The sequence below is a fragment of the Streptomyces sp. NPDC090025 genome, assembly GCF_044748125.1.
GTDB lineage: Bacteria > Actinomycetota > Actinomycetes > Streptomycetales > Streptomycetaceae > Streptomyces.
Genome location: NZ_JBIVFL010000010.1, coordinates 168,249 through 224,971 on the forward strand (window position 1 = coordinate 168,249; position 56,723 = coordinate 224,971).

The 56,723-nt window shown below is 72.9% G+C and carries 52 protein-coding genes and 2 pseudogenes (2 of these 54 cut by a window edge); 28 read left to right on the forward strand and 26 right to left on the reverse strand.

What is annotated here, in order from left to right; all coding sequences use genetic code 11:
• The 3 genes from ACIPXM_RS23010 to ACIPXM_RS23020 form a co-directional block, all read left to right on the forward strand.
• Positions 1-1,429: the 3' portion of a hypothetical protein gene (locus ACIPXM_RS23010; RefSeq protein WP_401658243.1), read on the forward strand. Its footprint begins 485 nt before the window's first position; 1,429 of the gene's 1,914 nt are visible here — the last part of the coding sequence; the start codon falls outside the window, past its left edge; it ends in the stop codon at positions 1,427-1,429.
• A 101-nt stretch (positions 1,430-1,530) separates the two neighbouring features.
• Entirely contained in the window at positions 1,531-2,550 is a 1,020-nt protein-coding gene (locus tag ACIPXM_RS23015; RefSeq protein ID WP_401658245.1) for a YdcF family protein, read from the forward strand.
• Positions 2,551-2,658: 108 nt separating this feature from the next.
• Positions 2,659-2,940, forward strand: coding sequence for a hypothetical protein (locus ACIPXM_RS23020; RefSeq protein ID WP_401658247.1), 282 nt, complete (start codon positions 2,659-2,661; stop codon positions 2,938-2,940).
• Between the two features lie 23 nt (positions 2,941-2,963).
• Here the strand turns inward: ACIPXM_RS23020 and ACIPXM_RS23025 are convergent, their stop codons facing one another.
• The 5 genes from ACIPXM_RS23025 to ACIPXM_RS23045 form a co-directional block, all read right to left on the reverse strand.
• Positions 2,964-4,157, reverse strand: coding sequence for a serine/threonine-protein kinase (locus tag ACIPXM_RS23025; RefSeq protein ID WP_401658249.1), 1,194 nt, complete (start codon positions 4,155-4,157; stop codon positions 2,964-2,966).
• A 117-nt stretch (positions 4,158-4,274) separates the two neighbouring features.
• On the reverse strand, positions 4,275-4,661 hold the full coding sequence (locus ACIPXM_RS23030; protein ID WP_401658251.1) for a hypothetical protein: 387 nt from the start codon (positions 4,659-4,661) through the stop codon (positions 4,275-4,277).
• A gap of 83 nt (positions 4,662-4,744) precedes the next feature.
• Complete coding sequence (locus tag ACIPXM_RS23035; protein WP_401658253.1) at positions 4,745-5,233, reverse strand: hypothetical protein; 489 nt, start codon at positions 5,231-5,233, stop codon at positions 4,745-4,747.
• Positions 5,234-5,240: 7 nt separating this feature from the next.
• Positions 5,241-5,537 (reverse strand): hypothetical protein, encoded by a 297-nt coding sequence (locus tag ACIPXM_RS23040; RefSeq protein WP_401658255.1) that lies wholly within the window; start codon positions 5,535-5,537, stop codon positions 5,241-5,243.
• Between the two features lie 188 nt (positions 5,538-5,725).
• Positions 5,726-6,445 (reverse strand): helix-turn-helix domain-containing protein, encoded by a 720-nt coding sequence (locus ACIPXM_RS23045; protein WP_401658257.1) that lies wholly within the window; start codon positions 6,443-6,445, stop codon positions 5,726-5,728.
• An 18-nt stretch (positions 6,446-6,463) separates the two neighbouring features.
• Here ACIPXM_RS23045 and ACIPXM_RS23050 point away from each other — a divergent pair, with 18 nt between their 5' ends.
• From ACIPXM_RS23050 to ACIPXM_RS23130, 17 genes and pseudogenes are all read left to right on the forward strand, one after another.
• On the forward strand, positions 6,464-6,709 hold the full coding sequence (locus ACIPXM_RS23050; RefSeq protein WP_401658259.1) for a hypothetical protein: 246 nt from the start codon (positions 6,464-6,466) through the stop codon (positions 6,707-6,709).
• A gap of 215 nt (positions 6,710-6,924) precedes the next feature.
• On the forward strand, positions 6,925-7,392 hold the full coding sequence (locus tag ACIPXM_RS23055) for a hypothetical protein (protein WP_401658261.1): 468 nt from the start codon (positions 6,925-6,927) through the stop codon (positions 7,390-7,392).
• Positions 7,393-7,524: 132 nt separating this feature from the next.
• Positions 7,525-7,731, forward strand: a complete 207-nt coding sequence (locus tag ACIPXM_RS23060) for a hypothetical protein (protein WP_401658263.1) — start codon at positions 7,525-7,527, stop codon at positions 7,729-7,731.
• A 31-nt stretch (positions 7,732-7,762) separates the two neighbouring features.
• A complete protein-coding gene (locus ACIPXM_RS23065) occupies positions 7,763-8,284 on the forward strand; it encodes a helix-turn-helix domain-containing protein (protein WP_401658265.1) in 522 nt (173 codons plus the stop codon).
• A gap of 104 nt (positions 8,285-8,388) precedes the next feature.
• Positions 8,389-8,835, forward strand: a pseudogene (locus ACIPXM_RS23070) (cobalamin B12-binding domain-containing protein); the annotation flags it as partial.
• Between the two features lie 152 nt (positions 8,836-8,987).
• Positions 8,988-10,319 (forward strand): methylaspartate mutase, encoded by a 1,332-nt coding sequence (locus ACIPXM_RS23075; RefSeq protein ID WP_401658267.1) that lies wholly within the window; start codon positions 8,988-8,990, stop codon positions 10,317-10,319.
• A gap of 125 nt (positions 10,320-10,444) precedes the next feature.
• Entirely contained in the window at positions 10,445-11,467 is a 1,023-nt protein-coding gene (locus ACIPXM_RS23080; RefSeq protein WP_401658269.1) for an asparagine synthetase A, read from the forward strand.
• Complete coding sequence (locus ACIPXM_RS23085; protein ID WP_401658271.1) at positions 11,464-13,026, forward strand: glutamate synthase-related protein; 1,563 nt, start codon at positions 11,464-11,466, stop codon at positions 13,024-13,026. Before ACIPXM_RS23080 ends, ACIPXM_RS23085 begins: the two co-directional genes overlap by 4 nt.
• Complete coding sequence (locus tag ACIPXM_RS23090) at positions 13,019-14,293, forward strand: MFS transporter (RefSeq protein WP_401658273.1); 1,275 nt, start codon at positions 13,019-13,021, stop codon at positions 14,291-14,293. Before ACIPXM_RS23085 ends, ACIPXM_RS23090 begins: the two co-directional genes overlap by 8 nt.
• Complete coding sequence (locus ACIPXM_RS23095) at positions 14,286-15,740, forward strand: amidase family protein (RefSeq protein ID WP_401658275.1); 1,455 nt, start codon at positions 14,286-14,288, stop codon at positions 15,738-15,740. The genes ACIPXM_RS23090 and ACIPXM_RS23095 overlap by 8 nt, the downstream gene beginning before the upstream one ends.
• A gap of 55 nt (positions 15,741-15,795) precedes the next feature.
• Positions 15,796-16,002: an MbtH family protein gene (locus ACIPXM_RS23100; RefSeq protein WP_401658277.1), complete on the forward strand. Its 207-nt coding sequence runs from the start codon at positions 15,796-15,798 to the stop codon at positions 16,000-16,002.
• Positions 16,003-16,042: 40 nt separating this feature from the next.
• Positions 16,043-22,573, forward strand: a complete 6,531-nt coding sequence (locus ACIPXM_RS23105) for an amino acid adenylation domain-containing protein (RefSeq protein WP_401658279.1) — start codon at positions 16,043-16,045, stop codon at positions 22,571-22,573.
• Positions 22,570-26,580, forward strand: a complete 4,011-nt coding sequence (locus tag ACIPXM_RS23110) for an amino acid adenylation domain-containing protein (RefSeq protein WP_401658281.1) — start codon at positions 22,570-22,572, stop codon at positions 26,578-26,580. Before ACIPXM_RS23105 ends, ACIPXM_RS23110 begins: the two co-directional genes overlap by 4 nt.
• Positions 26,581-26,614: 34 nt before the next feature.
• Positions 26,615-27,010 carry a nuclear transport factor 2 family protein gene (locus ACIPXM_RS23115; RefSeq protein ID WP_401658283.1) on the forward strand — a complete coding sequence of 132 codons (396 nt, stop codon included), beginning with the start codon at positions 26,615-26,617 and terminating at the stop codon, positions 27,008-27,010.
• Positions 27,011-27,058: 48 nt separating this feature from the next.
• Positions 27,059-28,147: a branched-chain amino acid aminotransferase gene (locus ACIPXM_RS23120; RefSeq protein WP_401658285.1), complete on the forward strand. Its 1,089-nt coding sequence runs from the start codon at positions 27,059-27,061 to the stop codon at positions 28,145-28,147.
• Positions 28,148-28,235: 88 nt separating this feature from the next.
• Positions 28,236-29,264 carry an aldo/keto reductase gene (locus ACIPXM_RS23125; protein ID WP_401658287.1) on the forward strand — a complete coding sequence of 343 codons (1,029 nt, stop codon included), beginning with the start codon at positions 28,236-28,238 and terminating at the stop codon, positions 29,262-29,264.
• The gene (locus ACIPXM_RS23130; protein WP_401658289.1) at positions 29,261-29,905 is read left to right on the forward strand and encodes a hypothetical protein; all 645 of its coding nucleotides are present in this window, start codon (positions 29,261-29,263) and stop codon (positions 29,903-29,905) included. Before ACIPXM_RS23125 ends, ACIPXM_RS23130 begins: the two co-directional genes overlap by 4 nt.
• A 374-nt stretch (positions 29,906-30,279) precedes the next feature.
• Here ACIPXM_RS23130 and ACIPXM_RS23135 read toward each other — a convergent pair whose 3' ends face one another.
• Positions 30,280-30,873, reverse strand: a complete 594-nt coding sequence (locus ACIPXM_RS23135; protein WP_401658291.1) for a metal-dependent phosphohydrolase — start codon at positions 30,871-30,873, stop codon at positions 30,280-30,282.
• On the reverse strand, positions 30,870-31,907 hold the full coding sequence (locus ACIPXM_RS23140) for a GlxA family transcriptional regulator (RefSeq protein WP_401658293.1): 1,038 nt from the start codon (positions 31,905-31,907) through the stop codon (positions 30,870-30,872). Before ACIPXM_RS23140 ends, ACIPXM_RS23135 begins: the two co-directional genes overlap by 4 nt.
• Positions 31,908-32,167: 260 nt before the next feature.
• On the opposite strand from ACIPXM_RS23140, the gene ACIPXM_RS23145 reads away from it, so the two are divergent.
• The 3 genes from ACIPXM_RS23145 (at position 32,168) to ACIPXM_RS23155 (ending at position 34,703) form a co-directional block, all read left to right on the forward strand.
• Entirely contained in the window at positions 32,168-33,562 is a 1,395-nt protein-coding gene (locus ACIPXM_RS23145) for a DUF1254 domain-containing protein (protein WP_401658295.1), read from the forward strand.
• 140 nt (positions 33,563-33,702) lie between these two features.
• Complete coding sequence (locus tag ACIPXM_RS23150; protein WP_401658297.1) at positions 33,703-34,236, forward strand: hypothetical protein; 534 nt, start codon at positions 33,703-33,705, stop codon at positions 34,234-34,236.
• On the forward strand, positions 34,233-34,703 hold the full coding sequence (locus ACIPXM_RS23155) for a GNAT family N-acetyltransferase (protein ID WP_401658299.1): 471 nt from the start codon (positions 34,233-34,235) through the stop codon (positions 34,701-34,703). Before ACIPXM_RS23150 ends, ACIPXM_RS23155 begins: the two co-directional genes overlap by 4 nt.
• 39 nt (positions 34,704-34,742) lie before the next feature.
• On the opposite strand, the gene ACIPXM_RS23160 is transcribed toward ACIPXM_RS23155, so the two are convergent.
• Entirely contained in the window at positions 34,743-36,104 is a 1,362-nt protein-coding gene (locus tag ACIPXM_RS23160; protein WP_401658301.1) for a DUF1254 domain-containing protein, read from the reverse strand.
• Positions 36,105-36,325: 221 nt separating this feature from the next.
• Here ACIPXM_RS23160 and ACIPXM_RS23165 point away from each other — a divergent pair, with 221 nt between their 5' ends.
• Together ACIPXM_RS23165 and ACIPXM_RS23170 are read left to right on the forward strand one after the other, a co-directional pair.
• The gene (locus ACIPXM_RS23165) at positions 36,326-37,003 is read left to right on the forward strand and encodes a GAP family protein (protein WP_401658303.1); all 678 of its coding nucleotides are present in this window, start codon (positions 36,326-36,328) and stop codon (positions 37,001-37,003) included.
• Entirely contained in the window at positions 37,000-38,742 is a 1,743-nt protein-coding gene (locus tag ACIPXM_RS23170; protein ID WP_401658305.1) for a SulP family inorganic anion transporter, read from the forward strand. The genes ACIPXM_RS23165 and ACIPXM_RS23170 overlap by 4 nt, the downstream gene beginning before the upstream one ends.
• A gap of 59 nt (positions 38,743-38,801) precedes the next feature.
• Here the strand turns inward: ACIPXM_RS23170 and ACIPXM_RS23175 are convergent.
• The 4 genes and pseudogenes from ACIPXM_RS23175 to ACIPXM_RS23190 all read right to left on the reverse strand — a co-directional run bounded on the left by ACIPXM_RS23175 (position 38,802) and on the right by ACIPXM_RS23190 (position 41,258).
• Positions 38,802-39,940 (reverse strand): annotated as a pseudogene (locus ACIPXM_RS23175) (PP2C family protein-serine/threonine phosphatase).
• A gap of 125 nt (positions 39,941-40,065) precedes the next feature.
• A complete protein-coding gene (locus ACIPXM_RS23180) occupies positions 40,066-40,332 on the reverse strand; it encodes a hypothetical protein (protein ID WP_401658307.1) in 267 nt (88 codons plus the stop codon).
• A gap of 121 nt (positions 40,333-40,453) precedes the next feature.
• A complete protein-coding gene (locus tag ACIPXM_RS23185) occupies positions 40,454-40,663 on the reverse strand; it encodes a hypothetical protein (protein ID WP_401658309.1) in 210 nt (69 codons plus the stop codon).
• A gap of 4 nt (positions 40,664-40,667) precedes the next feature.
• Positions 40,668-41,258, reverse strand: a complete 591-nt coding sequence (locus ACIPXM_RS23190; RefSeq protein ID WP_401658311.1) for a DUF5994 family protein — start codon at positions 41,256-41,258, stop codon at positions 40,668-40,670.
• A gap of 803 nt (positions 41,259-42,061) precedes the next feature.
• Here ACIPXM_RS23190 and ACIPXM_RS23195 point away from each other — a divergent pair.
• Positions 42,062-42,250 carry a peroxidase family protein gene (locus tag ACIPXM_RS23195; RefSeq protein ID WP_401658313.1) on the forward strand — a complete coding sequence of 63 codons (189 nt, stop codon included), beginning with the start codon at positions 42,062-42,064 and terminating at the stop codon, positions 42,248-42,250.
• A gap of 153 nt (positions 42,251-42,403) precedes the next feature.
• Here ACIPXM_RS23195 and ACIPXM_RS23200 read toward each other — a convergent pair whose 3' ends face one another.
• The 14 genes from ACIPXM_RS23200 to ACIPXM_RS23265 all read right to left on the reverse strand — a co-directional run bounded on the left by ACIPXM_RS23200 (position 42,404) and on the right by ACIPXM_RS23265 (position 55,781).
• Positions 42,404-43,447, reverse strand: coding sequence for a serine hydrolase domain-containing protein (locus tag ACIPXM_RS23200; protein ID WP_401658315.1), 1,044 nt, complete (start codon positions 43,445-43,447; stop codon positions 42,404-42,406).
• Positions 43,448-43,526: 79 nt separating this feature from the next.
• Positions 43,527-44,636 (reverse strand): glycosyltransferase family 4 protein, encoded by a 1,110-nt coding sequence (locus tag ACIPXM_RS23205; protein ID WP_356931623.1) that lies wholly within the window; start codon positions 44,634-44,636, stop codon positions 43,527-43,529.
• Entirely contained in the window at positions 44,633-45,169 is a 537-nt protein-coding gene (locus ACIPXM_RS23210; protein ID WP_356931622.1) for a dCTP deaminase domain-containing protein, read from the reverse strand. Before ACIPXM_RS23210 ends, ACIPXM_RS23205 begins: the two co-directional genes overlap by 4 nt.
• Positions 45,166-45,705, reverse strand: coding sequence for a dCTP deaminase (gene dcd / locus ACIPXM_RS23215; protein WP_401658318.1), 540 nt, complete (start codon positions 45,703-45,705; stop codon positions 45,166-45,168). Before dcd ends, ACIPXM_RS23210 begins: the two co-directional genes overlap by 4 nt.
• On the reverse strand, positions 45,702-46,928 hold the full coding sequence (locus ACIPXM_RS23220; RefSeq protein ID WP_401658320.1) for a metallophosphoesterase: 1,227 nt from the start codon (positions 46,926-46,928) through the stop codon (positions 45,702-45,704). Before ACIPXM_RS23220 ends, dcd begins: the two co-directional genes overlap by 4 nt.
• Positions 46,925-48,241: a UDP-N-acetylglucosamine 1-carboxyvinyltransferase gene (locus tag ACIPXM_RS23225; RefSeq protein WP_401658322.1), complete on the reverse strand. Its 1,317-nt coding sequence runs from the start codon at positions 48,239-48,241 to the stop codon at positions 46,925-46,927. The genes ACIPXM_RS23220 and ACIPXM_RS23225 overlap by 4 nt, the downstream gene beginning before the upstream one ends.
• Before the next feature lie 33 nt (positions 48,242-48,274).
• Positions 48,275-48,439: a hypothetical protein gene (locus tag ACIPXM_RS23230; RefSeq protein WP_401658324.1), complete on the reverse strand. Its 165-nt coding sequence runs from the start codon at positions 48,437-48,439 to the stop codon at positions 48,275-48,277.
• A gap of 44 nt (positions 48,440-48,483) precedes the next feature.
• A complete protein-coding gene (locus ACIPXM_RS23235; protein WP_401658326.1) occupies positions 48,484-48,930 on the reverse strand; it encodes a hypothetical protein in 447 nt (148 codons plus the stop codon).
• Between the two features lie 55 nt (positions 48,931-48,985).
• Positions 48,986-50,215 carry a helix-turn-helix domain-containing protein gene (locus ACIPXM_RS23240; RefSeq protein WP_401658328.1) on the reverse strand — a complete coding sequence of 410 codons (1,230 nt, stop codon included), beginning with the start codon at positions 50,213-50,215 and terminating at the stop codon, positions 48,986-48,988.
• A 218-nt stretch (positions 50,216-50,433) separates the two neighbouring features.
• Positions 50,434-51,150, reverse strand: a complete 717-nt coding sequence (locus ACIPXM_RS23245; protein WP_401658330.1) for a plasmid replication/partition related protein — start codon at positions 51,148-51,150, stop codon at positions 50,434-50,436.
• Positions 51,151-51,215: 65 nt separating this feature from the next.
• A complete protein-coding gene (locus ACIPXM_RS23250) occupies positions 51,216-52,865 on the reverse strand; it encodes a relaxase/mobilization nuclease domain-containing protein (RefSeq protein WP_401658332.1) in 1,650 nt (549 codons plus the stop codon).
• Positions 52,866-53,312, reverse strand: coding sequence for a plasmid mobilization relaxosome protein MobC (mobC, locus tag ACIPXM_RS23255; protein ID WP_401658334.1), 447 nt, complete (start codon positions 53,310-53,312; stop codon positions 52,866-52,868). It lies immediately after the preceding gene.
• A gap of 267 nt (positions 53,313-53,579) precedes the next feature.
• Complete coding sequence (locus ACIPXM_RS23260; RefSeq protein WP_401658336.1) at positions 53,580-54,398, reverse strand: DUF2637 domain-containing protein; 819 nt, start codon at positions 54,396-54,398, stop codon at positions 53,580-53,582.
• A 192-nt stretch (positions 54,399-54,590) separates the two neighbouring features.
• Positions 54,591-55,781 (reverse strand): DUF3631 domain-containing protein, encoded by a 1,191-nt coding sequence (locus ACIPXM_RS23265; RefSeq protein ID WP_401658511.1) that lies wholly within the window; start codon positions 55,779-55,781, stop codon positions 54,591-54,593.
• A gap of 290 nt (positions 55,782-56,071) precedes the next feature.
• On the opposite strand from ACIPXM_RS23265, the gene ACIPXM_RS23270 reads away from it, so the two are divergent.
• Together ACIPXM_RS23270 and ACIPXM_RS23275 are read left to right on the forward strand one after the other, a co-directional pair.
• Complete coding sequence (locus ACIPXM_RS23270; RefSeq protein ID WP_356931611.1) at positions 56,072-56,566, forward strand: helix-turn-helix transcriptional regulator; 495 nt, start codon at positions 56,072-56,074, stop codon at positions 56,564-56,566.
• Between the two features lie 130 nt (positions 56,567-56,696).
• Positions 56,697-56,723, forward strand: the start of a protein-coding gene (locus tag ACIPXM_RS23275; RefSeq protein WP_356931610.1) for a helix-turn-helix domain-containing protein. It continues 345 nt past the right edge of the window; only the first 27 of its 372 coding nucleotides appear in the window; the start codon lies at positions 56,697-56,699; its stop codon lies beyond the right edge, outside the window.

Genomic DNA, 56,723 nt, shown 5'->3' on the forward strand with positions numbered 1-56,723 from the left:
GCTGCCCGTGGGCGCCGGAAGCGCCGACAACCCCGCCACGGACGAGCCCGCCACGGACGCCCCCGTCACGGACGCCCCCGTCGCCGACGAGCACGCCATGGACGAGCCGTCCGCGCTCCAGCTCTGCGCCGCCGAGCGCGGCTACACCCAGTGCGACCCGCACGAACAGCTCCTCTGGGAGCGGCTCTCCGTCTTCGAGGGCTCCTTCGGGCGGGAGGCCGTGCAGGAGGTCTGCGCCTCCGGGACGCTGCCGCACGCCGTCGTGCTCGACGTCCTCGACCGGCTCGCCGCGCTCGCGCTGCTGCCGGTCGACGACGGGGAGCCGGGCGAGGCCCGGTACTGGATGCCGCCGCCGATGCGGGTCGTCGGGGCCCGCAGGCTCAGCGAGCGCGGGGACCGGTGGGCCGTGGTGCTGCACCACCGCCGCTGGTACGTGAAGATCGCCCGGCGGGCCGCCGACCGCTGGCACGACGGACGCCAGCTCGACGCCCGTGATCTCGCGCTGCGCGAACTGCCCGACCTGGCCGTCGCCATGGACCCCACCACCGCGCCCCTCTCGCCGACGGCGGAGGCCGACTCGGCGGTCGACATCGCCGTCTCGCTCTGGTTCCTGTGGGTGGCCTGCGGCCGGGTCACCGAGGGCCGCGCCCGGCTCCGGCACGCCCTCGCGCTGCTCCCGGGCCCCGCCCCGGCCCGCGCGCTCTGGCTCGCCGCCTACCTGGAGCTGGAGGCCGGCCGCCCCGAGGACGCCGACCCGCTGCTCGTCCAGGCGTGGGCGGCGGCCGTACGGGACGGGGACGACCGGTGTCTGGCCATGCTGGCGCACCTGCGCGGCGCCACCGCGCTCTACCAGGGGCGGGCGAAGGCGGCGGCGGACGAGTTCCGGGACGCCATCGACGTGCTCGGCGAGTACCCGGAGCTTGGCCCGACCCGCCGGCTGTGCTGGACCGCGCTCGCCCTCGCGCTGCTGCGCTCCGACCCGGACGCCGCCCAGGAGGCCCTGGACCGGGCCGCCGACGCGCACACCTGGGCGGGCCGGGACCTCTGGGCGGACGCGTGGGCGGACTACGCCCGCGCCGAACTCCTCCACTGGGACGGCGAGGCGACCCGCGCCGCCGACCTGGCCGCCCGCGCGCTCCGCGGCCATCTGCGGCTCGGCACGGTCACCGGCGCGGCCTGCGCCGCCGAACTCCTCGCCCAGATGCGGATCCTGCGCGGCCGCCCGACCACCGCGGCCCATCTCCTCGGCGCGGTCGACCTGTTGCGCTCCGCCGCCTTCGACGACGGCTACCGCCCGGCCGACTTCACCACCCCGTCCCGGTCCCGCAGCGAGTCCGCGCTGCGCGGCTCGCTCTCGGACGGCGAGCTCCGCCGGGCCTTCGAGGAGGGCGCGCGGATCGGCCTGCACGCGCTGGTCGCCGAGCCTTGAGCGGGCGAACCCGATCCGATGAACCCCCTGACGGAGGACTTCCGGATGACGGAGGACTTCCGGCCGGTCCTGATTTCGGCGGCGGTGTCTACGATGTCGGCATGATCGCCTTCGTCGTCGTGGCCGCCGTCTTCGCCCTGCTGTTTCTGGCCGGTGTGCTGCGCGACCGGCGCCGGTTCAGCAACGCCGTGTATCTGGGCCTCGCCGTCAGCTTCCTCGGGCTCGGCCTGCTCGCCGGGATCGACGAGGCCCCGCACGGCGTCGGCGAGACGGTGATGATCGTCGCGGTCCTGGTGCTGTCGCTGGGGCCGGTGGCGCTCGCCGTGCTGCTCTGCGCCAACGGCGTCAAGATGGTCCGCAAGGAGGGCCGCAGCCCGGCCAACCTGCTGTCGCTGCTCGCCGGACTCGGCATCTTCGGCGTCATGATCCTGACCGTGGCCGTGTTCGCGACCCGCTCCCCGCGGCTCGGCGTCGTCGTCGGCACGCTGCTCATGATCCTCGGCTATGTGTCCTTCCTCTTCCTCTGCTTCGTGGGATACGCGTTCCTGTACGGCCGGATGCGCATCCGCCGGGACGCCGACTATGTGGTGGTGCTCGGCTCCGGACTGATCGGCGGCCGCCGGGTGCCGCCGCTGCTCGCCAGCCGCCTGGAGCGGGGCCGCGAGGTGTACGACAAGCTCGCCGAGCGCCGCGAGGTGGACCGCGTCCCGGTCCTGATCACCTCCGGCGGCCAGGGCCCGGACGAGGAGCTGCCGGAGTCCCACGCGATGGCGGACTACCTGGTGGAGCGCGGTTTCCCGGCGGACCGCGTCCAGCGCGAGGACCGCTCACGCACCACCGAGGAGAACATGCTGTTCAGCAAGGCCCTGATGGAGGCGGAGCGGCCGGGCGCGGAGTGCGTGATCGTCACCAACAACTTCCACGCCTTCCGGGCCGCCCTGATGGCGCGCAAGGCGGGCGTGAAGGGGCAGGTGGTGGGCTCGCCGACCGCCGCGTACTTCTGGCCGAGCGCGACCATCCGCGAGTTCGCCGCGGTGTTCCTGGAGTACAAGGCGGTCAACCTGGGCATCTGCGCCGGTCTGACCGTGCTGGGCGCGCTGGCCCTCGCCTTCGCGGCCTGACCGGCCCCCAGGGGGGAGGGGCGGGCTGCGGATGCCCGGTTCCCGGGCTCCGTCCTACGCTGGAGGGGACGCCCCCGGCCGGGCGGAGCGACGCGCGGAGGCGACGTCATGAGAGCACGGCACCACTTCCACATCGACTACCGCGGTCACTCGGTCAGTGCCACCGTCCAGACCGGCCACCGTCCGGTGGTCGAGATCCTGGTGGACGGCAAGGAGACGGGGCACGCTACCAGCCGGGACAACCAGCCCGTCTCGGTCCACGTCGAGTTGCCCACGGACCCGCCCACTCCGGTCACCGTCAGGGCCACCCCGGGTCCCGGCATGCCCCGCTGTCTGCTGCTCGGCCCGGAGGAACCGGAGGGGCACGTGATGGCCCCGAGAGTGTTCTGAGCCCCGCCTCCGCGCCCCGCGGCTCAGCTGAGCCAGGCCATCCCGATCAGCAGGAAGACGACGAAGGCGACCGCGCCCGCGACGGCGGCGGTACGGCGGGGTCTGCGCCGGGAGATCGCGGCCAGCGGGTTCTCCGCCTGCTGCGGGGCCCGGCGCGAGCGCGGCACGGCCGACGGCACGGACGGCGGTGCCGGTACGCCCAGGGACCCGGTCCCGGTGCCGGTGCCGGGTCTCGCGGTGTGCCCGGCGGTGTGCCCGGTGGTGGGCGGGCCCGCCGGTGCGGGGGCGGTCACCGTGCCCGTACGACCGTGCCGGGCCGCCGCGCGACCACCGCCGTGGCCGGGGCCGTGTCCGGGGGAGTGCTGCGGGGGCGGCGGTACGGCCTGCGGCGGCAGCGGGAGCGGCTGGTCGCGCCAGCCGCCCGAGGTGAACCAGTCCGCGATGGCCTGCGCGGCGGGGCGCTGCTCCGGCTGCTTGGCGAGCAGCGTCAGCAGGTACGCCTCGAAGGCGGCCGGCATCGGCACGCCCTGCTGCCGGGGCGGCACCGGCGGGGTGTCGATGTGCTGGTAGAGCAGCCCGGTCGCGGTGTCCGCGCGGAACGGCGGCTGCCCGGTGAGCAGTTGGTACAGCACACAGCCGAGCGAGTACACGTCGGACGCGGGCGACGCGGGCTGCCCGAGGGCCCGTTCGGGCGCCAGGTACAGGCCGGTGCCGACGATCTGGCCGGTGGTGGTGAGCCCGGCCGAGGGGTCGTCGACGAAGCGCGCGATGCCGAAGTCGGCCAGTTTCACCGTGCCGTCGGCGTCCATCAGCAGGTTCCCCGGCTTGATGTCCCGGTGCACCACGCCCTGCCGGTGCGCCGCCGCGAGCCCGGCCGCCGCGTGCGCGGCGACCGTCGCGACCTGCTCGGCGCCGAGCCGGACCGGCCGCTCCCGGTCACCGGCCAGGCTGTCCCCGGACACCAGCTCCATGACCAGGAACAGCTTCCCGTCCCAGGTGCCGAAGTCGAACACCCCGACCACGTGCGGATGGCTGAGCCGGGCCGCGGTCTGCGCCTCCATCCGGAACCGTTCGGCGGCCGACGGATCGTGCTCGTGACCCAGCATCAGCTTCACGGCCACATCGCGCCCGAGCACCTCGTCGGTCGCCCGCCACACCTCGCCCATGCCGCCCCGCCCGACACACGCCTGGAGCCGATATCGGTCCGCGACCAGCACTGAGAACCCACCCTTCCATCTGGACGCCTCATCGTAGAGCGGTTGTTCGAGGCGTCTCGCCGCCGGTGGGGGTTCCCGGCCCGCCGGGCTCGCCCGGGCCTCCCGGCCGTCCCGGCGTCAGCCGGTGCGCACGGTCGCCATCCGGACGAGCAGATGGCCCAGGCTGCTGCCGTGCGGGCCGAACTCGTGCCCGTACCGGCGGATGACCCGGTTCTCGTGGGCGAGGCCGACCGCCGGTCGGCCGCCCGTCCGCCCGAGCTCGCGCAGCGCGGCCGAGAGGGCGGTGCGGCGGCGGACCAGGGCGACGATCTGCGCGTCGACCGAGTCCAGCGAGTCGGCGAGCAGTTCCTCGGTGCCGGGCACTCCCGGGCGGCCGACGTGCCCGGGGCGACCGGGCCGGCCGAGGTGGTCGGCGCGTCCGGCGTGGGCGACACCGCGGGTGCCGGGGGCGTACGCACCGGCGACGCCGTTCTCGGCGATCATCGTGTCGAGCAGGGGGACCATGCGACGTACTCCTTCCTTCTGCTGGTTGCTGGTGCTGTTTTACGGCTGCCTTCTGGGGCCGCCGTTCCGTGGCCGGTCGGCGGTCAGCGGTCGGCGGCGATCCACTCCGCCAGCTGTTCCCTGGTGGTGGCCGGATCGGCGACCACCGCGCCCAGGGCGTCGTCCGCCAGGGTCGTGGTCGAGACGGCGGGGCAGCGGCGGCAGGCGTCGACGCCGGACTGGTGCCACCACTTGCACTCGGCGCGCAGATGGCAGCGCGGCACCGGCGCGGTGTCCGCCGCGGCGGCCGGAAGCGCCGCCATCCGGTCGATCAGGCCGCACCGGGTGCCGACCCGGTTGCCGCACTCGCTCACGCAGTGCGAGGCGAACCGCAGCACCCGGGTGGCCGGGACGCCCTCCGGGATCAGCGGAAGGACCTGGGCCGCCGGGGTCGGTTCGGCGAGGTAGGCGACCCGGCCGTCGGCGCCGCCGCGCACCCCGAGCACGACCGATTCCGGCCGGTCGGGGGCCCCGCTGGGGCACCAGTGCACCGGCGCGGGGCCGTCCGCGCTCCGTACGGGATCCAGCTCCACGGCGGGGTCAGCAGGCCCGGGCGTCGGCCACGCCGGACGGGGTGGAGGACGTCGCGGTCTTCCCGGCCGGGGCCGACGGGGCGGAGATGAAGCCCACCGTGTTGCCGTCGTCGAGCCGGTCGGTCGTCCCGGCCTCGCGGGCGATGGCCGCGGCGAGGCTGTCGGAGAACTGCGCGGGGGAGCTGATCCGGGTCTCGGCGGTGCGCTCGGCGGGCGCGGCGGACGCGGACCCGGCCGCGGCCCCGAGCAGACCGGTGGCGAGGGCGGCGGCAGCGGCGGCGGAGCGCAGCGTGGACTTCTTCATGATGTCGAACCTCCGTGAGAATGCGGCGAGTTGGACAGTTCATTCGGTCGTGCCGGTACGGCTCCGGGCCACGTTAGACGTACGGGGCGGGCGCGACCGGCAGATCCGGCGGCATCCCGGCGGCACCGGACGGCGGTTTTCCGCCGTTCCTGGCTCCCGCTCCCGGAGCGCACGGGGGCGTGCGGCGCTCAGCAGAGGTCGCCGGACAGCCAGCCCTGCGCCACCGCCCGGCAGCCCGCCTGGAAGCGGCTGCGCGCGCCGAGGAGTTCCATCAGGTCGGCGGCGATCCGGCGGGCCGTACGGGGCGAGACGCCGAGCCGCTTGGCCACGGCCTCGTCGGTGAGCCCCTGCCCGAGCAGCAGAAGTGCCGCGCGTTCCTGGGAGTTGAGGCCGTCCGCGTCCCGCTCGCGGGAGGGCGTGCCGAGCGGTGTGGCGCGCATCCAGATGGTGTCGAAGAGCGCGCACAGCGCGGTGAGGGTGCCGGTTCCGGTCAGCACCAGGGCGCCGGCGGAGGAGTTCTCGTCGTCCACCGGGACGATCGCGATCCGGCGGTCCATGATCGTCAGCCGGACCGGCAGGGAGGGCGCGGTGCGCACCTCGCCACCGCGCTCCGTCAGCCATTTCGCGTACGTGACGGTCGCCGGGCTGTTGCGGACGCTGTCCAGGTAGAGGGTCCGCATCCGGACACCCCGGTCGAGCAGCGCGTCGTCCTGCGGCCGGGCCGCCCGCATGCTCGCCTCGCTCTGCGCGCCGCCGGGGGCGAGCGCCAGCACCTCGTCGCGGACGTCGCGGACCAGGAGCCGGATGCGGTCCCTTATCTCGTCGATGCCGTCGAGGCGTTCGATGCCGTCGATGTTCTGGTGCGCGCGGGCCGTGGTGAAATCGGCGGCCAATTGCGCGGCGGCCAAACGGATTTGTTCGGTCCGGTGCTGTTCGGCCGCGACGCGTTCTTCCTGGCGGGCCATGAGGGCCTGAATGGCCATCTCCGGATTCACCGCGCGGAACGCCTGGGGAGTGTCGAAAGGAGCCCGCACCAGGGCCAGTTCGCTGAGTTTGTCAAGAGCCGCGCGCAGCTCCTGGCCGGTCAGATTCAGCGTGGCCGTCAGGTCGAGGAGATCGGCTTGTGGATGAGCCAGAATCGCCCGGTAGACCCGTGTGCAGGTTTCGTCTAACCCCAGGACATGCAACAAGAGGTTCCCCGGTCGTGTCGGTCGAACCGTCGCTGGCAGGTGGCGGCGGGAGGTGTGGTGGGTGCGACGCGTGGTCAGCGCGGCGCGGGTGCGCGGTGAGCGGTGTGCCAGGGTGTGCCGGAGCAAGGCGGTACGTGGTGAAGCGTTTCTGCGCTGTGCGGGCGCCTCAGAGGAGGATCGCCGAAACCCCCGTACCGGTGCAACTGATCGAACCGGGCGACGGCATGGCATATTCCGGCCATCGCCTCAATGGTCCTGGTTTGCCGCTTGCTGCCGGAAGCGGCGCCGCCGACGCTCGACGGATGATTCTCGTCCACGTTCGTATTCGGTCGGCCGAGCCTCTTCCCGAAAGCAACGAGCTCATCGGAATTCTGGGCGCCCATGTGACACCGGGAGAACGTGTGGATCACTTCAGCGTCCACCCGGAAGGGCCCCGGTCCCTCACCGTCGGCTGCTTCGTCGTCGCCGGTCTTCTCCTGGTCGCGGAAAACGTGGCACTCGCCGTTCTCCAGCGCGCGCTGCGGGCGGAGCCGGCCCTCCGGGGCGCCACGATCACCAGTTGTTCCGGCGCGCTGGTCGCCGCGTACTTCGAACGGCTCCGCGATTCCGCAGGTCGCGGTGGACGGTCTATGCGGTTGCCGGATCAGGACATCGCGGATTGCTGACAGCGCGGCGGGCGGCGGGCCAAGCTCAAGCCATCGACAGGACGCCGGGCCGGAGACGGGCCGGAGCGGTCGAAGAACCGCCCAAGCACTGTCGAAGACCTCCACCGCCCCGCATCGAAGGAGAACTCTGTCGTGTCCAGAAACCGTGTGTTCTTCGCCAAGCTCGCCGCCGCCGTCGCGCTCGTCGCCCTCCCCGCCCTCGGCGGCGCCGCCCTCGTCACCTCCGGTACGGCGGACGCCGCGCCGGTCACCGTCGCCGACACCGTCGCCGTCCCGGCCACCACCGCGCCCGCCCCGACGCCCACCCCCACCGGCAAGGACACCACCGGCTGGGACTAGTCCCCGCCGCCTCGGGTCCACCCCGACGACGATGAGCACACCCCCGGCCGCGCATCCGGTCACCGGTGAAGTCCCGGACCCTGCCCCGGCCACCGCCCCGGACCCCGCCCCGGCCACCGACCAGGCGAGTGCGCCGCCCGGCCCCTTCGCCCGGCTCCTGCGGACCTTCCGGTCCAGCGCGGGCCTCACCCAACAGCAGCTCGCCGACTTCGCCACCCTCAGCGTCCGCGCCATCCGCGACCTGGAGCACGGGCGGGCGGAGCGCCCCCGCCGCGACACCGTACGGCTGCTCGCCCGGGCGCTGCGGCTCGACCCGGCGCGTACCGCCGAGTTCGAACAGGCCGCGCGGGGCGGACCCGCCGTTCCGAGGCACCACGGCCCCTCGCACGACCCCTCGCACGGCTACGAGTACAGCACCGTCCTGCTCGACGCGCTCGCGTCCGACGCCCGCGACGGCGAGTGGTCCCGCGCCCTCAACGACATGGCGGGCCAGGCATGGCGCCTGGTCTCGGTGGACCGTGGCGTGGCCTTCCTGGAGCGCCGGCTCGGCTGAACCGCGCCGCCCGAAGTCCCGTACCCACGCCGGTACCCGTACCCACGCCGGTACCCGCACCCGCACCCGCAACTCCCCGCACTCTTCCTTCACGAAGGTTGGCTATGCAGCTCTCAACGCCGCCGGGGGACGTGCCCGACAGACCTGCTCTGCACGTCGTGGTCACCAGTGTCGCGTCCGACTCCCACACCTGGAACCTCATCTATCTCCAGCTCCTCATCGAGGAGTTGGGCCACCGCGTGACCAACCTCGGCGGCTGTGTGCCGGACGAGCTGATGGTCGACGAGTGCCGCAGGCTCGCCCCCGACCTCGTCGTCGTGAGCAGCGTCAACGGCCACGGCCACCACGACGGCATGCGGGTCATCGGCGAGCTCAGGGCGTGCCCGGAGCTCCGGGAGACCCCGATCGTCATCGGCGGCAAGCTCGGCATCACCGGCGGCGGCGACAGCGGCCCGCTGGAGGAGCTGCGCGCGGCCGGGTTCGACGCGGTCTTCGAGGACGGCTCCGGCATCGCCCAGTTCCAGGGCTTCGTCCGGGCGCTCCCGGCGGCCCCGCCGGGCATCGAGGCGGAGGTGGCCTTGACGGCCGGGTCGACGGTGACGGCGGTGACGTCCGTGACGTCCGTGACGGGGTCGGTGACGTCCGCGACGGGGTCGGACCCCGACACGGCCACCGGCACCGCCACCGGGACGGCGGCCCGCGCATGACCGGCGGATTCGGCTCCTTCGTACGGGCGGCCCACGCCGCCGGTGACCTCGTCGTCCAGCCCCGGATGGGCATGAGCGACCCGGTCGAGATGCGCCGCGGCCTGCTCGCCACCAAGCGCGCGGACGCCACCACGGTCGGCACCATCACCCTCGACAGCTACACCCGGGTCGGCGACATCGAGGCCGCCCGCCGGGCCCTCGCCCGCGGCGGCGCCCTCAACGGCTACCCCATCGTCAACCACGGCAGCCGGCTCACCCGGCGCATCCTCGACGGGGTCGCGGACCCCGGCTTCCCGGTCCAGGTCCGGCACGGCTCCGCCCAGCCCGAGGCCATCTTCGAGGCCCTGGTGGCGTCCGGGCTCACCGCCACCGAGGGCGGCCCCGTCTCGTACTGCCTGCCCTACAGCCGCGCCCCGCTCACCCGGTCCGTGGCCAGCTGGTCGCGCTGCTGCGAGATCTTCGCGCAGCTCCGCGACCAGGGGCAGGAGCCGCACCTGGAGACCTTCGGCGGCTGCATGATGGGCCAGCTCTGCCCGCCCGGGCTGCTTGTGGCGCTGAGCGTGCTCGAAGCGGTGTTCTTCCGCGAGCACGGACTGCGCAGCATCTCGCTCAGCTACGCGCAGCAGACCAGCACCGAGCAGGACGAGGAGGCGCTGCACGCCCTCGCCCGGCTGGCCGGGGAACTGCTGCCGGACGTCGACTGGCACATCGTGCTCTACGCGTACATGGGTGTGTATCCGCGGACGGAGGACGGCGCGCTGCTGCTGCTCGAACGCGCCGCCCGGCTCGCGGCCCGGGCGGGCGCCGCCCGCATCATCGTCAAGACGGCGGCGGAGGCGCACCGCATCCCGACCGTCGAGGAGAACGTCACCGCGCTCGAACTCGCCTCGGCGGCCGCCGCCGACGAGCGGAGCCGTATCGCCGCCCGCGCGCCCCGGACCCCCGTGCCCGCCGCGTCCGCCGACACCGGGGTCTACGCGGAGGCGTCGCTCCTGGTCCGCACGGTGCTCGACCTGGCGCCCGACGTGGGCCGCGCCCTGGTCCGTGCCTTCGGGCAGGGCCTGATCGACGTGCCCTTCTGTCTGCACCCGGACAACCACGGGCAGTCCAGGGCCCGGGTGGACGGCGACGGGCGGCTGCGCTGGACCGAGATCGGCGCGATGCCGATCGGCGGCGTCGCCGAGATCACCCCGGGCGACCGGCTGACCTCGGACGGACTGCTCAGCGCGCTCTCGCACGTCCAGCGCGGCTTCGACGAGCTCGCCCTGCGGTCGGCCGCCGGACCGCGCGGCGCCCTGCCCGGCCGCAGGCCCGTACTCCTCCCCTAGTCGAGCCCCTGGCCGAGCCCCACAGCTTTCGCTTCCTCTCGCCTCCTCTCGCTTCCTTCCTCTCCTTTCTCTCCTTTCTCTCTTCCTGACCGACCGCCCGCACACGACCGACAGGACGCGTCACCATGACCCTCACCTCACCCGAGAAGACGACCACCGAGGCCGCCGCCCCGCTGCCGCCCGCCGACCCCCGGGAACACCTCACCTCGCCGGTGACCCGGGCCGCGCTGCGGGTGCAGCAGCAGCTGCTCGCCGGGGCGCGCGAATACCTCACCGGTGAAGGCTTCGCGGAGATGATGCCGCCGATCATCGGGCCGGTGACCGACCCCGGCATCCGTGGCTCCAAGCAGGTCGACCTGGACTTCTACGGCCACAAGTACAAGCTGATGACCAGCGCGATCCTTTACAAGCAGGCGTCGCTGCTCGCCTTCGACAAGATCTTCTGCATCGCGCCCAACGTGCGGATGGAGCCGCTGGAGACCGCCAACACCAGCCGGCACCTCGCCGAGTTCCACCAGATCGACGTCGAGATGGCCGGGGCGTCCCGGGACCAGATCACCGGGGTCGTCGAGGCGCTCGTCCGGCACTCCGTCGGCCGTGCGATCGCCGAACTCCCGGCGGAGTTCGAGCTGTTGGGCCGTGACACCAGCGTCTTCCAGAAGCTGCTCACCGAGGCGTTCGGCCGCCGCACCCACGCCGACGCGGTCGCCGAGCTGCGGTCCGGCGGGCACCCGCAGAGCGCCGACGCCGAGATCGACTGGCAGGGCGAGGTCATCGTCTCCGAGAACGCCGACCGCCCCTTCTTCCTCACCGACTACCCCAAGGGCTCGCGCGGCTTCTACGACCGCGAGAGCGCCGAACAGCCCGGTGTGCTGCGGAACTTCGACCTGATCGCGCCCGAGGGCTACGGCGAGCTGTGCAGCGGCAGCGAGCGCGAGTTCGACTACGGCCGGATCGTCACCCGGATGCGGGAGACCGGCGAGAACCCGGCCAAGTACGGCTGGTACCTGAAGATGGTCCGCGAGGGCATCCCCGGCTCCGCCGGTTTCGGCATCGGCGTCGAGCGGTTCACCCGCTACGTCACCGGCCTCGACGCCGCCTGGCAGGCCAACGCCTTCCCGAAGCTCCCGGGCCGGGTGTCGCCGTGAACGGAGCCCACGCGTCCGACGCGGCGGACAGACCCGCGTTCCGCACCCCCGGCCTCCCCGACGAGGCGATACGCGAGCGGGCCCGCCTCGGGACCGCCGCCGCCTTCCCCGACGTCACCGACTACGGCACCACCGCCTTCGGACAGGACCCCGGCCTCGGGACCGAGGTCCCGACCGACCCGATCGACGCGCTGCGCGTCACACCGCCCGTCTTCATGCCGCTGCGCCTGGAGAAGCTGATCGACCTGGCCCGCGAGCCGCTGCACTCGGACGTCGAACTCGCCACCGTCATCGGCGGGTTCGCCTCGCCGCTGCCCCTCTACCTGTCCGCCTTCGGCTCCACCAAGGCGGCCGGCACCGACCACGTCCTCGCCCTCAGCCGCCAGGCCGGACGGCTCGGCATCCCCATGGTCGTCGGCGAGAACATCATGCCGATCGCGGGGTACGGCCGTTCCGGCACCGCGGCCGACCCCGGTGCGCCGGGCCCCGACGGTACGGGTGACCCCGACCGTACGGGCGGCTCCGGCGAGCGGAGCGGGCGCACCGTCCTCGACCGGATCCGCGCCTACACGGCCGAACTCCCCGACGGGCTCGGCGGGCTCGTCGTCCAGCAGAGCACCGAGGACGCCGACGCCGAGGTGTGGAACCTGGTCTACAGCGACCCGGGCGCCCAGCCGCTGCTCGACAGCGGACGGCTCGCCTTCGAGCTGAAGACCGGACAGGGCGCCAAGCCGGGCCTCGGCGGTCTCACCGTCCTCGGCGCGGCCGAGGCCCGCCGGGTGGACGAGCAGTACGCCTTCGAGCCGGTCTACGGCGCCGACGCCGACCGGGTGCTGCGGTGCAGCAGCCCGGGCACCTTCACCGAGGAGATCCTGCGCCAGCAGATCCACCTCATGCGGAACAACTACCCGCGGGCCAGGGTCTGGGTGAAGCTCCACCCGGGCCGCGACATCGGCCACGCCGCCGCCGTCGCCTGGGCGGCCGGCGCCGACGCGGTCACCGTCGACGGCGCCGAGGGCGGCTCGGGCTGGGCCCCGCGCGCCTTCCTCGCCCAGGTGGGGCTGCCGCTCGGCGAGTGCCTGGCCCGGATCCGCGAGCGCACGGCCACGGACGCGGGCCTGCGCGCGGTCCTCACCGGGACGGCGGCCGGAACCGGGATCGGACTCGGCGGCGGATCCGGTACGGGCATGAGCCCGGGCACCGGCACCGGCCTGAGCACCGGCAGCGGCCTCGGCACCAGCCTCGGCCCCGACGCCCCCGCCCCCATCCCCTCCCTCCTCGCCTCCGGCCGGATCTGGGAGGGCGGCCGGGCCGTCAAGTGCCTGGCGCTCGGCGCGACCGCCGTCGGCCTCGGCCGGGGCGCGCTCGTCGCCGTCGACGAGGACCCGGAGCACGGACTCGTCCGGCTCGCCGAGTGCCTGGCCCTGGAACTGCGGCTGCTGATCAGCGCCGTCGGCAAGTACACCCCGAGGGCCCTGGGCCCCGAGGACCTGTGGGCGCCGCGGCCCCTCGTACCGGCGAACCTCGCGGCGGCACAGGAGGCGGTCGTCCATGAGTGACACCGACACGGGCGTGGAGACCGCCCCCGCACCCGAGGGCGGGCCGAAAGGCGCCGCCCGCCGGGGCCCCGGGCACTACCTGGGGCTCAACTACCTCACCTTCACCGGGGCGATGGGCCTCTCCGCGCTCGGCGACGCCGCCTGGTACGTGGCCCTCACCTGGACCCTGTCCCGCGAGGTCAGCGCCGCCGCGGCGGGCTCCCTCCTCGCCCTGTCCGCGCTGCCCCGGCTGATCGCGCTGCTCGGCGGCGGCGTGCTCGCCGACCGCACCGGGCCGCGCCGCATGATGGTCCTCGCCGACCTGGCCCGCTGCGCGGTGATGGTGGGCGCCGCCGGAATGCTGCTGCTCACCCGGCCCTCCGTGACGCTGCTCTTCGTCACCGCCGCACTCGTCGCCCTGATCAGCGCCTTCTTCATCCCCGCCTCCGGAGCCATCAAGCCGCTGCTCCTCGACGAAGCCCATCTGCTGCGCGGCAACGCCCTGTTCGTGCTCGGGCTGCGCGGCGGCCAGGCCGCCGGCGGACCCATCGGCGCCGCCATGATCAGCCTCGGCGGACTGCCGCTGATCGCCCTCACCAACGCCCTCGGATACGCGGCCTCCGCCTTCGCCAGCGCCAAGGTGAAACTCGTCCACGAAGTGCCGCCGCCACCCGAGCGCAAGCCGTTCCTGCGCGAACTCACCTTCGGCATCCGCTACTTGCGCGGCCAGCGGCACCTCTCCCTGATCCTCGTCGTGATCGCCCTCAACGAACTCAGCTGCGCCCCGCCGGTCAACCTCGGGCTCGTCCTGCTGTCCGACCGGACCGGGGCGGGCGCGGCCGGAGCCGGGTACCTGCTCACCGCGTACACCGTCGGCGCCGTCGCCAGCTCCTTCGTGACCATGCTGCTGCCGAAGGCGAAGCGGGTCGGCATCGCGCTGATCGTCGAGACCGCCCTCGCCGCCGTCTGCCTGGCCGCGCTCGGCGACGTCACCGCGCTCCCCGCGGGCCTCGTCCTCTACCTGCTCCTCGGCCTGGTCACCGGGCTCTCGGGCGTCATCCTCGTCTCCCTGACGCAGCAGTGGACCGGGGCGGAGGTGCGCGGCCGGGTGATGGCCGTGCTGTCCCTGGTCATCTTCGGCGCCGCCCCGCTCGCCAACGCCGCCTACGGCGTGGCGCTCGACTGGCTCGGCTTCGCCCCCACCCTGCGCGTCTTCGCCGCCCTGTGTCTCGCGGCCACGGCGATCGTCGCGCTCACTCCCACCCTGAGGAGCGCCCGCCTTGGCTGAACACGTCCGCGGCGAGTCACGCGTCAACGGATTCCCCGCCCTCACCGACCTCCACGAGCGGCTGCGCGACGGCTCGCTCACCAGCACCGCCCTCACCCGGCTCTGCCTGGACCGGATCGCCGCCGCCAACCCCGTGCTCAACGCGGTGCTCGCGATCGACGCCACCGCGCTCGACCAGGCGGCCGCCGCCGACGCCCGGTACGCCGCCGGGACCCCGTACGGGCCGCTCGACGGCATCCCGGTCCTGGTCAAGGACAGCATCGACACCGCGGGCTTCGCCAGCACGGCCGGCTCCCGGCTGCTCGCCGGGTCCCCGCCGCGCAGCGACGCCGCCGTCGTCGGACGGCTGCGCCGGGCCGGGGCGGTGGTGCTCGGCAAGACCAACCTCACCGAGTGGTCCAGCTTCCGCACCACCCAGGGCTGCGAGGGCTGGTCGGCGGTCGGCGGCCAGACCGTCAACCCGTACTCCGCGCAGCGCACCGCGTCCGGTTCGTCGTCCGGCTCCGCGGTGGCCGTCGCCACCGGCATGGCGCCGCTCGCGCTCGGCGCCGAGACCGACGGTTCGATCGTCAGCCCGGCCGGGCTCTGCGGGGTCGTCGGCCTCAAGCCGACGCCCGGGACGCTGCCGCTGGCGGGCGTCGTGCCGGTCTCCGACACCGAGGACTCGGTCGGCGTGTTCGCCGGGCGGGTCACCGACGCGGCCCTCGCCCTCGCGGTCCTGACCGGCCCGGACACGGTCGAGAGCGGCTCGGCGCCCCGCGCGCTCGAACTGCCGGTGCCGCTCGGCGGCCTCGGCCGCCGGATCGGACTGTGGCGGGTGCCCCGGATGCCCGCCCAGGTGACGGCCGTCCTCGACACCACCGCCGCGGGTCTGCGGGCCGCCGGATTCACCGTCGTCGACGTCGAGCTGACCGTCGAGCGGGACATCCTGATCGACGGACTGCGCGCCATGTACGCCGAGTTCACCCCCAGCCTGGAGCGTTACCTGGCCGGCCGGGACGGCGTGCCGCGCACCCTCGCCGAGATCGTCGAGGCCAACCGGGCCGACCCGGTCGAGCTGTCGCTGTTCGGCCAGGACCTGTTCGAGACCGTCCTCGGCCTCGGCGACCCCGACCGGGCCAAGGCGGTCGCCGACCGGGCCCGCGCGGTCGAACGCGCGGTGGCGCTGCTCGACGGCACGCTGCGCCGGTACGGGGTCGAGGCCCTGGTCGCACCCACCAACGAGCCCGCCTGGCTGGTCGACCACCAGCTCGGCGACCCGTACTCGCCGGGCAGCTCCACCCTCCCGGCGCTCGCCCGCCGCCCCAACGTCACCGTGCCCGCCGCCCAGAGCGGACTGCCCATCGGCATCTCGCTGTTCGGCCCGTCCGACGAGGGCGCGCTGCTCCAGCTCGCCCTGGAGGCCGAGCGCTCGCTGGCCCGCCAGCCGCACGCCCTCCTCGTCTGACCCGGCACGCCCGCCCCCGTCCCGAGAGAACACCCACCCCTCCCAGGAGTCCGCCATGAGCAACCCCTTCGACCGCGACGACATCGACTTCCTCGTCCTCGTCAACGACGAGAACCAGCACTCCCTGTGGCCCGCCCGCGCCGACGTCCCGGCGGGCTGGCGCACCGTGCACGGCCCCGCCGACCGGGCCGCCTGCCTCACGTACATCGAGAGCAACTGGACCGACATCCGGCCCCAGAGCTCGCTGACCGGCGCGGCCTGACCACCGCCACCCTCCCGAGGAAAGACCGATGGGAAGACCGATGACTCCGCTTTCCTACGCACAGGCACGGCTGTGGTTCCTCCAGCAGGTCGAGGGCCCCGGCCCCACCTACAACGTCCCCCTGACGGTCCGGCTGCGCGGCGCCCTCGACACCCGGGCGCTGCGGGCGGCGGTCCATGACGTCGTGACCCGGCACGAGGTGCTGCGCACGGTCTTCCCCGAGGCCGACGGCGAGCCCCGGCAGCGGACCCTGGACGCCGCCGAGACCAACGTGCCCTGGACCGTCACCGCCGTCACCGAGGACACGCTGACCGACGCCGTGCACCGGGCCGCCGCCGACGGCTTCGAGCTGGCCACCGAACTGCCGCTGCGCGTCCACCTGTTCCGGATCGACGCCGAGGACCACCTGCTCCTGGTCGTGATGCACCACATCGCCACCGACGGCTGGTCGCTGCGCCCGCTGCTCCGTGACGTCGCCGCCGCCTACGAGGCCCGGCTCGACGGCCGGGCGCCGATCTGGGAGCCGCTGCCCGTGCAGTACTCCGACTACACGCTCTGGCAGGAGGACCTGCTGGGCGCCGCCGACGACCCCGACTCGATGGTGCGGCGCCAGCTCGACCACTGGCGGGACGCGCTGGCCGGGCTGCCGGACGAGCTGCCCCTGCCGTACGACCGGAACCGGCCCGCGGTCGCCTCGTACCGGGGCGGTGTGGTGCGCGCCGGGCTCGACGCCGGGCTGCACCGGCGGATCGTCGCCTTCGGCCGGGAGAACCAGGCCACCGTGTTCATGGTGGTGCAGGCGGCCCTGGCCGGGCTGCTCGCCCGGCTCGGCGCGGGCACCGACGTGCCGCTCGGCACCCCGGTCGCGGGCCGCTCCGACGAGGCCCTGGACGACCTGGTCGGCTTCTTCGTGAACACCCTGGTGCTGCGCGCCGACCTGTCCGGCGACCCGAGCTTCCGCGAGCTGCTCGCCCGGGTGCGGTCGACGGACCTGGAGGCGTACGCCCACGCGGACCTGCCGTTCGAGCGCCTGGTGGAGGAGCTGAACCCGCCGCGCTCGCTGGCCCGGCACCCGCTGTTCCAGGTCATGCTGCTGCTCCAGAGCCATGAGCAGCCGGCCCTGCAACTCCCGGGCCTGACCGCGCACACCGAGGTCGTCGAGCTGGACGTGGCGAAGTTCGACCTGACGGTGGAGCTCGCCGAGACCTTCGCCGAGACGTTCGCCGAGGGCGGGGGAGCCGCGGGTGCCGGTGGGGAGGACCCGGCGGGCATCACCGTCCTCCTGAAGTACGCCACCGACCTCTTCGACCGGGACACGGTCGAGCGCCTCGGCGAGCGCCTGGTCCGGGTCCTCGGCCAGGCCCTCGCGGAGCCGGACCTGCCGGTCGCCCGCTGGGACGTGCTCTCGGCGGCGGAGCGGCGGGCGGTCCTCGGCACCTGGTCGGGCGCGGCCCCGGAGCGGCCCCAGGGCCCGGAGCAGGCGGCCTCAGCGGCCCCGGCCCCGGAACCGGCCGCCGCGCCCGCCGACCCGGAGCTCCGCGAGCCCGCCCCCGCCACCGTCCATGAGGTCTTCGCCCGCCGCGCCGCCGCCACCCCCGACGCGCTCGCCCTCGTCTCGGGCGACGAGCGCGTCCCGTACGGCGAACTCGACGCCCGTGCCAACCGCTTCGCCCGGCATCTCACCGCCGCCGGAGTGGCGCGCGGCGATGTCGTCGGCGTCCGGCTGCCGCGCTCGGCCGAGCTGGTCGTGGCCGTGCTCGGGGTGCTGAAGGCGGGCGGCACGTACACGATGCTCGACCCGGAGTTCCCGGTGGAGCGGATCGCGGCCGTGCTCGGCCAGACCGGCGCCCGGCTCGTCGTCACCGACAGCACGCTGGCCGGCCGGCTCCCCGCCGCCTTCACCGAGCTGGTCACCGACCGGGACGCGGCGACGGTCGCCGCCCTGGACGGCGGTCCGCTCCCGCCGGTCGCGGGTCCGTCCGACGGCGCCTGCGTGATGTTCACGTCCGGCTCCACCGGCACCCCGAAGGGCGTCGTCTCGCCGCACCGCGCGGTCGTCGGCACCCTCACCGGACAGGAGTACGTCGACTTCGGCGCCGACCAGGTGTGGCTCCAGTGCGCCCCGGTGTCCTGGGACGCGTTCGCGCTCGAACTGTTCGGGGCGCTGCTCTCCGGTGCCACCTGCGTCCTCCAGCCCGGCCAGCGGCCCGAACCGGCCGTCATCGCCCGCCTGGTGGCCGAGCACGCCGTCACCACCCTCCATGTGTCGGCGAGTCTGCTGAACTTCCTGCTCGACGAGTACCCGGCCGTCTTCGCCGGGCTCCGGCAGGTGATGACCGGCGGCGAGGCGGCCTCGGTGCCCCATGTGGCCAGGCTGGTACGGGAGTTCCCCGGGGTCCGGCTCGTGAACGGCTACTCGCCCGCCGAGTCCATGATCTTCACGGTCGCCCACCACGTCACCGGGGCGGACACGGAGGCCGCCCCGACCGCCTCGGCCGCCCCGACCGCCTCGGCCGCCCCGACCGCCTCGGCCGTCTCGATCCCGGTCGGCCGCGCCCTCTCCGGCAAGCGGCTCTACGTCCTGGACGACGAGCTCGGCCCGGTCGCCCCCGGCGTCATCGGCGAGCTGTACATGGGCGGGATCGGCCTCGCCCACGGCTATGCCGCCCAACCGGGCCTGACCGCAGGGCGGTTCGTGGCCTGTCCGTTCGGGCCGCCCGGCGAGCGGATGTACCGGACCGGCGACCTGGTGCGCTGGCGCGCCGACGGCGTCCTCGAATTCCACGGCCGGGCCGACGACCAGGTGAAGATCCGGGGCTTCCGGGTCGAACCCGGCGAGATCCAGAGCGTCCTCGCCGGCCATCCCGAGGTCGGCAGGGCCGCCGTGGTCGTCCGCGAGGACACCCCCGGCGACAAGCGGCTCGTCGGCTACGTCGTGCCCGCCGACCCGGCGCACGCCCCCGACCCGGCCGCCCTGCGCGCCCATGTGGCCGACCGGCTCCCCGACTACATGGTCCCGGCCGCCCACGTCGTGCTCGACGCCCTGCCCCTCACCCCCACCGGCAAGCTCGACCGGCGGGCCCTGCCCGCCCCCGCGTACGCCTCACGGGAGGGCGGCCGGGCCCCGCGCGACGAGCGCGAGGAAACGCTGTGCGCGCTGTTCGCCGAGATCCTCGGCCACGACCGCGTGACGATCGACGACGACTTCTTCGACCTCGGCGGCCACTCGCTCCTCGCCGCCAAGCTCATCACCCGCCTCCGCTCCGCCCTCGGCGTCGAACTCGCCGTGGTGGACCTGTTCGAGGCACCCACGGTTTCCGAATTCGCGGCGCGCACCATCGACGCCCGCCGAGCGCGAAAGGGTTCCAGCGTCATGGACCGTCCCGAGGACATTCCCCTCTCCTACGCCCAGCGCAGACTGTGGTTCCTCAACAAGATGGAGGGACCCAACTCGACCTACAACGTCGCCTTCGCCATCCGGCTGCGCGGCAAGCTGGACGTCGAGGCCCTGCGCACCTCGATCTTCGACGTGGTGGCCCGGCACGAGGCGCTGCGCACCGTGTTCGTCGAGCTGGAGGGCGAACCGCACCAGCGGGTCATGCCCACGGCCGACGCGCGGGTCAGCGTCGAGGTCACCCAGGTCGAGGCCGACGGACTCGTCGTCGCCCTCGACACCGCCTCCCGCTACACCTTCGACCTCGGCACCACCCTCCCGGTGCGCGCCGACATCTTCGTGGTCAGCCCGACCGAGCACGTGCTGCTCCTGGTCATGCACCACATCGCCAGCGACGGCTGGTCCATGGGCCCGGTCCTGCGCGACCTGACCTACGCCTATGCCGCCCGCAGCGCGGGCGACACCCCGGTCTGGGAGCCGTTGCCCGTGCAGTACGTCGACTACACCCTCTGGCAGCAGGACCTGCTCGGCGATCCGGACGACCCGGACAGCATCATCGCCCGCCAGCTGGACTACTGGCGGGAGGCCCTCGACGGCCTGCCCGAGGAGACCGTGCTGCCGGTCGACCGGCCGCGCCCCTCCGACCCCACGCACCGCGGCGAGATAGCCGAGGTGATGCTCAGCAAGGAGCTGCACCGGCGGGTCCTCGCCTTCGCCCGGGAGTCCCAGGCGACCGTCTTCATGGTGATCCAGGCGGCCGTGTCCGGCCTGCTCACCCGGCTCGGCGCGGGCACCGACGTGCCGCTCGGCACCCCCGTCGCCGGCCGCACCGACGAGGCCCTGGACGACCTGGTCGGCTTCTTCGTCAACACCCTGGTGCTGCGCTCGGACGTGTCCGGCGACCCGACCTTCCGCGAGCTGGTGGCCCGGGTCCGCAACACCGACCTGGAGGCCTACGCCCACGCCGACGTGCCCTTCGAGCGCCTGGTGGAGGAGCTGAACCCGCCGCGCTCGCTGGCCCGCCACCCGCTGTTCCAGATCATGCTGGTGGTCCAGAACAACGCCGAGGCGAAGCTGACGCTGCCCGGGATCGAGGTCCAGGTCGACCCGGTGCTGACCGGCTCCGCCAAGTTCGACCTCACCTTCGGCTTCACCGAGACCTTCGACGCGAACCGGGAGCCCGCGGGCATCCTCACCGTCGTCGAGTACGCCACCGACCTGTTCGACGGCGCCTCCATCGAGGCCCTGGTGGCCCGGCTCGAACGGCTCATGGAGGCCCAACTGGACGACCCCGACCTGCCGGTGGGCCGCTGGGAGGTGCTGTCCGGCGCCGAGCGCACCGCGCTGCTCGACGACTGGGCGGGCGACGACGCCGAGTTCCCCGCCGAGTCCTGCGTGCACGAGGTGTTCTCGCGCCGTGCGGCGGCCACCCCCGACGCCACCGCGCTCGTCTTCGAGGGCGAGCGGGTCAGCTACCGCGAACTGGAGGAGCGCTCCAACCGGATGGCCCGCCATCTGACCGCCTCCGGGGTGCGGCGCGGCGACGTCGCCGGGGTGTACCTGCCGCGCTCGGTGGACCTGGTGGTGGCCGTGCTCGGCCTGCTGAAGGCGGGCGGCACGTACACGATGCTCGACCCGGAGTTCCCGGTGGAGCGGATCGCCGTGGTCCTCGGCCAGACCGGCAGCGGTCTGCTGATCACCGAGAGCGCCCTCGCCGGCCGGCTCGACGGCTACACCGAGGTCGTCATCGACCGGGACGCCGCCGCGATCGCCGCCCTGGACGCCGGACCGGTCGAGCGGATCGCGGGCCCCTCCGACGGCGCCTGCGTGATGTTCACGTCCGGTTCCACCGGCACCCCGAAGGGCGTCGTCTCGCCGCACCGCGCGGTCGTCGGCACCCTCACCAACCAGCGCAGCCTGCCGTTCGGCGCCGACGACGTCTGGCTCCAGTGCGCCCCCGTCTCCTGGGACGCCTTCGCCCTCGAACTCTTCGGCGCGCTGCTCACCGGCGCCACCTGCGTCCTCCAGCCCGGCCAGCGCCCCGAACCCGCGCTGATCTCCCGGCTCGTCCACGAGCACGCCGTCACCTCGCTGCACGTCTCGGCGAGCCTGCTGAACTTCCTGCTCGACGAGTACCCGGGCGTCTTCGCCGGACTGCGCCACGTGATGACCGGCGGCGAAGCCGCCTCCATCCCCCATGTGATGCGCCTGGTACGGGAGTTCCCGCGGCTCCGGCTCGTCAACGGCTACTCGCCCGCCGAGTCCATGATCTTCACCGTCGCCCACCACATCACCGAGGCCGACGCGGACGCCGCCTCCATCCCGGTCGGCCGCGCCCTCTCCAACAAGCGCCTCTACGTCCTCGACGACCAGCTCAACCTGGCCGCCCCCGGCGTCATCGGCGAGCTCTACATGGGCGGCGTCGGCCTCGCCCACGGCTACGCGGGACAGGCCGCGCTCACCGCCGGGCGCTTCGTCGCCTGCCCCTTCGGCACACCCGGCGAGCGCATGTACCGCACCGGCGACCTGGTCCGCTGGCGCGCCGACGGCATCCTGGAGTTCCACGGCCGCGCCGACGACCAGGTCAAGATCCGCGGCTTCCGGGTCGAACCCGGAGAGATCCAGAACGTCCTCGGCAGCCACCCCGAGGTCGGCCAGGCCGCCGTCGTCGTCCGCGAGGACACCCCCGGCGACAAGCGCCTCGTCGCCTACGTCGTCCCCGCCGACCCGGCCGTCGTGCCCGAGCCCGCCTCGATGCGCGCCCACCTCACCGACCGGCTCCCCGAGTACATGATCCCCGCCGGGTACGTCACCCTCGACGCCTTCCCGCTCACCCCCACCGGCAAGCTCGACCGGCGCGCGCTGCCCGCCCCCGCCTACGAGTCCCGGGAGGGCGGCCGGGCCCCGCGCAACGAGCGCGAGGAGAAGCTGTGCGGCCTGTTCGCGGAGATCCTCGGCCGCGACACCGTCACCATCGACGACAACTTCTTCGACCTCGGCGGCCACTCGCTGCTCGTCACCCGCCTGATCAGCCGGGTCAGATCGGTGCTCAGCGCCGAACTCACCATCAAGGCCGTCTTCGAGTCACCGACCGTCGCGGGCCTCGCCGACCAGCTGACCACCGCCCCGAAGGCCCGCCCCATGCTCCGGGCCCGCAGGAGGGAAGGCTCCTCGTGATACCCCTGTCCTTCGCCCAGCGCCGCCTGTGGTTCTTCGAACAGGCCCACGGTGCGACCGCCGCGTACAACCTGCCCTTCGCGCTCCGGCTGCGCGGCACCCTCGACGAGGCCGCGCTGCGCACCGCGCTCACCGACGTCGTCGACCGGCACGAGGTGCTGCGCACCCTGTGCCTGGCCGTCGAGGACGAGCCGTACCAGCGCGTCCTCGACAGCGGCGAACGCGAGGTGCCCTGGCTGGTCTCGCCCTGCGCCCCCGGCGAACTCACCGAGGCGCTCGCCGCCGCCGGCCGGATCGGCTTCGACCTCGCCACCGAACTCCCGCTGCGCGCCCACCTCTTCGAGACCGGCCCCGACGACCGCACGCTGCTCCTCGTGATGCACCACATCGCGACGGACGGCTGGTCCCTCGGCCCCCTGGTGCGTGACCTGGCCGCCGCCTACACGGCGCGGCTCGCCGGGCACGCGCCGGTCTGGGAGCCGCTGCCCGTGCAGTACTCCGACTACACCCTGTGGCAGCAGGACCTGCTCGGGGAGCCCGACGACCCGGACAGCATCATCGCCCGCCAGCTCACCCACTGGCGGGACACCCTGGCGGGGCTCCCGGACGAGTCGGCGCTGCCGACCGACCGGGCCCGCCCGGCCCAGCCCTCGCACCGCGGCGGCGCCACCACCCTCACCACCGGCGCCGAACTCCACCGGCGGCTCCTCGCCCTGGCCCGTACCGAACAGGCCACCGTGTTCATGGTGGTGCACGCCGCCCTCCTCGCCCTGATGCACCGGGTCGGCGCGGGCGACGACCTCGCCATCGGCACCGCCACCGCGGGCCGCACCGACGACGCCCTCGACGACCTGGTCGGCTTCTTCGTCAACACCCTCGCCCTGCGCACCGACCTGTCCGGCGACCCGACCTTCCGCCAACTCGTCGCCCGGGTACGGGAAGTGGACCTGGAGGCGTTCGCCCACGCCGACGTGCCCTTCGACCGGCTCGTGGAGGAGCTGAACCCGGCCCGCTCGCTCACCCGCCACCCGCTGTTCCAGATCATGCTGCTGGTCCAGCAGGAGAAGTCCGGCGACGCGCTGCGGCTGCCCGGCCTCTCCGTCGACCCGGTCGGCGCGGGTACCGGCGCCGCCAAGTCCTTCGACCTGACCATCGCCATCGGCGACACCTACGACGCCGCGGGCGAGCCGTCCGGGCTCAGCCTCAACGTCGACTTCATGGCCGACCTGTTCGACATGGCCACCGTCGACACCCTCATCGAACGCCTCGCCCGGCTCCTCGACGACGCCCTCACCCGCCCCGACGTCCCCATCGGCGAACTCGGCGTCCTCTCCGCCGGTGAACTCGCCGCCCTGCCCGCCCGCTGGACCGGGCCCACCGTCGACGTGCCCCCCGGCACCCTCGTCCCGGACGCCGTCGCCGCCCACGCCCGCCGCCGCCCCGGGGCCACCGCCCTCACCTGCGGCACCGAACACCTCACCTACGCCCAGCTCGACGCCCGCGCCAACCAGCTCGCCCACCACCTCGTCGACCGGGGCGTCCGCCCCGGCGACCTGGTCGGGGTGTGCCTCGGCCGCGGCACCGACATGATCGTCGCGCTGCTCGGCAGCCACCGCGCGGGCGCCGCCTACGTACCCCTCGACGCCGGCTATCCGGCCGACCGGCTCGCCTTCCTCATCGAGGACTCCCAGGCCGCCGCCATCATCACCGGCGGCGCCGAACGGGCCCTCGTCCCCGACACCGGGGCCGTCCTCGTCGACCTCACCGCCGACGCCGCCGCCCTGGCCGCCCGCCCCGGCACCCCGCCCGGGATCACCGTCCCGGACGACTCCGCCGCGTACGTCATCTACACCTCGGGCTCCACCGGCCGCCCCAAGGGCGTCGTCGTCGAACACCGCAACCTCGCCGACCTGTGCCGCTGGCTCGGCCAGGAGTACGCGATCACCCCCGGCGACCGGGTCAGCCAGGTCGCCACCCAGGGCTTCGACGCCTCCGTGATCGAGATCTGGCCCGCCCTGTTCGCGGGCGCCGCCCTGTGCGTCGCCGAACAGGACGTCCTCGACGACGCCGACGCCCTGGTCGACTGGGTCGCCGACGCGGGCATCACCTTCCTCCTGCTGCCCACCCCGCGCGTCGACCTCGTCCTCGACGACCTCACCGACCGGGCTCCCGCCCTGCGCTTCGTCTACTGCGGCGGCGACGTGCTGCGCAACCGGCCGCGCCCCGGCGCGTCCTTCGTCTTCACCAACATGTACGGGCCCACCGAGTGCACCGTCGCCGCCACCGCCGGAGCCGTCGCCCCGCAGGGCACGCCCGGCGCCGAGGGCCTGCCCGACATCGGCGGCCCGGTCGCCAACACCCGCACCTATGTGCTCGACGACCGGCTGCGGCCCGTCCCCGACGGGGTGCGCGGCGAGCTGTACCTGGCGGGCGCGGGCGTCGCCCGCGGCTACCTGCGGCGCCCCGGCCTCACCGCCGGACGCTTCGTCGCCGACCCGTACGGGCCGCCCGGCACCCGGATGTACCGCACCGGCGACGCGGTCAGCCGCCGGGCCGACGGACGGCTCGTCTTCGCCGGACGCACCGACCAGCAGGTCAAGCTGCGCGGCCTGCGCATCGAGACCGGCGAGATCGAGTCCGTGCTCGCCCGCCACCCCGACGTCGGCGCCGCCGTGGTCCGGGTCGGCCCCGGCCGGGGCGGGGCGGAGGCCCTGCTCGCCCACGTCATCCCGGCCGGCACGGGCCCCGGCACCACCCGCCCCGACCCGGTGGCACTGCGCGCCTTCGCCGCCGAACGGCTGCCCGGCTTCATGGTCCCGGCGCACCTCATGGTTCTGGACGCCTTCCCGCTCACCCCCAACGGCAAGATCGACACCCGCCGCCTCCCGGCCCCCGACCCGGACGCCGCCTCGGGCTCCGTGGATCCGTCCGGCTCCTCGGCCGGGGCCGCCTTCCGCCCGCCCCGCACCGAACGCGAGCACCTGCTCTGCGGGATCTTCGCCGACGTGCTGCGCACCGAACGGCGGGTCGGCGCCGACGACAGCTTCTTCGACCTCGGCGGCCACTCGCTCCTCGCCACCCGCCTCAGCAGCCGCATCCGGGCCGCGTTCGGCGTCCGGCTGGGCCTGCGCACCCTGTTCGAGACACCCACCCCGGCCGGACTCGCGGACCGCCTCGACCACGCCTCCGACCCGGCCGAACCGCACGGCGTCCTGCTCCCGCTGCGCACCACCGGCAGCCTCCCGCCGCTGTTCTGCGTCCATCCCTCGGCCGGCGTCGGCTCGGTCTACTCGGGCCTGCTCACCGCCCTCGCACCCGAACAGCCGGTGTACGCCCTCCAGTCCCGCGCCCTCGCCGACCCCGGCGCGGCGCCCGGCTCGATCAGCGCCATGGCCGCCGACTACCTCACCGAACTCCGCGCGGTCCGCCCGCACGGCCCGTACCACCTGCTCGGCTGGTCGTTCGGCGCGGGAGTCGCCCACGAGATGGCCGTCCAACTCCAGTCGGACGGCGAGGAGGTGGGCCTCCTCGCGATGCTGGACGGCTACCCGCCGGACCCCTCCTGGGACCGCCTGTGGCAGCCGGAGGACCCGCACACCCTGGCGGCGCTCCTGGCCAACCTGGGCTGGGACGCCGGGAAGTGGGGCGACGCGGGTGTCACGTACGGCAGCTACCTCACGGCGGTACGGGACCCCCAGGGGCCCCTCGGCGGGCTCCCGGCGGACATCGCGGCCGCCCTGCCGCGCGCCTTCGCGGCCAACCTCAGCCTGCTGCCCGGCTTCACCCCGGGCACCTTCCGCGGCGACGTCCTGTACTTCCACGCCACGGCCGACAAGACCGCCCGCTCCCCGCACCCGGACGCGTGGCACCCGTACCTGACGGGCGGCCTCGACCTGCACCCGGTGGACTGCGACCACGGCGCGATGGTGGGCGCCGAGGCGCTCGCGCTGATGGCGGGCCGCCTGCGGTCGGCGCTGCGCGCCCCCCAACCGGTCCCGACCCCCTGACCTCTCCCCTCGAATCCCTCTCTGAGGAGGCGACATGACCACGGCAGCGACACATCCCTTCGGCGAGACGGGCACGAGCCCGGGCGTGCGACAGGTGCTGCGCTTCTACGCGTACGTGGACGGCGGCGACGCGGTCGCCATGTCCGAACTGTTCGCGCCGGAGGCCGTCTACACCCGCCCCGGGTACGAGCCGTTCCTCGGCCCGGCCGGACTGCTCCGCTTCTACACGGTGGAGCGCACGATCCGGGAGGGCGGCCACGTCCTCGACCGGATCGTCGAACAGGGCCGGGACATCGGGGTGTTCGGCGAGTTCCACGGCGTGCTGCACAGCGGGGCGCCGGTGGACCTGAGGTTCGCGGACTACTTCGGCCTGGGCGAGGACGGCCTGTTCGTCCGCAGGGACACGTACTTCTTCGCCCCCCTGGCCTGACCCGCTCTCTTCCCTTCTTCTCTTCTCTCTTCCCCTCAAGGAGCAGTCATGACGTCCGTCATCGAGTCCCCGGTCGAGTCCCCGATGGAGTCCGCGGTGAACAAGGTCGTGCAGAACCCGGGCCACGGTGAGTCCTTCACCGACCACATGATCAGCATGGAGTGGTCCGAGGAGGGCGGCTGGACCAGCCCGGTCCTGATGCCGCTGTCCGACATCGTGATCCACCCCGGCATGATCGGCCTGCACTACGGCCAGGTGACCTTCGAGGGCCTGAAGGCGCACCGCCGCTCGGACGGCCGGATGGGCGTCTTCCGGCCGTACGACCACGCCCGCCGCTTCCAGCGCTCGGCCCGCCGCCTGGCGATGCCGGAGCTGCCGGAGGAGACCTTCGTGGCCGCGGTCGACCAGCTGATCGCGGTGGACGAGGTGCACCTGTCGACCGACCCGAGCCACAGCATCTATCTGCGCCCGTTCATGTTCGCGACGGACACCACCCTGATGCTGCGGCCCTCGCGGACGTACCGGTTCCTGCTGATGGCGTTCGTGGCGGGCGGGTTCTTCGGCGAGAACGTCGAGTCGGTGTCCGTGATGATCAGCCACGACTACGTCCGGGCGTTCCCCGGCGGCACCGGCGACGTGAAGATCGCGGGCAACTACGCCCCGTCCTTCCTGGCCCAGCAGCAGGCCGAGGCGGCCGGCTGCCAGCAGGCCGTGTGGCTGGACGCGATCGAGCGCCGGTACGTCGAGGAGATGGGCGGCATGAACATGTTCCTGGTCCGGGGGACCGGGGCCGACGCCCACATCGTCACCCCGGAGCTGACCGGCACGCTGCTGCCGGGCGTCACCCGCAACACCCTCCTGACGGTCGCCGAGCGGCTCGGCTACACGGCGAGCACCGAGCGGATCACGGTCGACCAGTGGCGCGAGGAGTGCGCGGCGGGGACCATCACCGAGGTCTTCGCCTGCGGCACGGCGGCCGTGGTGACGCCGGTCGGCGCGGTACGGGACGCGAAGGGCGGCGACTGGACGATCGGCGACGGCCGCCCGGGCCCGGTGACGCTGCGGATGCGGCAGGCCCTCGTGGACCTCCACCACGGCGACCTGGCGGACCCGGACGGCTGGCTGCACCTGGTCTGACCGGGGCAGCGGGGGCCCGCGCGCCGGGCCCCCGCCCCCGGCCCCACCCATCGGCCGATCGTCACGCGCGGGGGAGAGCTTCCATTCCATGCACGCCAACAACAGCCACAGCCACAGCAGCAACAGCACCAGAAACAGAAACAACAGCAGCAACAGTGATGTCCTGCCCCTTCGGGTCTTCCCGCTCTGCCTCGGGGGGAGCGTGTTCGGCTGGACGGCGGACACGGCCATGTCCCACCGGGTGTTGGACCGGTACGCCGAGGCGGGCGGCAACTTCCTGGACACAGCGGACAGTTACTCGCAGTGGGCGCCGGGGAACGAGGGCGGCGAGTCGGAGCGGGTGATCGGCGCCTGGCTGGCCGGCCGCCCGGCCCGGGACCGGGACCGGATGGTGATCGCGACGAAGGCGGGCCGCTCGGAACGGCTGCCGGGGCTCGACGCCAGGACGGTCCGGCGGGCGGCCCAGGAGTCGCTGCGGCGCCTCGGCGTCGACCGTATCGACCTCTTCTACGCGCACATCGACGACGCGGCGGTGCCGTTCGCGGAGACGCTGGGGGCGTTGGACGAGCTGGTACGGGAGGGCCTGGTCGGCCGGATCGGGGTCTCCAACATCTCGGGCCCGCGCCTGGCCGAGTCTTTGGCGGCGGCGGACGCGGCGGGCCTGCCCCGCTACGGGGTGCTGCAGACGCCGTACAACCTGGTCAGGCGGGCGGAGTTCGAGGGCGGGCTGCTGCCGGTGTGCCGGGCGGCGGGGCTGGCGACGGTGCCGTACTTCGCCCTGGAGCAGGGCTTCCTGACCGGCAAGTACCGGGAGGGCCGTGCGGTGCCGGGCCCGCGCGAGGCGGCGGCGTCGGCGCCGGGCCGTACGCCGCTCGGCCGGTCGGTCCTCGCGGCCCTGGACGAGATCGCCGCCGACCGCGGCACCGCCCCGGCCGCGGTGGCCCTGGCCTGGCTGGCCGCCCAGCCGACGGTCCTGGCCCCGCTGGCGAGCGCCCGTACCCCCGCCCAGCTGACCGAACTGCTCGCGGGCGCGGCGCTGACCCTGACCCCGGCGGAGCTGGCGTCCCTGGACCTGGCGTCCCTGCCCCCCACCGTGAAGGAGTGCGAAGCCGCATGACGACGTTTGCCCGCCCCACCCTTCTCGGGGCCCCCTCCGCCACCCTGACGACGGTCGTGGTGGCCCACGCCCAGCTGGCCGCGTTCCGTCAGGCGGCCCGCGAGGAGTACCGCGCCTGCACCCCCGAGGCCCCGCCCGCCCACTTCGCGGTCCTGGTCGGCACGGTCGAGGACGACGCGGCCCATGTCATCCGCGTCGAACACGCGGAGAACGTCCGCGCGGTCGACGCGACGGCCCGCGCCGAGTTCGCGGCCTCGATCGTCCCCTGCTTCGGCGCGGCCTACGCCAACACCCGCCGCGGCTACTGGTGTTCGTCCCGCGACCTGCTCCGCATCCACCGCGCGGCGGACCGGGACGGCCTTGATGTGATCGGCTCGATCCACCTCCACCCGGACTGGCACCACATCGGCCCCCCACCGGAGCGCACCCTCCGCATCAGCCAGCGCCCCACCCCGATGGACCGCCACATGTTCGCCGAGACCGGCTACCCGGTGAACATGATCTGCTACCTCGAATCCCCACCGACCCCCACCCCCGACCCGGGGCACGGGCCGACGGAGTTCCTGGCGGCCTGGTCCCCACCGGAAACCCCGGGGGCGTCCGACTGCCCGGAACTGACGATCAAGTACCGGGACTCCTGAGGGCGCAGCCGTACCGCTCGGCGAGCGCGTCGACGGCCGCCAGGACGACGGTGCGCACAGGTCCCCTCCTGCACAGAAGGATTCCCGCCGCACAAAGCCAGAGGGCCGGTACCTGACGGTACCGGCCCTCTGACCTGTTACTTGGCTGTCGGGGTGGCGGGATTTGAACCCACGACCTCTTCGTCCCGAATGAGGTTCGGCCCAGTCCCTCACCACCCGCCTCGCCAATTTACCTGGTCGCGGCGTTGGCGTGCCGAGGGTTCGGGCGGTCTCGCGGGGGCTCGGGGAGCCGGTCGGCTCCCGGACGGCTCCCAGGGGATGTGCCTGTGCCCCCACCGGGGGGCCGATGAGGGTCCCCCCCCATACGCGCCGGGTCAGGCGTGGCGCAGCATGTCGAGGAGGTGGAAGTCGCGGACCAGTACGGCGGTGGTGCAGTGGGGTTTGTGCCGGGCCTCGCGGGTGAAGGCGTCGCGCAGGAAGGGCGTGAGTCCCTGGGGCGGGTGGGTTTCGAGGACCAGGTCGAGCGTCTCGTCGGGGATCTCGTCCAGGCGGAGGCCGAGGACGTCGGCGGCGGAGCCGAGGTGGACGCCGGCGACTTCGGGGCGGTGGTCGTCCCCGGTGGTGAGGTCGAGGTGGAGGCGGATCGCGTCGTGGACCAGGCCGGCGAGTTCCGCGGGTGCGCCGTGCCGGACGAGCGCCTCGTGGGCCACGGTCGCGCCGTGTTCCTCGAAGGGCGTCGAGGGGTGCTCCCACGCCGGGGTGAGGCCCAGGTCGTGGAGTGCCGCGCCGAGGAAGAGGACTTCGCGGTCCGGGGCCAACCCGCGGCGGTGGAGGATCGCCTCGGCGTAGGCGTACGTGCGGTGGCAGTGGGCCACCAGCGCCGGCGGCGCGGCGGCGAGCAGCATCCGCTCGGCGAGGTCCGCGAGAGGGGTGTCGGGGCGCCGGGCGAGCGCGGGGGCGGAGGTCATGGGGTCTCGTTCTCCTGGAGGGTGTCGGCCGTCGCGGGCGCGGGCGTGGCCGTGCTGGTGAAGTGCCGGCGGTAGGTCTGCGGCGTGACGGAGGTGTGGCGTTTGAACGCGCGGTGGAAGCTGTGGACGGAACCGAAGCCGCAGCGCGTTCCGATGGCCGCGAGGGTGAGGTCGCTCTCCTGGAGGAGACGGCGTGCGGCGTGGACGCGCTGGGCGTCGAGATAGGCGGCCGGGGTACTGCCGGTCTCACGGACGAAGACCCGGGCGAACTGGCGCTCGCCCACTCCCATCCGGGCGGCGAGGGCGGGAACCGTCAGCCGCTCGGAGAGGTGCGCGTCGATCCACGCGAGGAGCTCCGCGATGTCGGTACGGGCCGTGCTCTGCCGCTTCAAGGGCGTGCTGAACTGACTCTGGTCACCCGGCCGTTGCAAGTACATCACCATCCACTTGGCGGTCGACAGCGCGTGCCTGCGCCCGTGGTCGTCGGAGACGAGCGCCAGGCTCATGTCGATGCCCGCGCTTACTCCGGCCCCCGTCCACACGGGGTCGGCCCGCACGTAGACGGCGTCGGAGTCCACGGTCACCTCAGGGTGCCGCTCGGCCAGAGCCTCGGCCGTGGCCCAGTGCGTCGTGGCCCGCCTGCCGTCGAGCAGTCCCGCCGCGGCGAGGGTGTGCGCGCCGGCGCAGACCGACACCACCCGCCGTACGCGGGGTGCGACCCGCGCGACCCAGGCCAGGACGTCGGGGTCGACGACGGCTTCGACGCTATCGGGACGGATCCCGAGCCCGCCCGGTACGACGAGGGTGTCCACCCCCTCGCCGTCCGAGTCGGCGAAGGTGCGGTCGGCCAGCAGCCGGACGCCGCCCGCGCACTCGACCGGCGCGGGCCCGGCGGAGGCGAGCTCGACGGCGTAACCCCGCCCGGATCCGGCCAGCAGACGGCTCGCCGTGGAGAACACCTGCGCGGGTCCTGTGACGTCCAGCGACTCCACTCCGTCGAAGACGGCGATCACGATCCTGCGCGGCTTGCTCATGCGGCCCATCCTCGTCCGGGCCGGAGATGACGGCAATGTCATGGTTATCGCAGATCCAGACACCCGCCGAGGAGGGGAACGAGGAGGGAAAGAGGAGGGAGGTTCGGGGGCAGAGGCCGGGGCGTCTGTCATCGCTCCGGCTGGGGGTCACCCGTTCGGTCCTGTTCGATGGCCGGTGCGGCAATGGGCGGGAAGCGTGGTCCGTACGTCAGAGGCCGGGGGAGACCGCCGGCCCAGGAACCGGCTGGAAGAGGCGTGTCGTGGCGAAGGACCTGGTGGATTTCGAGGACGGCTTTCCGGTGGCACGGAGTGCGGCCGCGGCGCGCGACCGGCGGGATCTGCGTCGGGCGGTCGAGGCGTACCGCTTCTTCTATCCGACGGTGTCGCTGGAGGGGATCTTCAAGGGGACCCGGGACGCGGGCGCGGTCGACAACGAGACGGCGTTGCTGTTCATCGCCCGGCCGCACCACACGGGCTTCACGCTGAACTCCGACACCCCGTACTCGGGTGGGATCCTCGACCTGCGCGAGAGCGGACCGATGGTGATCGAGCTGCCGCCGGGACCGCTGATCGGGCTCGTGGACGACCACCACCACCGGTGGATCGTGGACGTGGGGCTGCCCGGCGCGTACGGAGCGAAGGGCGGCAAGCACCTGCTGCTGCCGCCCGGCTACGACGGGGACGTGCCCGAGAGCGGGTACGTCGTGGCGCGCAGCGACACCTGGACGGCGTTCTGCGCGCTGCGGGTGCTGCCGCTGGGCGGGGACGTGGCGACGGCGAACGGCCTGCTGTCCTCGGTGCGGTTCTATCCGCTGGACCGGAGCGGCGACCCGCCGGCGTACACCTTCACCGACTACAGCGACCGCGCCATCGACTGCACCTGCCTGGCCTGGGAGGACAATCTGGAGTACTGGAAGGTGCTGCACTCGGTGATCGACTCCGAGCCCGCCGTCGAGGAGATGCGGCCGATGCTCGGGCTCCTCGCCGAGCTGGGCATCGAGGCGGGCCGCCCGTTCGATCCCGACGAGCGGACGGCGGCCCTGTTGACCGAGGCCGCGCGGATCGGGCGCGACGAGATGCTGGTCTCCGCCTTCGCCTCCGACCGGCCCGACCGGACGGTCTGGCCGGACCGGTCCTGGGAGTGGGCGGGGCTGCGGCCGGAGAACGGCACCTTCGAGAGGGAGGGGTCCTTGGACGTCGAGGCCAAGGACCGGTGGTTCGCCCAGGCGATCGTGGCGTCCCCGGCCATGTTCCGCCGGGCCGTGGGGCAGGGCTCGCTGTACTGGCTCGGCCTGCGGGACGCCGCCGGGAACTACCTCGACGGCGGCCGTACGTACCGGCTGACCGTCCCGCTGCCGGTACCGGCCGGCCTGTTCTGGTCCGTGACCGCCTACGACGCGCGGACCCGGTCCGAGGTCGTGGCCGAACAGGGGCAGGCGGCGCTGCGGTCCCTCTTCGAGAAGCTGGAGCCGGCGGACGGCGCCGAGAGCGTGGACCTGTACTTCGGACCGGTCGAGCCTCCGGGCGCGGAGGGACGGTGGATCCAGACCGTCCCCGGCCGCGGCTGGTTCACGTACTTCCGCATCTACGGGCCGGAGCAGGCGGCGTTCGACGGGTCGTGGAAGCCGGGTGACTTCGAGCCGCTCGAAGCCTGACGGCCCAGCCCTTCGGATCGGGTGCCGGCCTGACGAAGCGGACGCCGGTACCCCTCTGCGGCCCCTGACCTGCCTGAACGAGGTCTTGCCCTGCCTCACCTGGTGGATCGCGCCCGGCGGGCGCCATGCATCATGGCCGTATGACCGATCCTGGCTCACCACAGTTCATGCGGACGCCGACCGCCGTCGATCCAGGTGCGCTGCTGGCACTGTCCGACCAGTACCACGCCCGCCCCGTGCGACCGCTGGGCAGCCGAACGGTCGCCGGCCACCTGGTCAAGCCCTACGTGATCGAGGCACCGGGCCGCACCGTCACCGACGCGTACGTGCAGACCGTGCTGCGGGTTGCCGCCGATCACCTGGCGACGGCGCAGCTCCGGGGCTCCCTCGGGCTCGCCGTGCTGCTCCTCCACGCCGGCAGCGACGGCGACTACGTCCTCGTCCACACGTGGATCGAGGGGTACATGTCCGACCTCGCCCTCTACGTGGGTCCGGCCGGTGAGGCCGACCGGCTCCGGCCCGGGCGATCAGGACTCGCCCCCTGCGTGTGGGAAGCGGCGGTCCTGGCTCACGAACGGGACGCCTTCACCCGACACGTACTCGACGGGAACGGGCCGATCGAGGAACGGCTCATGGCCTGGCGCGACGACACGATGCGGGGGGAGGTCCGATGACCGCCGCCGCGGTCGCCCGGGTACGGCGCGCACGGGCTGCCGATCTTCCTGACGTCGCCCGGCTCGCCGCCGAGCACGCCGCCTACGAGGGGGCGCCGCCCCCGCCGGCCGATCTGGCTTCGCGGCTCGAGCGCCTGCTCTTCGGCACGGAGAACCCGAGGCTGCGCTGCTTCGTCGCAGAGTTGAACGATGGCCCCGTCATCGGCTACGCGTCGTGCGCGCCGGAGGTGTCCACGTGGGACGGAGCGGAATACCTCCACATGGACTGCCTGTTCCTGCGCGACGGTCACCGCGGCCTGAAAGTGGGCCCCATGCTGGTGGACGCCGTGGTGACCGAGGCCCGGGTGCTCGGGCTCGGGCAGGTCCAGTGGCAGACCCCGCCGTGGAACGCGGACGCGATCAGGTTCTACGACCGGCTGGGCGCTCAGGCGAGGGAGAAGCGACGATACTCCCTGCCGGTCGGCTGAAATCGGACGCCCGCGGTAGGTGTTCCCGCCGCGCTGCGTTCAGCGGTCGACGCGGACGACGGCCGGGGGTGCGTAGCGGCCGGTGAGGATGTCGGGGGTGGGCAGGTACTGGCGCAGGATGAGGCGGAACAGGACGCCGGGTTCGGTGGTGGGGAGCCAGTTGGACTCCTTGTCCGGGCCGGGGTTCTCGCGCTGGAGGTAGAGGGTGAGGGAGCCGTCGGGGCCGTAGGTGAGGTCCTTGGTGAGGCTGCCGAGGTGGTAGCGGCCGATCGGGTTCTCGACGAGGAAGCCCTGCGGGTTGAGGTACATGGTCACCGACCAGAAGGCGTCCACGGGCGGGAAGTCGTCGGGGCCGAAGCGCAGTTCGTAGCGGTGCTCGCCGGAGAGCGGGTCGCCGTCGCCGTCGAGGATGGCGCCGATGTAGTACGCCTCCTTCGCGCTGTTGGCGAGCAGGCCGAGCTGGGCGATCTCCAGGCGGGAGAAGTAGTCGGTGCCCCAGTCGCCGATCGTGTCGACGTCGACCATCACCCAGCCGTTGCGGGACGGGCCGGCGAACGGCATGTCCGCGTACAGGTCGCGCAGCCCGTCCGCGACCGCCCGCCGCAGCCCGTCGACGGCCGCGGGGTGCAGCCGGGAGGGGTCGAAGGGGCGGTGCGGGGTGATGCCGATGCGGGCGAGCAGACCGAGGACGCCGGCGTCGGCGGCCGGGGGCGGGCTCGCGCTCAGGCAGTCGGCGAGCATGCGGTAGAAGTCCAGGGGGTCGCCGCCCTCACCCCGCCAGTCGCGGGTGGGCGGGTTGGCCGAGGGGTCGGGCTTGGGGGCGGACGGGTCGGCGGGGCGCAGGGCGATCCGCTTCTGGAGGGCCACGGCGGCGGGGACGTCGTCGTCGAGGATCGTGACGCGGGCCAGGAGGCAGACCAGGGGGGTGGGGGCGGTGACGACCCGGGTGATGCCGTCGGGGACGGTGCCGCGCCAGCCGGGCCCGGCCAGCAGGTAGTCGCCGCCGGTGGTGTCGCCCATGCGCGTGCCGACGTAGCCGAAGCTGGTGGTGTACATGTCCAGGAGCTGGACGGTGAAGTAGCGGTCGGTGACGGGCGGGACGGTGAGGACCACCGCGCCGCCGGACAGGTCGACGAAGGTGCGTGAGTACGGGGCGTCGACGATCGGCGTGACGAAGTACGTGTCCTTCGGCTCCGCGCGGCGCGGGGTGTGGTGGATCTCGTTGATCGCGCCGAGGTGCGTCGGGGCGGACGCGTCGACGTGCCACTCCCACAGGCTGCGGTGCATCTCCAGGAGCGGGAAGCCGTAGCGGAAGGCCGCCATGCCGAGCCAGTACCCCTCGTCGGCCCGCGCCTTCTCGTGGGCGGCGGCGATCTGCTGCTTCAACGTCTGCGCGTCCATGCGGACTCCGATCCGGTACGTCAAGAAGGGGACACAAGCCCTATAACGGTCATCGCGTTCCGGTGGCGCCGCAACCGCGCCCCGCGACCACGGGGTGACAAGGGAGGTGGGTCACCCGTTCGGCCCCGCCTCCGTTGCGGCCCCCGCCGCCGGCGGAAAGGCTCGGGGCACACCGCCTGCCGTGGCGGGGGCGGAGCGGGGCCGGCACGGAGGAGGCAGCGATGGGTGACGCCGTCGGGCAGATGCTGGCATCGGCGGTGGGCATCGCCATCAGCCCGCTTCCTCTGATCGCGGTGGTGCTGATGCTGGCCACCCCGCGCGGCAAGGTCAACGGCACGGCGTTCACGCTGGGCTGGATGCTCACGCTCGGAGTGATCACCACGGTGGTCGTCCTCGCCGGCTCGGGCGCCGGCGCCGACGACGGGGGCACACCCGCCGAGTGGACGTACTGGCTCAAGCTCGCGCTCGGCGTGCTCTTCCTGCTCATGGGCGCCAAGCAGTGGAAGGACCGCCCCAGGGAGGGGCAGGAGCACGCGCTGCCCGGCTGGATGCGGGCGATCGACCGCTTCACCCCGGGCAAGGCGGCCGGCCTCGCGGCCCTGCTGTCCGGCGCCAACCCGAAGAACCTCGTCCTCGCGATCGGCGGCGCGGCCTCCATCGCGAGCAGCCCGGCGAGCGGCGGCGGCAAGGCCGTCGCCGGCGTCCTGTTCGTCCTGATCGGCTCGGCGTGCGTCCTGCTGCCCCTGCTCGTGTACGTCTTCGGCGGCAGCAGGTCGGCCGCGGTGCTCGGCGGCTGGAAGACGTGGATGGGCGAGCACAACAGCGCGATCATGACGGTGGTCCTCGTCGTGCTCGGCGCCAAGTACGTGGGGGACGCGATCAGCGGACTCGCCTCGTGAAGTTCCCCCGCTCATGGCACGGGCGGAAGCCGAGCCTCGGCCGCCCGAAACCCGCCGACGTCGGTTCCGGACTGGTCACCGGGCTCTTCTCGATCCCGGAGGGCATGGCGTACGCGGCGATCGCCGGCTTCAACCCGGTCGCCGGCCTCTACGCCGGCGTCGTCCCCGCGATCGTGGGCTCCCTGACCTCCCGTACCGTCCTCATGGTCACCACCCTGACCAGCGCGCTCGCGCTCACCTCGCAGAGCGTGCTGTCCGACGCCGGGCTCGACCCGAAGGACGCCGGGAACGTCGCCACCCTCACCCTGATGGCGGGCGTGGTGATGCTGCTGATGGGCGTGCTGCGGCTGGGCGTGGTCATGAGCTTCGTCTCCAACGCCGTCATGACCGGCTTCTCCACCGGCATCGCGCTCCAGATCATCACCGGTGTCCTGAAGGACGCCACCGGCTACAAACCCGAGGGCCGCAACCGCCTGCACCAGCTCGGCGACTGGCTCGCGCACATCGGCGAGTGGCAGCTCGCCGCGACCCTGGTGGCCGCCGCCACGATCGCCGTATGGGCGGCCACCCGGCTCGTACGGCGCCTGGAACCGGTCGCCCTGCTCGTCGCCATGGTCGTCGCCTCCGCGGCCGTCGCCGTGCTCGGCACCGACGTCGAACTCGTCGGCGGGATCGCCCACATCCCCGCCGCGCTCCCCGGCTTCTCCGCACCCGACCTGTCCGCCGTGCCCCACCTGCTCGGCGGGGCCGTCGCGGTCGCGCTCGTCGGCCTCGCGCAGGCGGCGAGCATCGGCCCGTCCGTCCCCAACCCCGACGGCTCCAGGTCCTCCGTGAACGGCGACTTCGCCGCCCAGGGCCTCGCCAACCTCGCCGGCGGCCTCTTCCAGGCACTGCCCTCCGGCGGCTCCCTCTCCCGCACCGGCGTCGCCGTCTCGGCCGGCGCCCGCACCCGCTGGGCAGGCGTCCTCTCCGGCGTCCTGCTCGCCCTGATCGTCCTCGTCTGCGCCCCGCTCGCCGAGCACATCCCCATGCCGGTCATCGGCGGCCTGATCCTGGTCGTCGGCGGCGAGCTGATCTGGGGCAAGCGCCACGACATCCTCCTCGTCCTGCGCACGTCCCCGCTGTCGTCCGCCGCGATGGTGCTGACCTTCCTCGCCACCACCCAGCTCCCCCTCCAGCAGGCGATCGTCCTCGGCGCCGTCCTCTCCCTGCTCCTGTACTGCGTCCGGGCCGCCCGCCGCGCCCGCCTCGTCGCCCTCACCGCCGACGACACCGGCCGCTGGCACCCCGGCGACGTCCCGGCCTCCCTGCCGCCCGGCGAGGTCACCGTCCTCTACTACGACGGCGTCGGCTTCTTCGCCGAACTGCCCCGCGTCGAGACGATGCTCCCGCGCACCGACCACGCCCGGGACGCGGTCCTGATCCTCGTCATGCGCGGTGTCCCCGACGTCCCCTCCTCCTCCATGGCCAAGGTCTTGCGCCGCCACGCCCAAGATCTTCACCGGGCGGGTGGCAGACTGTTTCTCGCCGGCGTGGAACCGGGCCTCGCCCGCGCACTGGAGGCCGCCGGTCTCGACCGGGACCTCGGCCCCGACGGCATCGTCCCCGCCTGCGGCGCGCTCTTCGACCCGCTCGGCCGGGCGATGACCACCGCGCACGCATGGATCACTGCCGCAGGAAGCCCGAGCCGACACGATCCGCAGGACGGACCGGAGCGGCCAGGAAGGCCCGGACCGTAGAAAGCCCCAGGTCACCGTTGTTGACCGCATCTGCTGGCACGTTGTGGCACGGCGGCGGATCAGCCACGCCACTCGACCAGGACGAGAGTGGCGTCGTCAGAGGTGGCGTCGCCGCGTGCCCGCTTGAGCGTGTGGGACAGAGCTGGTCCTCGCCGAACTGCTCCTGCCCGCTCTCGTGCTCCTCGACGAGGCCGTCGGTGAAGCAGAGGACGCGGTCCCCCGGTTCGAGCATCACACTGCTGACCTGTGGCTGGGCTCCTCCGAAGCCGACGGGGAGGGTGGTGGGGCTGTCCAGGCGGCCCATGACGCGGTGCTCGCGGATCAGGACGGGGGCGGGGTGTCCGGCGTTGACCCACTGGAGACGACCGGTGGTCGTGTCGAGCCGCAGCATCTGCGCGGTGACGAAGTGGTCGGGGGCGAACTGCTCGGCGACGGCCCGGTCCATGAAGAGGTAGATCTCGGACAGTTCGACGCTGATGCGGCGGGCGTGCCGGTACGCGCCGATGGCGACGGTGGCCATGGTGGCCGCGTCCAGGCCGTGGCCCATGGCGTCGATCATGGCGAGGTGGAGGGTGTCGCCGTTGAGGGCGTAGTCGAAGCTGTCGCCGGCCACGTCGTAGGCGGGCTCCAGGACTCCGGCGACGGCGACGCGCGGCATGGTCATGGTCAGCGGCGGCAGGAGCGACCACTGGATCTCCGCGGCGACGCTCATCGGCTCGCCGCGGCGGGTGCGGAAGAAGAGGTCGGTGTGGCGGTTCTTGGTCTGCAGCAGGTCGGCGACCAGTCCCGCGATCCTGCGCAGGAGACGGCGGTCGTCGTCGTCGACCGCGTCCAGGGTGACGGCCAGGACGCCGGCCTGGTCGCCGCCGTCGAGCAGCGGTACGTGGACGCGTACCCCGTCGGCCAGTGCCAGCTCGACCGGGAGCGACGTGAGGAAACACCTACCGGCCTCCGAGCCGTCGATGGACAGCGGCTCGCCGCCCGTCAGCCCTTCCGCGAGCAGGGGAACGAGCCGCTGCTGTCCGTAATCCTGAAGCAGGATCTGCGGGTCCATGCCCCCCAGCCGGCTCACCGTCTCGGCGACGACCAGCCCGACCCGGTCGGGTGGCAGCTCGTGCGCCCGGTCCAGGACCGTTCCCAGGAGTCCCTCCCCGAAGCTCTCCGAGCGATCCGGTTCGTCGAGCCGTCCGACGGTCATCCCGTTGCCTCCAACCGAGCGGCGATGACCTCGCCCCGCACCAGCGACATGGCCTCCAGGATGCTCCTCGGCGGCGGGTCACGCCACACATGGCCGTACCGCTGTCGCTCATGGAGTGGCCCCGATCAGGGTTCCTCGGGGTGATGGCCGTTGCCGGTGGGCGGTCTGCTGGTGGCGAGCCAGGTACGGGCGGGGCCGGCGGCGGCCCCGGTGTCGACGGTGAGGTGCAGCCGTGTGCCGCCGTCCGGCGCGGGGTAGCTGCGCTGTTCCGCCCCGGAGAAGCACCGGCGGATCACTTCGGCGACCGCACGGGCGGCCTCGGGTGTGGCGGAGACGATACGGATCTCGGCGTAACCCCCCTGCGGCAGGGGCTCGTTCTCGGTGGGGTGCAAGACGGCGTGCTCCGTTCGGGACGAAGGCGAGAGGCCGGCGGGTGGGTTGTCCCTGGGGTCGGGTGCCCCACCCGCGGCCTTCGGTCGGAGGAGTGGTCCAGGGTCAGGCAGGTCGGGCAGGTCAGGGCCAGGTGCCCGTAGGCCGACGATCGGCGATCCGTTCGGGCGGCCCGGGGTGGCCGTGGCCGGGGGGACGGCTGAGGGAGGGATAGGGGTCGCTGAAGCGGTGGGCCGCTATGCGTGCGTCGTGCTGGGCGTTCAGCCGGTGGATCAGGCGTGTGCCGAGCGCGATCAGGAGTGCGACTGCCACGAGCGTGATCACGGTCTCCATGTCCTCACCTCCTGGTGCGTCCCGGCAGCGGAATCATCCGCGCGCCGACGACCGGGTGCGCCGCTGGGTGCGACCGGGGCGCCGGGGCGGCCCCACCCTCGCTCTCCCAGACGTCCTCGCTGCTGCGTGCCTCCCGCATACGGCGGCCGGTCGCGGCCTCGTCGGACATCAGCGAGCCCGCGGTGAGGGTGCTGCCGGGGAGGGCGGCGGCGGTCATCAGCCGGGTCGCGGAGGCGGGTTCGGTCTTGGGCGGAATGACGAGCAGGTCGCAGCGGCCGGTCGTGGAGGACAGCAGGATGATCTTGTCCGGGTCCTGCTCGGTGAACCAGCCCACGTGCAGCAGGCGACCGGTGACGGCGACCTTGTGCGGGACGACGGGCCAGCGGCCGGGGTTCACCAGGACGCGGGTGATGTGACCCCAGTGCCCTTCGAGAGCTTCGGCCAGCGTCGGCAGCTCGACTGCCAGGTCGCGTGAACGCGGCCACCAGGCACCGTCGAGCCGACCGACGAGCATGGTCGTCGGGGTGAGCGCCAAGCGGGCCGGAAGTCCCGGGGTGAGGGCGCGGTTCGCTGTCCTGCCGAGTGTGGTGGTCATGACGGACCTGCCCCCGGGCTGCCCGTCGACAGCCCGGTTTTTCGTGTTCCCCGGAAATGACACCTGCGTGAAAGCTGGTGCTCGAAGTACTTCCGGTACCTCCAGGGTACGTCCGAGCAGTCCGCTTTCGACCTGATACGGGAGCGGCTTTCGGGCCTTGCGGACGAGTGCGTGGCAACGGGCGGGAATGGGGGAGCCGGAGTCGCCATGAGATCCCGTACCAGCCTCTCCGCCCCGGCCGCGGCCCCGCCCGGCACGCAGGGGTCGCGGCCGGCCCCTTCCCCTCCGGCCCAGACCCCAGGACCCTCGGTGCGCCTCCCAGCCACCAAGCCCCGCAACGCGGCCGCCTTGTGCGCCGTGGCGGCCTGCGCCATCGGCCTGACCATCGGCGCCGCACTCGCAGACGGCGGCCCCGACACACAGGCACCCCACGCGCAGATCGCTGCGATCATGAACGCCGACGGCACGGTGAACCGCGCCCGCGGCCCGGACGAGGTACGCCAGCCGGCAAAGGGCCGCTACTGTCTGAAGGTCACCCAGTGGCCCGGCCTCCGCTTCGACCGGACCGTACCCGTCGCCGGCCCCGTCGCCCCCGGACGTCCCCATCGACGGCAACGTGATCGCCACCCCGCTGCCACACCCGTACTGCGACAACGAGGACCGCACCATCACGGTCGTCACCGGCAATCACGCCATCCAGGGCGCGGACTGCCCTTCGCCCTCGTGGTCCCGTGACCGCCCGGACCGGTACCCGTCCGGCGCAGCCGGAGTGTCCTGGTCCGGAGACGGTCGTTCTCCTGTTCATGATCAAGCACATCTGTACGAGCCTGGCCCTCGCCGCCTCCGCCCTGCTCCTGACGGGAGCACCCACCGCCCACGCACACGCCGACGTCGACCTCGACAACGGCGCGACCCGCATGCACTTCCACGACTGTTTCGTGCGGGGCTGCGACGGTTCGATTCTGCTCGACGTCGGCGGCTCCCAGTCCTGACCCCTGCCTGGGGATCCGTTCACGGGCCCACACAAAGCAGGGTGGGGCGGGTCCATGCCCGCCCCACCCGGCGGCATTTCAAAGCCTCGACGGAGCGAAACGCTCGTTGGAGTCGTGAGGGGAGTCGGGCGCCTTCTGGGCGGCACGGAGAGGTCAGGCGAAGGCCAGCTTGCGGAAGGCGTTGCGGGTGTCCGTCAGCGGCTGGCGGTCGCGGGTGTAGTAGAGCTTGTTGGTCAGCAGGGCCGCCCATCGGTCCTGGGCGGGGGAGATCCACATGCCGGTGCCGGTGAAGCCGTAGTGGACCCAGACGTCCTGCTCGCCGGTGGTGCCGGGGGCCGGGTGCCAGAACAGGCCGCGTTCCGGCTGGAGGCCCCCGGTCTGCACGGTGAGGGAGAGGGCGGTCCACTCGGCGCCGAAGCCGGCTGCGGTCGGGGCTGTGGTGGGGTTGAGCATGTAGCGGAGGAAGACGGCCAGGTCGTCGAGGACGGTGAAGGTGCCGGCGATGCCGCACACTCCGTCGAGGAGGCGGGCGGAGAAGTCGTGGGCGACGCCCTTGAGGTGAGTACCGGTGTCCTGGTCGAGTTCGGTGGGGGCGCATCGGGACGCGATACCGGCGGGCAGCGGGCCGAAGCAGGTGGTGTTCATGCCCAGCGGGTGCCAGGTCCTCGTCTCGCAGAGCTGGTCGAGGGGCCAGCCGGAGAGGTACTCGGCGAGGTAGCCGAGGATGAGGGCGGACCGGTCGGTGTACTCGACGGCCTCGCCGGGCGGCCGGTTGAGGGCCTCGTGCAGGACTCCGCGGCGGATGCCGGCGGGGTCGGTGCCGTAGAGGTTCTTCAGCTGGGCCCGGAGGGGGAGGCCAGCGGTGTGAGTCAGGAGCTGCCGGGCGGTCACGACCCCGAGCGGGTGGCCGGTCACCTCGTCCCAGAAGGTGCCGAGGGGGGCGTCGAGATTGAGGACGCCGTCCTCCCACAGAGCTCCGATGGAGGCCCAGACCGCGAGGATCTTGGTGAGGCTGGCGGCGTCGAAGACGGTGTCCGGTCGCATCCTCACGTTCGGCTCGTCGGGGTCCAGGACGCCAGTAGTGCCCGTCGCCCGGACTCCACCGGAGTCGCCGACGGCCCATACCGCGCCCGGGTAGACCTTGTCGCGGACGCCTTCGCTCAGCAGGTGCTCGATGCGGTCGGTGCGGTACGGCATGGTCTCCCTCTTCGTGTGGGCATCCCAGCGGCCAGCGTAGTGAGCTGGTTCGGGCGGTCCGGGCAAGGCGTGCCGGTGGTCAGGCGAGCTGTTGGCCGAGGGTGGTCAGTTCTCGGGCGGTCTTCGACAGGGGATAGCGGCCGGCGTTGGCGTATCCGGCCTGTCGCAGAGCGGGCAGGAGGCCGGGTTCGGTCCGTAGGCGGTCCAGGTCCCGGGTGAGGGCGGTGGGGTGGGTGAAGTCGGTGGCCATACCGGAGCGGGCGAGGGCTTCGCTGAGGCCGGGAACGGGCTGGTAGAGGACGGGGAGGCCGCAGGCTTGGGCTTCCAGGGCGACCAGGCCCATGGCCTCCAGGGTCGTGGAGGGCATGACGAGCACGTCGTGCTCGGCGAACGTTTTCCACAGCTGGGGACGACGAAGCCAACCGAGATAGCGGGCCCTCACCCCGGCCCGTTGCAGCCGTGGGGCCAACGCGCGGAACTGGGCGCTGGGGGCGGCGATCGACAGCTCGACGCCTTGGAGTGGGGCGACGCTCCGGATGAGGGCCTCGATGCCCTTCTCAGCGGTCAGTCGGCCCGCGTACAGCAGGCGGAGGTGGCTCTTCGCCGGGCGGGTGGTACGGAGGGGTGGATGGCTGAGCAGCCGATCCGGAATGCCCCAGGGGATGTGGTTGATCTTGCGGCGGTCGGTCTGCGGGGCGAGCTTGAGGAGGTGGTCGGCCATGGCGCCGGTGGGGACGACGATGGCGTCGGCTGCCCGGGCGGTCGCCCGCAGGATCTGGAGCTGGTCGCGGTGGGCCTCGGCGAAGAGCAGGTCGGTGCCGTGGACGAGGGCGATGCGGGGGTGCGCGGGCAGGGCCCGGATCAGGGCGGGGGTGGCGCCGAAGGCGAGGTGGTGCAGGTGCAGGACGTCGATCTGGGAGGGGTTGATCGCAGCCGTCAAGGCTTGGCGGAGGTGAGCGACGTACCGATGGAAGGCAGGGCCCTCCAGGCACTTGCCGGTCGTGCTGAGCAGGTCGAGGCCGGGCGGTGTCCGGGGACGGGGTCCGGCCGGGGCGAGCATGAAGGCCCTGGCGGGGATGAGGGGTTCCTCGCCGGTGTAGAGATCGAGGAAGAGTTCGACGCTGCCACCGGGACTGCCGGCGGGCAGGTCCAGGAAGGTGGCGACCAGCGGATTCCGGTCAGGACTCACCGGCGGCCTCCGCCGATCTCCTCGTAGAGGCGGGAGATGTCGATGCCCTCGGTGGCCGCGTACTTCGCGGGCTGCTGCTGGTAGCTGGCCGGTGTGCCCTGCGCGGCAAGGAAGACCAGCTTGCCGAACGTCATGCCGGGATAGACGCGGACGGGCCGGGCGGCACGGATCTCCAGGGTCCAGCGGATGGCGTGGCCCTGGTGGCCGAGCGGGGCGGAGACGTGGACCCAGATGCCGAGGGCGCCGATGGTGCGGTCGCCGTTGAGCATCTGCGCGTACGTCTCCGAGCCGGTGCGCTCGTGGGTGACGCCGAGGTAGAGCAGGCCGGGCTGGAGGACCAGGCCGGTGGTGAGGATTTTCTGCTCGGTGTAGGTGGTGGGGACGGCGGCGTCGAGGTCGCCGGCGCAGACGCGGAGGGTGTCGCCGAGGCGCCAGTCGTAGGCGTTCGGGGAGACACGGGCGGGGTCGTACGGGTCGATGGTGATCTCGCCGGCGCGGACGGCGGCGCTGATGGCGGGGCCGGTGAGGATCACGAGACGACCACCCCGAGGCGGGCGGCGTCGCGCCAGTAACGCGAAGGCTGGGGGCCGTCGGCGGCCTGGTACTTGCCCGCGTACAGGTCGACGTCACCGGTGGAGACGAAGAACATGATTTGCCCGATCTTCATGCCCGCGTACACGCGCAGGGGACGGATCGGGGAGAGCATCAGCGTCCACTGGCCGTGGAAGCCGATGTCGCCGATCGGGGCCGTGATCTCGACGAATAGACCGAGCCTGCCGACGGAGGAGCGGCCGAACAGCAGCGGGACGAAGGTGTCGGAGCCGACCTGTTCGAGGGTGTGGCCGAGGTAGAGCTCACCGGGCTGGAGGACGTATCCGTTCTGACCGATCTCGACCGTGGTGGTCGGGTTCGGGTGGTGGGCGTCGATGACCGGAGCGTTGTAGGTCAGCAGGGTGGGGCCGAGGCGGACGTTGTAGCTGTTGGGGTTGACCTGGTCCGGCTCGAAGGGGCTGATCGTGAGGCGGCCGTCGCGGGCGGCGGCGGTGATCTCGGGGCCGGTGAGGATCATCGGGCGCCCTCCTCCTTCTCGGGCAGCGGGGTGGCGATGATGCGGCGGACGGCCTCGCCGAGGCGGAGGCCGGCCTGGTGGGTGCGTCCGCCGAGGTACGTGTCGGCGAGGTAGTCCGTGGTCAGTACAGACCGGACGCCCGGCGGCAAGGGCCCGGGGGAGACGGCCAGCGGGCCGGTCTGCTCGGTCAGGTGCGCGAGCAGGCCGTCGGGGTCCTGCGCGTGCCGGTCGGGCAGGAAGGCGTGGACGAGCTGGTTGTCGAACGGCTCGATGGCCAGCAGGTCTCCGATCGTGAGGACGTCGCCGAGGCGAGTGGGCCGCAGGGCGGTGTCGTTGAGGATGACGGCGTCGGCGCCGAGGCCGGTGTGGAGCCTGGAGGCGACGTCCTTCAGGAGCCGGTGGCGGACTAGGACGGTGTCGCGGTAGGGCTCATTGACGGTGCCGAGGCGAGTGGCGAGCATCCGGCAGGTGGCGGTGATCTCCTCGTCCAAGGTGGCGAGGTAGTCCGGGACCGGCGTAGGGGCGGGGAAGAGGGCTGTACGGGCGGCCCAGCCGGAGCCGACGGGTTCGGCGGCGGCGTACCCGGCGGCCAGCTCACGGCCCTTGACCACGAGGGTGTCTCCGACGTGCACCGGCCCGTAGGTGTCGCTGTGGCAGTGTCCGGCGAAGACGACGTCCACGAACGGGCAGGCGGCGGCGAGCTTGAGGTCCTCGTCGAAGCCGGAGTGGGACAGCACGATCCAGGAGTCCACGTGGTGGTGGTGCTCCAGCATCAGCTCGCGCAGCGCGGTCACGGGGGCGGTGACGCGGTGCCCCGCCCGCTGGTCGGCGGGGATGGTGCGGAACGCGCTGACGCCGATGACCGCGGTGACGGCGACCCGGCGGCCGAGTACGTCGACGACGCGGAGGCGGTCGAACAGAGACTGCCCGGTGGTGGCGTCGACGGCGTTGGAGCAGATCGTCATCGCGTGTAGGCCAGGTTCGAAGTAGTGGGGCCAGCCGTGGTTGCCGGGCGCCAGCACGTCGTACAGCGTCGTGAGGATCTCCCGCTCGATGGCTCCCTTGCCCAGCCGGTAGTAGCCGGTGCCCTCGAAGAAATCGCCGCAGTCGACGATGAGCGAAGTCTCCTTGAGGGCGTGCAGGTGAGGAAGGAGTCTGTGGGCCTGGTCGAGGGCGGAGTGGAGGTCGGTGGTGGCCACGATCTGGCCGTACGTCCTGCTCATCGCGGTACGTCGGTGAGGTCGGCGCCGAGGGTGCGGAGCTTGGCGGGTAGGTCGGCGTGGCCGCGGCGCAGCTGGTCGAGGCCGCTGACGGTGGTGGCGCCCCGGGCGCTGAGGCCGGCGATCAGGAGGGTGGAGCCGGTGCGGATGTCGGTGGCCTTCACCGGCGTGCCGGTCAGACGCTGAGGGCCGGTCAGGCGGCACCGGGTGGGCGAGAGCTCCTCGATCACCGCTCCGAGCTCCGCGAGCTGGGGGAGGAGGTTGCCGTGGCGGCCGGGGTTGATGTCGTCGGCGAAGAGGTGGGTGCCGGGCAGGGTGAGAGCCAGGGCCATCAACGCGGGTTCGAAGTCGGCGTCCAGGCCGTCCGGGGTCAGGGATGCGATCGCCCGCAGGGGCCGTCCACTTACGCTGCGGGCCCGGTGGACGGTGATCGCGTCGGGGGCGAGGGTGACGGGAACGCCGGCCCAGTCCAGCAGGCCGGCCAGCACCTTGAGGTCCGAGCCGGCGACGCCTTCGATACGGCCTTCACCGCCGGTGGCAGCGATCGCGCAGGCCAGCGTGCCCGCCTCGATCTTGTCGCCGGGCACCGTCCAGGCGACGGTCCCGACCGGGACGCCCGGTGGCGGGACCAGCGTGATCTTCTCGCTGTCGGCGTGAGCCGTCCATCCGGCGGACCGTAAGGCGGCGAGTACGCCCGTGGTCTCCGGGGACAGGTTGGGGTTGCCCAGTTCCAGGCGGCTGCCGGCCACGACCGCCCGGCAGATTGCGGCGATGCTCGCTCCCCGTGAGCGGAACGGCAGCGTCAGGGCGACCTTCTCGCGGGCCTGTTCGGCAGCCAGGACGCGGTACCCGGAATCGTCGACAAGGACGGTGTCGCCGAACGCCTCGTAGACGGTGAAGTGCAGCTCCATCCCGCGGTCACCGATCTGGCAGCCGCCGGGCCAGGGAAGGGCCGCCTGCCCGTAGGCGGCAAGGAGTGGCGCCACCAGGTAGTAGGAGGCCCGAATCCGGGCGGCGTCCGTCAGGTCGGGTGCGGTGGCGGGATGCCCCTTGGGCGCCACGATCACCGATCCCGGCTCGGCGACCGGGCGGGCGACGCGGTAGCCCGTCTGTTCCAGCAGGCCGAGCATCCTCTGGACGTCGGCGCTGGCCGGGACGCCGGACAGGCGGACTCCGCGGCCCAGGGACGCGGCGGCGGCCAGCAGCGGCAGCGCCGCGTTCTTCGAGCCGTCCACCCGGACTGTCCCGGCGAGCGGGCGGCCGGGGCGGACGGTGACGGTGTCGACGACTCTCGTACGGGCGGGGGCGAGATCCATCAGAACCTCCTGGTCGCGGGGCGGTATGGCTGGTCAGGGGCCGGTGGAGAGGTGCGGGGAGACGATGTCCGGCGCGGCCGCGGTCGCTCGGTGGACCGTGGCGTCGAGGAGCTGGGCGGTGTGGGGATGCGTCCAGGTGGGCCCGGCCAGGCCGGCGAAGGCGAGGAACGTCAGGGCGATCCGCCCGCTGCGGTCCACCCGTACGCGGGCCGGAGCGTGAGGGAAGCGATGCCGGGCCCTGTTCATGAGGTCGCGCCGAGGGCGTTCTCGTGGGCGTCGAGGAGGCGGGTGGTCTGCGCGTACAGCCGTTCCAGCTCGGCGGAGGTGAGGACGAGGGCTCCCTCGCGGGTCGAGCCGTCCTCGAAGTGAATCTCCACGGGCACCGAGCCCTGGCGGGCGCGCGGGTCGTAGACCGCGTCGCGGCCGGGCAGCAGCGTGGCGTGGGTGGCCTGCGCCGGCACCGGGCGCAGCGTCGTGCCGTCCGCCGGGGCGGACCAGGCAGGGCCGCCGCCGGGCGGCCGCAGGTGGTAGGTGGTGGCGGAGTCCTCGCCGGGGAGGGTCACCACGACGCCGACCCGGCCCTGGCGGGCGGTGTCGGCGGCGAGGTCGCCGAGCTGAGGGAAGAAGGGAGCCGCTGTTCCTAACTCGGATCCCTGGGCGGGGAGATGGGCAGAGCGTCGTCCGGTCATGCCCCGAAGTTAGGGACGGCCAAGACCCCGAATATGAGCCGGAGGAATAGGACCCCTATCCGTCCAGGTGGAAGCGGTCGGACATGCGCCGCAGCTTCTCTCGCGTGGCTGCCCGTTCGGCGTAGACGATGCTGCGGAGCGTCGATCGGGCGATGGGGTGGTTCCGTACGAGCTGGGGTGCGATCCGTTCGGCGGTCTCCAGCTCGCCGAGTGCCTTGTCCCGGTTGCCGTCCCACAGCCACGCGCGAGCGATGTCCATGTGGTGGTGCCCCTGACGAGAGTTGGGCAGCGCGCCGACTAGCTCGGGGCTGGTGCGGCGGTTGATCTCCAGGGCCTTGCCCTGCTCGCCCATCTCCAGGGCCACGCTGATCGCGTGGATCTGCACGTTCCCGGCGGAGAACGTCAGCGAGTGCCGGTCGTACACCGGGGCTCCTGCGTACGCGTCCATCCGCTCGGCGGCGTCCTTCGCGTACCCGATCCGGTCCTCCGCCTCCGAGGCGCGGCCGGCACGGGCGGCGGAGACCGCGGCCCGGAGCTGGAGGGTGCCCCAGGCGCGTACGGCCAGCGGCTCGCCGTGCTCGTACGCCTGCTGCACCGATCCGATCGCCTTGTCCGAGAGCGTCAGCGCGTCCGACCAGTCGGCCGTCGCCCACATGTCCCAGACCCGCATCCAGTCCGCGACCGCAGGCAGCACCGGGTCCCCGGACAGACGAGCCGACCACGCGGCCCGCTCGCAGGCCATTGCCACCAGCTCGGGGTGGCCGAGGGAGTGGGCCGCGGTGTGCGCGAACTTGCAGCACACCGCGTAGATCGCGTACGCCTCCTCCCGCTCGTGCCCTTCCGACATCTCCGCAAGGGCCCGCGCCTCGCGAAACAGATCCGGTAGGACGCGGAGGATCGCCACGTTCGAGGCGGTGTCACGCAGCCGGTGCAGGCGGGTCACCTCACGCCACAGCTGCGAGGCCGGCCTCGGCGTCCCGTCGAAGACCGGCGCGAGGTCGTAACGGCGCAGCTCACGCAGGATCGACGAGGCGGCGACCTGCCACTGGTTGTCCTCCGGGGAGCTGCTGTACGGGCGCCCGATTAGATCGTTCGGGTGGACGTGCAGCTCGGCGGCGATCTGGTTGAGCAGCCCGACCCGATCGAGCTCGATCAGACCCCGCTCCATCTTCGACACCCAGCCCTGCGACTTCCCCAGGGCCGTCGCCAAGTCCGCCTGCGGCATCCCCAGCCGCAGCCTCGCCCTGCGGACGCGCCGACCGATCTCCTCGGCTTCCTCCAGCATCAGGACACCTCCCAAGCTGCCGGGCGGCCTGGCTGATCACCAGGGCGTCCGTGCAGAGTTCGTCCCCAGCACGGTACCCAGACGGACGCGGGCCGCGAGAGCCTTGTGGAGATTCCCGCTCGGGCGTTCTCCGTCACGACGCCGGCTGACATCACGACCGAGAAGGCAGGAGTCCTGGGGGCCGACGTGTATGCGTCGGCCCCCAGAGCGCGGGAACGTCAGCCTCGGCTCAGCAGTTCGTCGATGAGGGCACGTGCCTCGGCTGTGAGGCCGTCGATGACCTCCTGGGCGTAGCGGGTGTCACGTCGGGCGGCGAGCTCCTGGACGGCGGGCCAGTTCGCCGTGATCTGTTCGATGGTCTGCTGCGCGTGGTGTACGGCCTCCTCCCAGCGGTCGACCGTGGCGATGGCGTCGTCGAGGGCGAGAACGCCTGCAGTCACTTGTTCGGCGAGGTCGGCGTCGTGCCGACGGAGTCGGTCGTAACGCTCCTGGAGAGCCTCGGCGTTGGCCTTGAGCCCGCAGGCGGTCTGGTAGGCGGAGTCAAGGCCGAGGGTGCCGGCGCGGACCTGCTCGGCGAGGGCCGGGGCATGCGTGAGGACGACGTTGGCAGCGGAGAGACGGCTGCGACTGAGCCCGTGGAGTTTGGCATGGGCCCGCAGGGAGTGTCCCGAAACGGAACGCATGGCCATGGCGGTGATCATCGCCTGCTGGCCTTTGCTGATGTGCCGGCGGTACACGTTGCCGCTGTAGATCACGCGGATGGGGTCGTTGCCCGTGTAGGTGGTGAAACGGGGCTCGACGGCGGCGAGCTTGCAGGCGGCGAGACGGTTGCGGCCGTCGAGGAGGACGCCGTCGACATCGAGGACGATGTCCTCGTGCTGGCCCTCGGTCTTGATGGAATGGGCGAGGTCGAGCAGCTCGCCCTCGTTGAGCATCGGGAAGATGTCGGCGATGGGGTGGATCTTCAGGGTGTGCTCCTTGTCGGATGACGGGGTGGGGTTCAGCGCGTGCGGCGCTGATGGACGGTGTGGACGGGACGGTGGGGAGCCGACTGGGGTGCCGGGGCGCGGTTGGTGGTGCGCTGCGTCAGGTCGGCGAGGCGGTGCAGCCGCCAGGTCAGGACTTCGCTGACATTGGTGGCGGTGTCGAGTTCTCGCCCGGCGGAGGCTTCGACGAGGAGGGTTGTGGGGTTGTGGCCGGCGGTGCCGGCTTGGGCGAGGGTGGCTGCGAGGACGGGCCAGCCGGGCTCGGCGAGGATCTGGTCGGCTTGTTCCGGGAGCGCTCGGCGCACCGTCGCCACCTGCTGGCGACGAATCCACTCGGGCAGCTCGGTTCCTCGCCGGTGGGCCACGGCCAGCGGCTCGGCTGCCGTGGCCTGGTACGCGGTCCGGAGATGCTCGGCTGCCTGCCGTGCGGCCTCCGCCTGCTGGTTGTGGCCGCGGCTGCGGTGCCAGAGCTGCGCGGCAACGACCGCCAGCAGAACGGCGTCGATGACGGCTGCGAGGAGGGCTCCGTTCCTCGGGGCGGGCTCCCGCAGGATCGCCTTGACCGCCCGGCGTGTGGCCTGAGCCTGCTGGTGCTGGGCGCGGATGCGGGAGCGGCTGGCCCGCTCGAAGGCGGTGGCTGCCTGCAGGAGTCCGGGCCGCAGCGCCGGAGGGGCGGCGAGGGGCAGGATGTCGAGGGTTTCGGCGAGGACGACGATGTGCGCCTGCCCGGCCTCGTTCTCGCTGTGGTCGAGGAGCTCGGGCACCCGTTCGGTGGCCTGGGCGAGGCGACGCCAGGCACCGGACTCCGGCAGTGCCGCTGGACTGGTGTCGGTGGCGGTGAGGCGTTCGTGGATCTTGGGGTAGGACAGGTCGGGGGCGAGGGTGGAGCCGGAGTACCAGACGGGCTCGCCCTGGGCGTTGGTGTCGCCGGCGAGGGCGACCTTGTAACCGCGGATGTCTCCGGAGGGGAATCGCTGGATCTCCACGAGTGCCCCGGAGCCTTCGAGGATGCGGAAGTACTCCTCCGGTGTGGTGGCTGCTGCGAGAAGGGTTCGGGCAGTGGTGCGCAGGCGTTCGCGGGCGGTTGTGGCTCGGCCGGTCCGCTGGGCCTTCTCCTGTTCGGCGCGGGTGGGGCGCTTGGCGGCGGTGCGGTCGCCGCGCGGGACTTGGCGGAGCCCGTACTCCTTCTCGATGGCGACGAGTTCCTTGTCGGCACGCAGGAAGTCGTTCCAATTGCGGGGCGGACGGAGGTCGCCTCGGACCTTGGTGGCGACGATGTGGATGTGGTCGTCGGCGTGGCGGACTGCGACCCAGCGGCAGGCGTCGGGGTCGCCAGCGGGAGCGATGCCGGTGGCGTTCAGCACGCGGCGGGCGATGGTGGCCCACTCGTCGTCGGTCAGGTGGCGGTCCTCGGGTGCGGCGCGGATCGAGCAGTGCCAGACGTGGTTCTTCGGTGCCTTCGGGCCGGCCTGCTTGACCCGCAGGTCGAGGACGGCGGCGAGCTGGGCGAGGGTGGTGGCGGGGTCGCGGCCAGGGTCGGGGGCGAAGCTGTCGAAGGAGGCGACGAGGTGGGGGTCGGTGTGCTCGTTGGCGCGGCCGGGCCCGTAGAGGTAGTTGAGTACGCCCCTGGTTTTGTGGCCGGGCTTGACGATGTTCGCGATCAATCAGGCCGCCCGGTGGTCTGTGGCGGCCACATCCGCGGCGGTATCGACCGTGACGACCGCCTGCTTCACCGCCGCCACGAGTCGGCGGGCCTCGGTGAGCACGGTGGCGTCCACAGGGTGTGCCTCGCCGCCGGCGTTCAGGCGGTGGGCGATCTGGTTCGCGTTCGTGCCGATCCTGGCGAGCTGGGTGCGCAGCGCGGCGTACTCGTCGATCAGGTCGTCGGTGGCGGTGCGCTGATCGGGCAGGGCGAGGTCGCCGTTCAGGTGCGCCATGACGATGGCACCGACGAGGTGCGCACCGGCCAGGTTGTGGCGGCGGGCCTCGTCGAGGATCGCCTGTTTCTCGTCGGCGCTGTAGCGGACGTCGACCCGTTCCTTGCGCTGCACGTCCTGGCGGGCGCGGCGGCGGGCGACACGGTGCAGCGCGGCCTCGTCGGCGGCACGCACGCCTCCTGTCCCCGGTGCGCCCTCGCGTCGGGGACCTGCCCCCGCCACCCCCGGGGCGGAGGCTTTCGCGTGGGACCGGCCCTTGGACGGTCCAACGCCATACCTTGCTCCGCCCGGGGCTGAGGTGGTGGTCGGCTGCTGGACGGCGTACGGGGCGTTGGGGAGGGACTGTTCGTGCATGCGCGGGCTCTCTGATCAGGGGGATTGCGGAAGCGGTCTCGCCCCGGAGGGATTCCGGGACGAGCGTCTGGGGGAAGGGCTCTGGCCCTACACGGCGACCTTGGTGGAGGACTGATCGCGCTCGGCCTGGAGCAGGGACTTGGCCTTCTCCAGGCGTTCGCGGCGGCCGGGCCGCAGGCCCTGCTCGCGTATGGCCGTTTCCATGTGACGGCGGGAGACGCGGCCGTCACGTCCTAGCGGAGCGGCACGTCCTATCTCGACCACCTGGTCCCACGTGGCCATCGGTCGCTGATCGCCGCGTTTGGCGGTCGGCTTCCCGGACTGGGCCACTTGCTCGGGCGCCTCCTCGGGCTCCTCGGCCACGTCGTCGTCTGACGGCGGTTCCTTGGCGGCTGCTGCCGCGCCACCTTCCGAGGTGGTGGCCGCCGCCTCGATGTGGCGGCCTTCGTCGCGAGGCTCTGCGTGGGCGGGGCGGCGCTGGACGAGGAGGTAGAGGTGGACGGCGCCGGCGAGGGCGAGCGGGGCGATGGCGGAGATGACGCCGACGGTGATGTCGTCGAGGGCGAGCTCGCCCGGGCGGGTCTGCTGGTTGAGGCGGACGGCGTGCAGCACGTTGGCCCAGATGCTGGTGACGGTCGCGATGCCCACCAGGGCCGAGACGTACAGGCGGGGCTTCAGCGGCGCGCTGCGCAGGACGAGGAGGGCGCCGATGCCGATGGCAATGAAGCCGTCGATGACGAGGGGGAAGGCGTAGGTGAGCAGCCAGTGGATGTGGCTGGCCGCGGCCATCTGACGCAGGGCGTCGTAGGAGAGCGCGAAGGCGGCCAGGGCCAGGAGAGCTACGCCGACGCGGATGGCGAGTGCCAGGGGCGCTGGCACGGAGACGGCGGGGGTGGGAGGGATCAAGCGGCGTGCTCCAGGGGATGGGTACGGCCACCGGGGGCGTGGGTGGCCATGAGTGCTGGGACTCGTCCCACTCGTCCCGTCGCTGGTCAGGGCAGGTACGGGTGGGGCGGTGATGTCGAGTCGACTCGTTGCGGGTCGGTGACTCGTCCCCGCGCTGACCTGCGTGGGGACGGGTGGGACGAGTCGGGGAGGTCAGGCGTCGGGTTCGACGGGGAGGGCGGGGGCTGCCTCGGGCGGGCAGTAGCGGGTCCAGGCGTCGGTGAACTGGGCGCGGGTGAAGCCCTTGGCTTGGTGGCCGCCGGGGAAGCGGCGGTTGGCCGACTTGATGCCGTAGTCCTGGAGCAGGATCTGCAGGCCGCGCGGGGTGAGCCCATTGGGGCTGTGTTCGGCCCAGGGTGCCTCGGGGTCGGCGTTGAGGATCTCCAGGAGGCGGCCGGTGCGGATCGCCGGCTGGTCGCCCTCGGAGGCGAAGGCGCGGCGGATGTCGGCGAGGATGCGGATCTTCAGCCCGCCGTCCTCGTCACGCCCGGCCTCGTAGTCCGTCATGGCGGTGCACGCGGTGCGAGCCAGGACGGGCCAGTGTCCGCCCGCGAGGTCGGCGACGCTGACCAGCGGCGCCCAGGTGTCGGCGGCGCGGTCCTCTACCGGCATCTTCGGCTCCAGGGCGAGTGCCTTCTCGCGCACGGAGGCCAGCCAGGCCGCCAGCCGTGTGCGGAGCTCGCGGACCGCCAGGTCGTCGCGGCCGTAGCGCCAGAAGCTGACCTCCTCGGTCCCGGCTCGCCGCCGCATGCGGATGACGACCGACCGGTCCATGATCGTGTCGGGCAGGTCGCCGATGCCGGCGAGGGCAGCCATGGCGAAGGTGTCGAACTTGACCACCTCGTGGTTGGGACCGGTGACGCGCAGGGTGGGCCGGTTGCGCTGGTGGCCGGCGTTGAGCAGGCCGCGCATCTCCTCGTTCTTCTCCGCGACCTTCGCGCTGCCGAAGATCGTGTCGACCTCGTCCACGAGCAGCGTGGGCGGGTCGCCCGCGCCGATCGACCGGAAGATCGCCGCAGCGGACGCGTTGACCGTGATCAGCGGTTCGTGGACGGCCTCGATCAGGACTTCGAGGAGCCGGGACTTCCCACAGCGCTTGGCCGGGCCGACCACCGCGAGGCGGGGCGCATGCTGCCAGACCGTCTGTAGGTGGGTCGCCGCCGCCCACAGTGCGGTGGCGGTCAGGGCTTCGTCGCTGGGCATCACGACGTAGCGGCGGATGGCGTCCCGGAGCAGGTCCAGGACCTCTATGCCCTCGGGGTCCGCGGCGGGCGGCTGGCCGGGGATGGCGGTCGGCGGCCACTCGGCGGGAAGGGATGGCGTGTTCGGTGTGGCTTCGTCCATACTGGACATCGAGCTCCTCAATCTGCGGCCGTATGGGACGGCAATCCCGGCACTGCAGCTAGTCGTTCAGGGATGGGCGGCGTGAGGTTTGCGCTTTGAGCCCCTCGGTGTCGCAAGCACTGGGGGGCTTTTTGCATGTCTGGCTAGGTGCTGGCGTCTCCTGCGGGCAGCAGCGGTCCAGTACAACAACCATGCCATACGCATAGCAGCTATGCAAGTGGCAGAACGTAGTGTACTGTTTAGGCTGCTGCGAATTGCAGGGACATGCTGCGAGAGGAAGGAGGGGGTCAATGCCCGACGACGACGGCGAGGACGCATCCGAGGGTGTCCTGCTCAAGGGCGAGGACAACGCCGCCAAGAGGATCAAGGCCGAGCGCGAGCAGCGTGGCTGGAGCACCACCACGCTCTCCGACCGGCTTAACGAGGCCGGCTACGAGATGAATCCGTCGGCGGTGTGGCGGATCGAGAACGGCAAGCGCCGTATCAACCTCGACGAGGCAATCGGCTTCGCAGAGGTCTTCGGCGTCTCGCTGTCCAACCTCGTCGGCCCGCCGGGCCTGGCCGCCGCCGGCCGTGCCATGGAGCTGATCGACACGGTCGTGGCCGCCAACGCGGCCGCCCAGAGAGCCCAGCACGCGTACCGCCGGGCCAACGCCGAGCTCATCGCCTACCTCGACGAGCATCCGGACATCCGCGAGGCGGCCGACGTGATGGTCAGCAACGCCATCGCCGAGAACACCATGAAGATCAACCAGGAGGAGTTCGGCCTGCCGCCCCAGCCGTAGCCCGCCCTTCCGGCCGCCCTGGACCGCAAACCCCAGGATCCGGCCGCACCACACGCCCATCCCATCCCTGAACGACACCGGCCCGGCCGGGGTTGCCGCCCCACACGCCGAGGCCAGGAGAGGACCACGCTTGCGCCACGCCGCGATACCCCATGCC

Excerpts from the sequence above, each read along its gene's own strand:
- ACIPXM_RS23015 (WP_401658245.1), top strand. The coding sequence starts at position 1,531 with ATGATCGCCTTCGTCGTCGTGGCCGCCGTCTTCGCCCTGCTGTTTCTG.
- ACIPXM_RS23020 (WP_401658247.1), top strand. The coding sequence starts at position 2,659 with ATGAGAGCACGGCACCACTTCCACATCGACTACCGCGGTCACTCGGTC.
- ACIPXM_RS23030 (WP_401658251.1), bottom strand. The coding sequence starts at position 4,661 with ATGGTCCCCCTGCTCGACACGATGATCGCCGAGAACGGCGTCGCCGGT.
- ACIPXM_RS23040 (WP_401658255.1), bottom strand. The coding sequence starts at position 5,537 with ATGAAGAAGTCCACGCTGCGCTCCGCCGCCGCTGCCGCCGCCCTCGCC.
- ACIPXM_RS23065 (WP_401658265.1), top strand. The coding sequence starts at position 7,763 with ATGAGCACACCCCCGGCCGCGCATCCGGTCACCGGTGAAGTCCCGGAC.
- ACIPXM_RS23075 (WP_401658267.1), top strand. The coding sequence starts at position 8,988 with ATGACCGGCGGATTCGGCTCCTTCGTACGGGCGGCCCACGCCGCCGGT.
- ACIPXM_RS23080 (WP_401658269.1), top strand. The coding sequence starts at position 10,445 with ATGACCCTCACCTCACCCGAGAAGACGACCACCGAGGCCGCCGCCCCG.
- ACIPXM_RS23090 (WP_401658273.1), top strand. The coding sequence starts at position 13,019 with ATGAGTGACACCGACACGGGCGTGGAGACCGCCCCCGCACCCGAGGGC.
- ACIPXM_RS23100 (WP_401658277.1), top strand. The coding sequence starts at position 15,796 with ATGAGCAACCCCTTCGACCGCGACGACATCGACTTCCTCGTCCTCGTC.
- ACIPXM_RS23105 (WP_401658279.1), top strand. The coding sequence starts at position 16,043 with ATGACTCCGCTTTCCTACGCACAGGCACGGCTGTGGTTCCTCCAGCAG.
- ACIPXM_RS23115 (WP_401658283.1), top strand. The coding sequence starts at position 26,615 with ATGACCACGGCAGCGACACATCCCTTCGGCGAGACGGGCACGAGCCCG.
- ACIPXM_RS23120 (WP_401658285.1), top strand. The coding sequence starts at position 27,059 with ATGACGTCCGTCATCGAGTCCCCGGTCGAGTCCCCGATGGAGTCCGCG.
- ACIPXM_RS23125 (WP_401658287.1), top strand. The coding sequence starts at position 28,236 with ATGCACGCCAACAACAGCCACAGCCACAGCAGCAACAGCACCAGAAAC.
- ACIPXM_RS23130 (WP_401658289.1), top strand. The coding sequence starts at position 29,261 with ATGACGACGTTTGCCCGCCCCACCCTTCTCGGGGCCCCCTCCGCCACC.
- ACIPXM_RS23135 (WP_401658291.1), bottom strand. The coding sequence starts at position 30,873 with ATGACCTCCGCCCCCGCGCTCGCCCGGCGCCCCGACACCCCTCTCGCG.
- ACIPXM_RS23140 (WP_401658293.1), bottom strand. The coding sequence starts at position 31,907 with ATGAGCAAGCCGCGCAGGATCGTGATCGCCGTCTTCGACGGAGTGGAG.
- ACIPXM_RS23150 (WP_401658297.1), top strand. The coding sequence starts at position 33,703 with ATGACCGATCCTGGCTCACCACAGTTCATGCGGACGCCGACCGCCGTC.
- ACIPXM_RS23155 (WP_401658299.1), top strand. The coding sequence starts at position 34,233 with ATGACCGCCGCCGCGGTCGCCCGGGTACGGCGCGCACGGGCTGCCGAT.
- ACIPXM_RS23160 (WP_401658301.1), bottom strand. The coding sequence starts at position 36,104 with ATGGACGCGCAGACGTTGAAGCAGCAGATCGCCGCCGCCCACGAGAAG.
- ACIPXM_RS23165 (WP_401658303.1), top strand. The coding sequence starts at position 36,326 with ATGGGTGACGCCGTCGGGCAGATGCTGGCATCGGCGGTGGGCATCGCC.
- ACIPXM_RS23185 (WP_401658309.1), bottom strand. The coding sequence starts at position 40,663 with ATGGAGACCGTGATCACGCTCGTGGCAGTCGCACTCCTGATCGCGCTC.
- ACIPXM_RS23190 (WP_401658311.1), bottom strand. The coding sequence starts at position 41,258 with ATGACCACCACACTCGGCAGGACAGCGAACCGCGCCCTCACCCCGGGA.
- ACIPXM_RS23195 (WP_401658313.1), top strand. The coding sequence starts at position 42,062 with ATGATCAAGCACATCTGTACGAGCCTGGCCCTCGCCGCCTCCGCCCTG.
- ACIPXM_RS23200 (WP_401658315.1), bottom strand. The coding sequence starts at position 43,447 with ATGCCGTACCGCACCGACCGCATCGAGCACCTGCTGAGCGAAGGCGTC.
- dcd (WP_401658318.1), bottom strand. The coding sequence starts at position 45,705 with ATGATCCTCACCGGCCCCGAGATCACCGCCGCCGCCCGCGACGGCCGC.
- ACIPXM_RS23220 (WP_401658320.1), bottom strand. The coding sequence starts at position 46,928 with ATGAGCAGGACGTACGGCCAGATCGTGGCCACCACCGACCTCCACTCC.
- ACIPXM_RS23225 (WP_401658322.1), bottom strand. The coding sequence starts at position 48,241 with ATGGATCTCGCCCCCGCCCGTACGAGAGTCGTCGACACCGTCACCGTC.
- ACIPXM_RS23235 (WP_401658326.1), bottom strand. The coding sequence starts at position 48,930 with ATGACCGGACGACGCTCTGCCCATCTCCCCGCCCAGGGATCCGAGTTA.
- ACIPXM_RS23240 (WP_401658328.1), bottom strand. The coding sequence starts at position 50,215 with ATGCTGGAGGAAGCCGAGGAGATCGGTCGGCGCGTCCGCAGGGCGAGG.
- ACIPXM_RS23245 (WP_401658330.1), bottom strand. The coding sequence starts at position 51,150 with ATGCTCAACGAGGGCGAGCTGCTCGACCTCGCCCATTCCATCAAGACC.
- ACIPXM_RS23265 (WP_401658511.1), bottom strand. The coding sequence starts at position 55,781 with ATGGACGAAGCCACACCGAACACGCCATCCCTTCCCGCCGAGTGGCCG.
- ACIPXM_RS23270 (WP_356931611.1), top strand. The coding sequence starts at position 56,072 with ATGCCCGACGACGACGGCGAGGACGCATCCGAGGGTGTCCTGCTCAAG.